The organism is Mesorhizobium salmacidum (SeqCode) (genome assembly GCF_037179605.1).
GTDB lineage: Bacteria > Pseudomonadota > Alphaproteobacteria > Rhizobiales > Rhizobiaceae > Mesorhizobium > Mesorhizobium salmacidum.
Map to the genome: position 1 here is coordinate 56,236 of NZ_JAPYKS010000006.1, position 57,671 is coordinate 113,906.

At 63.9% G+C, this 57,671-nt stretch carries 49 protein-coding genes (2 of these 49 only partly in view); 17 read left to right on the forward strand and 32 right to left on the reverse strand.

The genetic code is table 11. The features are described from left to right. On the forward strand, window positions 1-455 hold the end of the coding sequence (gene chrA / locus O7A60_RS10030; RefSeq protein WP_337106108.1) for a chromate efflux transporter. Its footprint begins 937 nt before the window's first position; 455 of the gene's 1,392 nt are visible here — the last part of the coding sequence; its start codon lies off the left edge, out of view; the stop codon is at window positions 453-455. A 65-nt stretch (window positions 456-520) separates the two neighbouring features. Further along, complete coding sequence (locus tag O7A60_RS10035) at window positions 521-919, forward strand: hypothetical protein (RefSeq protein ID WP_027142144.1); 399 nt, start codon at window positions 521-523, stop codon at window positions 917-919. Between the two features lie 6 nt (window positions 920-925). Here the strand turns inward: O7A60_RS10035 and O7A60_RS10040 are convergent, their stop codons facing one another. Then, on the reverse strand, window positions 926-2,515 hold the full coding sequence (locus tag O7A60_RS10040; protein ID WP_337106109.1) for a trimethylamine methyltransferase family protein: 1,590 nt from the start codon (window positions 2,513-2,515) through the stop codon (window positions 926-928). Window positions 2,516-2,695: 180 nt separating this feature from the next. Continuing rightward, window positions 2,696-4,189 carry a MocR-like pyridoxine biosynthesis transcription factor PdxR gene (gene pdxR / locus O7A60_RS10045; protein WP_015314107.1) on the reverse strand — a complete coding sequence of 498 codons (1,494 nt, stop codon included), beginning with the start codon at window positions 4,187-4,189 and terminating at the stop codon, window positions 2,696-2,698. Between the two features lie 314 nt (window positions 4,190-4,503). On the opposite strand from pdxR, the gene pgi reads away from it, so the two are divergent. Together pgi and O7A60_RS10055 are read left to right on the forward strand one after the other, a co-directional pair. Beyond that, window positions 4,504-6,147, forward strand: coding sequence for a glucose-6-phosphate isomerase (gene pgi, locus O7A60_RS10050; RefSeq protein WP_415926814.1), 1,644 nt, complete (start codon window positions 4,504-4,506; stop codon window positions 6,145-6,147). A 5-nt stretch (window positions 6,148-6,152) separates the two neighbouring features. Beyond that, window positions 6,153-6,875, forward strand: coding sequence for an HAD family hydrolase (locus tag O7A60_RS10055; RefSeq protein ID WP_337106112.1), 723 nt, complete (start codon window positions 6,153-6,155; stop codon window positions 6,873-6,875). On the opposite strand, the gene O7A60_RS10060 is transcribed toward O7A60_RS10055, so the two are convergent. Beyond that, complete coding sequence (locus tag O7A60_RS10060) at window positions 6,859-7,518, reverse strand: class I SAM-dependent methyltransferase (protein ID WP_337106113.1); 660 nt, start codon at window positions 7,516-7,518, stop codon at window positions 6,859-6,861. The genes O7A60_RS10055 and O7A60_RS10060 overlap by 17 nt on opposite strands. Before the next feature lie 92 nt (window positions 7,519-7,610). Then, entirely contained in the window at window positions 7,611-9,608 is a 1,998-nt protein-coding gene (locus tag O7A60_RS10065; RefSeq protein ID WP_337106114.1) for a long-chain fatty acid--CoA ligase, read from the reverse strand. A 468-nt stretch (window positions 9,609-10,076) separates the two neighbouring features. Between O7A60_RS10065 and O7A60_RS10070 the strand changes: the two genes are divergently transcribed. The 5 genes from O7A60_RS10070 (at window position 10,077) to O7A60_RS10090 (ending at window position 15,339) form a co-directional block, all read left to right on the forward strand. Continuing rightward, window positions 10,077-11,669 (forward strand): ABC transporter substrate-binding protein, encoded by a 1,593-nt coding sequence (locus O7A60_RS10070; protein WP_027142138.1) that lies wholly within the window; start codon window positions 10,077-10,079, stop codon window positions 11,667-11,669. A gap of 50 nt (window positions 11,670-11,719) precedes the next feature. Further along, entirely contained in the window at window positions 11,720-12,727 is a 1,008-nt protein-coding gene (locus tag O7A60_RS10075) for an ABC transporter permease subunit (RefSeq protein WP_027142137.1), read from the forward strand. 70 nt (window positions 12,728-12,797) lie between these two features. Beyond that, window positions 12,798-13,652 (forward strand): ABC transporter permease subunit, encoded by an 855-nt coding sequence (locus O7A60_RS10080; protein WP_246672893.1) that lies wholly within the window; start codon window positions 12,798-12,800, stop codon window positions 13,650-13,652. 2 nt (window positions 13,653-13,654) lie between these two features. Continuing rightward, on the forward strand, window positions 13,655-14,512 hold the full coding sequence (locus O7A60_RS10085) for an ABC transporter ATP-binding protein (protein WP_337106116.1): 858 nt from the start codon (window positions 13,655-13,657) through the stop codon (window positions 14,510-14,512). Further along, the gene (locus O7A60_RS10090) at window positions 14,509-15,339 is read left to right on the forward strand and encodes a dipeptide ABC transporter ATP-binding protein (RefSeq protein WP_337106117.1); all 831 of its coding nucleotides are present in this window, start codon (window positions 14,509-14,511) and stop codon (window positions 15,337-15,339) included. Before O7A60_RS10085 ends, O7A60_RS10090 begins: the two co-directional genes overlap by 4 nt. A 26-nt stretch (window positions 15,340-15,365) precedes the next feature. On the opposite strand, the gene O7A60_RS10095 is transcribed toward O7A60_RS10090, so the two are convergent. The 4 genes from O7A60_RS10095 to O7A60_RS10110 all read right to left on the reverse strand — a co-directional run bounded on the left by O7A60_RS10095 (window position 15,366) and on the right by O7A60_RS10110 (window position 19,595). Then, on the reverse strand, window positions 15,366-16,628 hold the full coding sequence (locus O7A60_RS10095) for a cysteine desulfurase-like protein (RefSeq protein ID WP_337106118.1): 1,263 nt from the start codon (window positions 16,626-16,628) through the stop codon (window positions 15,366-15,368). A 135-nt stretch (window positions 16,629-16,763) separates the two neighbouring features. Then, the gene (locus O7A60_RS10100; RefSeq protein WP_127870695.1) at window positions 16,764-17,438 is read right to left on the reverse strand and encodes an amino acid ABC transporter permease; all 675 of its coding nucleotides are present in this window, start codon (window positions 17,436-17,438) and stop codon (window positions 16,764-16,766) included. A 164-nt stretch (window positions 17,439-17,602) separates the two neighbouring features. Further along, window positions 17,603-18,400, reverse strand: coding sequence for an ABC transporter substrate-binding protein (locus tag O7A60_RS10105; protein ID WP_337106120.1), 798 nt, complete (start codon window positions 18,398-18,400; stop codon window positions 17,603-17,605). Window positions 18,401-18,818: 418 nt separating this feature from the next. Next, complete coding sequence (locus tag O7A60_RS10110) at window positions 18,819-19,595, reverse strand: HpcH/HpaI aldolase family protein (protein WP_337106121.1); 777 nt, start codon at window positions 19,593-19,595, stop codon at window positions 18,819-18,821. A 121-nt stretch (window positions 19,596-19,716) separates the two neighbouring features. Between O7A60_RS10110 and O7A60_RS10115 the strand changes: the two genes are divergently transcribed. Next, window positions 19,717-20,808, forward strand: coding sequence for an LLM class flavin-dependent oxidoreductase (locus tag O7A60_RS10115; protein WP_337106122.1), 1,092 nt, complete (start codon window positions 19,717-19,719; stop codon window positions 20,806-20,808). A 23-nt stretch (window positions 20,809-20,831) separates the two neighbouring features. Here O7A60_RS10115 and O7A60_RS10120 read toward each other — a convergent pair whose 3' ends face one another. The 13 genes from O7A60_RS10120 to O7A60_RS10180 form a co-directional block, all read right to left on the reverse strand. Beyond that, a complete protein-coding gene (locus tag O7A60_RS10120; RefSeq protein WP_027142129.1) occupies window positions 20,832-21,227 on the reverse strand; it encodes a RidA family protein in 396 nt (131 codons plus the stop codon). Between the two features lie 72 nt (window positions 21,228-21,299). After that, window positions 21,300-22,448: an acyl-CoA dehydrogenase family protein gene (locus O7A60_RS10125; RefSeq protein ID WP_337106123.1), complete on the reverse strand. Its 1,149-nt coding sequence runs from the start codon at window positions 22,446-22,448 to the stop codon at window positions 21,300-21,302. A gap of 231 nt (window positions 22,449-22,679) precedes the next feature. Then, window positions 22,680-23,492: an enoyl-CoA hydratase family protein gene (locus tag O7A60_RS10130; RefSeq protein WP_027142127.1), complete on the reverse strand. Its 813-nt coding sequence runs from the start codon at window positions 23,490-23,492 to the stop codon at window positions 22,680-22,682. Then, a complete protein-coding gene (locus O7A60_RS10135; protein ID WP_337106124.1) occupies window positions 23,489-23,959 on the reverse strand; it encodes a MarR family winged helix-turn-helix transcriptional regulator in 471 nt (156 codons plus the stop codon). The genes O7A60_RS10130 and O7A60_RS10135 overlap by 4 nt, the downstream gene beginning before the upstream one ends. Next, on the reverse strand, window positions 23,956-24,726 hold the full coding sequence (locus O7A60_RS10140) for an SDR family NAD(P)-dependent oxidoreductase (protein ID WP_337106125.1): 771 nt from the start codon (window positions 24,724-24,726) through the stop codon (window positions 23,956-23,958). The genes O7A60_RS10135 and O7A60_RS10140 overlap by 4 nt, the downstream gene beginning before the upstream one ends. Beyond that, complete coding sequence (locus O7A60_RS10145; RefSeq protein WP_337106126.1) at window positions 24,723-27,017, reverse strand: bifunctional salicylyl-CoA 5-hydroxylase/oxidoreductase; 2,295 nt, start codon at window positions 27,015-27,017, stop codon at window positions 24,723-24,725. Before O7A60_RS10145 ends, O7A60_RS10140 begins: the two co-directional genes overlap by 4 nt. Window positions 27,018-27,158: 141 nt before the next feature. Beyond that, window positions 27,159-27,758 (reverse strand): VOC family protein, encoded by a 600-nt coding sequence (locus O7A60_RS10150; RefSeq protein ID WP_337106127.1) that lies wholly within the window; start codon window positions 27,756-27,758, stop codon window positions 27,159-27,161. An 80-nt stretch (window positions 27,759-27,838) separates the two neighbouring features. Further along, window positions 27,839-28,675: an ATP-binding cassette domain-containing protein gene (locus O7A60_RS10155; protein ID WP_337106129.1), complete on the reverse strand. Its 837-nt coding sequence runs from the start codon at window positions 28,673-28,675 to the stop codon at window positions 27,839-27,841. Beyond that, on the reverse strand, window positions 28,668-29,546 hold the full coding sequence (locus O7A60_RS10160) for an ABC transporter ATP-binding protein (RefSeq protein ID WP_337106130.1): 879 nt from the start codon (window positions 29,544-29,546) through the stop codon (window positions 28,668-28,670). Before O7A60_RS10160 ends, O7A60_RS10155 begins: the two co-directional genes overlap by 8 nt. Continuing rightward, complete coding sequence (locus O7A60_RS10165; protein ID WP_337106131.1) at window positions 29,543-30,391, reverse strand: ABC transporter permease; 849 nt, start codon at window positions 30,389-30,391, stop codon at window positions 29,543-29,545. Before O7A60_RS10165 ends, O7A60_RS10160 begins: the two co-directional genes overlap by 4 nt. Next, window positions 30,384-31,391 carry an ABC transporter permease gene (locus tag O7A60_RS10170; protein WP_337106132.1) on the reverse strand — a complete coding sequence of 336 codons (1,008 nt, stop codon included), beginning with the start codon at window positions 31,389-31,391 and terminating at the stop codon, window positions 30,384-30,386. Before O7A60_RS10170 ends, O7A60_RS10165 begins: the two co-directional genes overlap by 8 nt. 157 nt (window positions 31,392-31,548) lie before the next feature. After that, complete coding sequence (locus O7A60_RS10175; RefSeq protein WP_337106133.1) at window positions 31,549-33,078, reverse strand: ABC transporter substrate-binding protein; 1,530 nt, start codon at window positions 33,076-33,078, stop codon at window positions 31,549-31,551. A gap of 109 nt (window positions 33,079-33,187) precedes the next feature. Further along, complete coding sequence (locus O7A60_RS10180) at window positions 33,188-34,762, reverse strand: phytoene desaturase family protein (RefSeq protein WP_337106134.1); 1,575 nt, start codon at window positions 34,760-34,762, stop codon at window positions 33,188-33,190. A 118-nt stretch (window positions 34,763-34,880) separates the two neighbouring features. On the opposite strand from O7A60_RS10180, the gene O7A60_RS10185 reads away from it, so the two are divergent. The 6 genes from O7A60_RS10185 (at window position 34,881) to O7A60_RS10210 (ending at window position 45,439) form a co-directional block, all read left to right on the forward strand. Then, complete coding sequence (locus O7A60_RS10185; RefSeq protein ID WP_337106135.1) at window positions 34,881-35,672, forward strand: cyclase family protein; 792 nt, start codon at window positions 34,881-34,883, stop codon at window positions 35,670-35,672. Window positions 35,673-35,815: 143 nt separating this feature from the next. Further along, entirely contained in the window at window positions 35,816-37,387 is a 1,572-nt protein-coding gene (locus tag O7A60_RS10190) for a phytoene desaturase family protein (RefSeq protein ID WP_337106136.1), read from the forward strand. Continuing rightward, window positions 37,387-37,869, forward strand: a complete 483-nt coding sequence (locus O7A60_RS10195) for a MarR family winged helix-turn-helix transcriptional regulator (RefSeq protein WP_140510587.1) — start codon at window positions 37,387-37,389, stop codon at window positions 37,867-37,869. The genes O7A60_RS10190 and O7A60_RS10195 overlap by 1 nt, the downstream gene beginning before the upstream one ends. A 44-nt stretch (window positions 37,870-37,913) precedes the next feature. After that, a complete protein-coding gene (locus O7A60_RS10200) occupies window positions 37,914-40,067 on the forward strand; it encodes an indolepyruvate ferredoxin oxidoreductase subunit alpha (RefSeq protein ID WP_337106137.1) in 2,154 nt (717 codons plus the stop codon). Next, the gene (locus tag O7A60_RS10205) at window positions 40,060-41,640 is read left to right on the forward strand and encodes an indolepyruvate oxidoreductase subunit beta family protein (protein WP_337106138.1); all 1,581 of its coding nucleotides are present in this window, start codon (window positions 40,060-40,062) and stop codon (window positions 41,638-41,640) included. The genes O7A60_RS10200 and O7A60_RS10205 overlap by 8 nt, the downstream gene beginning before the upstream one ends. A gap of 388 nt (window positions 41,641-42,028) precedes the next feature. Further along, window positions 42,029-45,439 (forward strand): acyl-[ACP]--phospholipid O-acyltransferase, encoded by a 3,411-nt coding sequence (locus tag O7A60_RS10210; RefSeq protein ID WP_337106139.1) that lies wholly within the window; start codon window positions 42,029-42,031, stop codon window positions 45,437-45,439. A gap of 53 nt (window positions 45,440-45,492) precedes the next feature. On the opposite strand, the gene O7A60_RS10215 is transcribed toward O7A60_RS10210, so the two are convergent. The 9 genes from O7A60_RS10215 to O7A60_RS10255 form a co-directional block, all read right to left on the reverse strand. Beyond that, entirely contained in the window at window positions 45,493-46,731 is a 1,239-nt protein-coding gene (locus O7A60_RS10215; RefSeq protein WP_337106140.1) for a DUF1501 domain-containing protein, read from the reverse strand. A 46-nt stretch (window positions 46,732-46,777) separates the two neighbouring features. After that, window positions 46,778-48,271, reverse strand: coding sequence for a DUF1800 domain-containing protein (locus tag O7A60_RS10220; RefSeq protein WP_337106141.1), 1,494 nt, complete (start codon window positions 48,269-48,271; stop codon window positions 46,778-46,780). Window positions 48,272-48,391: 120 nt separating this feature from the next. Then, window positions 48,392-48,673, reverse strand: a complete 282-nt coding sequence (locus O7A60_RS10225) for a GCG_CRPN prefix-to-repeats domain-containing protein (protein WP_337106142.1) — start codon at window positions 48,671-48,673, stop codon at window positions 48,392-48,394. A gap of 111 nt (window positions 48,674-48,784) precedes the next feature. Next, window positions 48,785-49,240 (reverse strand): periplasmic heavy metal sensor, encoded by a 456-nt coding sequence (locus O7A60_RS10230; protein ID WP_337106143.1) that lies wholly within the window; start codon window positions 49,238-49,240, stop codon window positions 48,785-48,787. Beyond that, window positions 49,237-49,689: a hypothetical protein gene (locus O7A60_RS10235; protein WP_337106144.1), complete on the reverse strand. Its 453-nt coding sequence runs from the start codon at window positions 49,687-49,689 to the stop codon at window positions 49,237-49,239. The genes O7A60_RS10230 and O7A60_RS10235 overlap by 4 nt, the downstream gene beginning before the upstream one ends. Window positions 49,690-49,802: 113 nt before the next feature. Beyond that, window positions 49,803-50,345, reverse strand: a complete 543-nt coding sequence (locus O7A60_RS10240; protein WP_337106145.1) for an RNA polymerase sigma factor — start codon at window positions 50,343-50,345, stop codon at window positions 49,803-49,805. 45 nt (window positions 50,346-50,390) lie between these two features. Continuing rightward, a complete protein-coding gene (locus tag O7A60_RS10245) occupies window positions 50,391-50,846 on the reverse strand; it encodes an EF-hand domain-containing protein (protein ID WP_337106146.1) in 456 nt (151 codons plus the stop codon). A gap of 212 nt (window positions 50,847-51,058) precedes the next feature. After that, the gene (locus O7A60_RS10250) at window positions 51,059-51,247 is read right to left on the reverse strand and encodes a YodC family protein (RefSeq protein WP_027142105.1); all 189 of its coding nucleotides are present in this window, start codon (window positions 51,245-51,247) and stop codon (window positions 51,059-51,061) included. Between the two features lie 275 nt (window positions 51,248-51,522). Continuing rightward, the gene (locus tag O7A60_RS10255) at window positions 51,523-52,263 is read right to left on the reverse strand and encodes a hypothetical protein (protein ID WP_337106147.1); all 741 of its coding nucleotides are present in this window, start codon (window positions 52,261-52,263) and stop codon (window positions 51,523-51,525) included. Window positions 52,264-52,556: 293 nt separating this feature from the next. Between O7A60_RS10255 and O7A60_RS10260 the strand changes: the two genes are divergently transcribed. Continuing rightward, complete coding sequence (locus tag O7A60_RS10260) at window positions 52,557-56,621, forward strand: Eco57I restriction-modification methylase domain-containing protein (RefSeq protein ID WP_337106148.1); 4,065 nt, start codon at window positions 52,557-52,559, stop codon at window positions 56,619-56,621. A gap of 8 nt (window positions 56,622-56,629) precedes the next feature. On the opposite strand, the gene O7A60_RS10265 is transcribed toward O7A60_RS10260, so the two are convergent. Beyond that, window positions 56,630-57,184: a type II toxin-antitoxin system VapC family toxin gene (locus tag O7A60_RS10265; RefSeq protein ID WP_337106149.1), complete on the reverse strand. Its 555-nt coding sequence runs from the start codon at window positions 57,182-57,184 to the stop codon at window positions 56,630-56,632. Further along, window positions 57,181-57,671 carry the 3' portion of a hypothetical protein gene (locus O7A60_RS10270; protein WP_337106150.1) on the reverse strand. The gene runs 253 nt beyond the window's last position, so 491 of the gene's 744 nt are visible here — the last part of the coding sequence; the start codon falls outside the window, past its right edge — the gene reads right to left on this strand; it ends in the stop codon at window positions 57,181-57,183. Before O7A60_RS10270 ends, O7A60_RS10265 begins: the two co-directional genes overlap by 4 nt.

The following is a 57,671-nucleotide window of genomic DNA, read 5'->3' on the forward strand; positions in this document are numbered from 1 at the left end:
CGGGTCCGCTCATTCTCGTTTTGCAGTTTGTCGGCTTCATCGCCGCGTTTCGCCACGCCGGCGCGCTGAACCCGTTGCTTGGCGGATCGCTTGGAGCGCTGCTGACCTTGTGGGTCACGTTCACGCCCTGCTTCTTCTGGATATTCCTCGGCGCGCCCTATATCGAGGCTCTGCGCGGCAACAAGGCGTTGTCGGCCGCGCTGGGCGCGATCACCGCCGCTGTTGTCGGTGTCGTCATGAATCTTGCTCTGTGGTTCGCCTTGCACGTCGTATTCCGCGAGGTGCGCATGACGGACCTTGGCATGAATGTGCCGGTGCTTTCGTCGATCGACTGGCGGGCCGCGCTGCTTTCCCTGGCCGCCATGGTCGCCATCCTGAGGCTGAAAAGCGGTGTGCTGCCGACGCTTGCGGGGTGCGCTCTTGCCGGCGTGTTGCTGTTGGCGGCGGGCGGCTAGATTTCCGGTTCCTTTGTATTTCGCTTCCGAACCACCTAACTGGTGGAAAACGGATTGAACCATCAATGGCGGGACGACGCTCTTCCCTCGGCTTTCTCGGTCTGTTCGGCCGCTCGGGTGATTTGCGGCAACTCGACGCCGCCTTGCGGGGCGCCGACCTGCATCCCGCCCTTGTGCCGGAAGGGGTGAAACTCACCATCGTCAATCTGATGAAGGATCACTGGCCCGAGGAGCCACCGCCCCAAGCCTATCCACAGGTGGCGAACCTGTTCGGCTATTGCATCGCCGGACCGGAAACCTTCGAACGTGCGCAAGGTCCGCTGCAGCGGCTTGACGCGGAGCGCCGGATCGAGGCGGCTCTTGAAACCGGCGACAGCTTCGATGCGCGGATCGTGCTGATGGCGCTGCACGCCAAGCTGATCAACGCCGAGGTCGTCGAGCGCTATGGGCTCGCAGCCGAATAGCTGCGCTCAGCCGCCCATGCCGCCGCGCGGCAGCTTGATCATGTCGCCGAAGCGGGCGCGTAATTTGTCATCGAGCAGCTTCGGCACATGGCGCGGAAAGCGCTCGGCAAGGACACGCTTCTTCTCGATGACCGCGCGCTGCAGGATGTCGGGCCGACCCTTCTCGTTCCACTCCTTCGGCGAAAAGCGATCGCCGACGGCAGGATAGAAATATTCCGTCTGCATCAGGCGCAGCGTCTGCTCGTTGCCGAGATAGTGCCCCGGGCCTTTCAGGCAGACATCGGCGATGGTGTCGATCGACAGCGCTTCGTCGGTCACCTCGATGCCGCGCACGCAGCGCAGGCAATGGCCGAGCATGTCGTTGTCGATGATTAGGCTTTCCAGGCAGAAGCCGAGCAGCGAGGCGTGCATGCCGGCCGATTCGTAGACCAGGTTGAGCCCGGCAAGGCCCGCCATCACGTCGGTGATGCCCTTTTCATAGCCGGACTGGATGTCGGGCAGTTTCGAATCCGTCATGCCGGCGGCGGAACCGCCCGGCAAATCGTAGAATTGCGCCATCTGGGCGCAGGCCGCGGTCAGCACGGCCTGCTCGGCGGAGCCGCCCGACATGGCGCCTGTCCTGAGATCCGACACGAACGGCCAGGTGCCGAAGATCGCCGGATGCCCTGGTTTGATGGCGTTGACATAGACCAGGCCAGCCAGCACTTCGGCCACCGCCTGTACCACGGCGCCGGCAATCGCCGCCGGTGCCGTGGCTCCGGCCTGTCCCGCCGACAAAAGCAGGATCGGAATGCCGCCCTCGACGCAGGCCTCAAGCACGCCGCAGGCGTCCTCGGCGAATTTCATCGGCGGCACGACGAAGCAGTTCGAGTTCGACACGAACGGCCGGGCGCGGAAATTCTCTTCGCCGCCGGCAATGGCATAGAGCATTTCGAGCGCCGGCTGCACGTTCTCGCGCACCGTAAACGAGGTGCCGACATGCTTGGACGTGCCCATCACGCAGGCGTAGAGCGTGTTGAAATCCATTTCGAGCGGATCGGGAATGTCGCGCGGCACCATCGGCCGCTGGAAGAAATGGATGTTGTCGAGCCCTTCGACGATGCGGGCGGCGTCATAGATGTCCTGCAGCAGCGACTCGCGGTATTCGCGCTTCTCGACATCCACCAGATGAACCGCGGCGCCGGCCGTTCCGTAGTGCACGCGCTTGCCCTGGATCACCATGTCGTGTTTGGGATCCTGGCCGTGCAAGGTGAAATTCCGTGCTGCCTTCTTGATCGTCTCGAGCACCAGCGAGCGCGGGAACCGGATGCGGCCATCGTCGCCATAGGTGGCGCCGGCCTGGGTCAGCGCCTCGATGCAGGAGGGGATGGCGTTGGCGAAGCCGACTGTTTCCAGAAGCGTCAGCACCGCTTCGTGGATGCGCTCGCGATCATTGCCCTTGAGTGGTCCGTAACTGCCACCCTCGAGCCCGGCGCGCACCGGTTTGATGTCGTCGGCGAGCGGCGCTGCCCGCATCGCGCGGCGCGCTTCGCGTCCGCCGGAGCGGCGCGAGCGTTGATCCGCTGCCGCTTCCTGCTTTTCAAGAACCACAGACATCGAAGCACTCCACCTTTCACGAGAAACAGCGCGGCGGTTGGTCCACCATCGGCTGCTTCTTCCCCTTTGTGCCACGACTATGCCGCCGGCATTGGCACAGCCTATGAGCCAGCCAGTCCGGTTGCATATGCCAGAGCTAAAGGAGCCGAAGCCGCGATTGCGCGGCTCCGGTCACTGGAATCAAGCGGCTGCGGGCCTGCGGCCAGCGGCGGTGGCCAGTTCCCGGATGCCGGGCTCGATGTGCTGCAGCGCGATCGAGGAAATGCCCAACCGCATGAAACGCGAAGGCTTTTCGGTGCGATCGAAGAACCGGTCGCCCGGCTCGATGATGACGCTGCGCGAGGCCGCAGCCTCGGCCAAACCGCGCGAATCGGTGCCGCGTGGCCCCTCCAGCCAAAGCGACGTGCCGCCCGCCGAATCCGTCGAGCGCCACTCCGGCAGGAAGGCGGAAATCGCATGGACCAGACGCTTGCGCCGCTCGTCGAAGGCGCTCGACAGCCGCCGCACCAGTGCTTCGTGATGGCCGAGCGACAGGAACAGCGCCACGGCGCGCTGGTTGTTGGCCGGCGGATGGCGCAGCATGAAGCGGCGCAGCGCCCTGAGTTCGGCGATTAGTCCAGCCGAGGCCACGATGTAGCCAAGCCGCAGACCGGGGGCCAGCGTCTTCGACATCGAGCCGACATAAACGACGCGGCCGGAGCGGTCGAGGCTCTTCAGCGCCTGCTGCGGCGCCTCGTCGAGAAGCTGGCTGTCATAGCCGTCCTCGATGATGATCTGGTTGTGCCGGTTGGCGCGCGCCAGAAGATCCTGCCGCCGCTCCGCCGACAACGGCACCATGGTCGGGCAATGATGGCTCGGCGTGACAAACACGAACCCGGAATCATTGGGAATAGAAGAGGTTACGATGCCGGACTGGTCCACCGGCACCGGTTCGATGTCGGCGCCCGCGAGGCGGAAGATCGAGCGCGCGTCGGGGTAGCCCGGATCCTCCATCGCCACTTTCGAGCCCTTGGTCATCAAGAGCGAAGCGAGCATATAGAGCGCGTTCTGGGCGCCCAGCGTGACGATGATCTCGTCGGGATTGGCGAAAATGCCGCGCCTGGGCAGCAGCCGGGCCTGGATTTGCTCGATCAGCAGCGGATCGTCGCGGTCGACCATGTCGGACGCCCAGTTGCGGATCTCCAGCACGGCCAGCGCCATGCGGTTGCACTCGCGCCACTCGGCGGTCGGGAACAGCGCCGGGTCGAACTGGCCGTAGACGAAGGGGTAGGACGACTTGATCCAGTTCTCGTGCTTGGCCGGCGGCGGCATATCGCTTGCCGCGATCTGCCGGCGTGCCTTCCAGTCGATCTCATTGGCTTGGTCGGGCGCCTTCTGGTGCGGCTTGGCCGGTGTCGCCAGCACGTCCGGATTGACGAAATGACCGCGCCGCTCGCGCGCCACCAGGAAACCCTGGTCGACGAGCTGCTGGAAGGCCAGCACCACCGTTCCGCGCGCCACGCCGAGTTTTTCGGCCAGGATGCGGCAGGAAGGAAGCGGCATCGAAGCGGCGATCTGGCGGTCGAGAATGGCGGCCACGATGGCTTGGCGGATCTGCGCCTGCAGGGTCTGGCCGGATTCAGCCGAAATCCGGAACAGGCCGGACCATATCGCCGTGTCGTTTCTCTGTGGCATGGAAGATGTTCCTCGATGGCCAGCCTTTTTTGCTTGGCTGGACCAGCCGAACGTAACCGTGGCACAAGGGGTTGCGCCAATCAATTTTTCTGATCTTTGGGATTTATGCCAGTGATCCTTCAGGCCCGAAACACAGGACGCTGGCGCCTCGCTGCTCGATACCTGCTGATACATTGTGTCATCGCATCGTGATGCGCTGCGTCATCGCCGCGTATTGACCGCATGGAATTCGGCTCAATAGTTTCGGCGCGACGACACGCGCCGGAAACATCCGGTCTGATATGGTGCGTCTAAAACGCCAGGAGTCCCCGCCAGTGGATCAGTCAGCCTTCCAGCAACAGCTTGCCGCCTTGCGCGATCATCGCGCCGCCGCACCTGGCGACATGCGCCAGGTCTTCGCCGCCGATCCGCAGCGCTTCAAGACATTCTCCGCCACCGATGGCGACCTCCTGCTCGACTGGTCGAAATGCGCCGTCGACGCGGCGACCATGGATCTCCTGGAAAAGCTCGCCGCCGCCGCCGATCTCGAAGGCCGCCGCGCCGCCATGTTCGCCGGCAAGAAGATCAACGTCACCGAAGACCGCGCCGTTCTGCACACGGCACTGCGAAACCTCAGCGGCAAGGGTGTCACGGTCGACGGCCAGGACGTCAAGGCGGATGTCATTTCCGTGCTCGACGCCATGGGCGCCTTCGCCGATGCCGTCCGCTCCGGCAAGGCGACAGGCGCCACCGGCAAGAAGATCACCGACATCGTCAATATCGGCATCGGCGGCTCGGATCTTGGTCCGGCCATGGCGACGCTGGCGCTCGCCCCCTATCATGACGGCCCGCACGCGCATTATGTCTCCAACATAGATGGCGCTCATATCCACGACACGCTGAAGGGATTGTCCGCCGAAACCACGCTGTTCATTATCGCCTCCAAGACCTTCACCACGGTCGAGACGATGACCAATGCGCAGACCGCGCGGCAATGGATCGAGAAGGCTTTGGGCAAGGAGGCCGTGGGCAAGCATTTCGCCGCCGTCTCGACCGCGCTCGACCTGGTGGCCAGGTTCGGCATCGAGCAGGATCGCGTCTTCGGCTTCTGGGACTGGGTCGGCGGCCGCTATTCGCTATGGGGCGCGATCGGCCTTCCGGTCATGATCGCCATCGGCCCGCGCAATTTCCGCGCCTTCCTCGACGGCGCGCACGAGATGGACGAGCATTTCCGTTCCGCGCCGCTCCGGAAGAACCTGCCGGCGCTCCTGGGGCTTGTCGGCTGGTGGCACCGCGTGATCTGCGGCTATCCGGCCCGCGCGGTCATCCCCTATGACCAGCGCCTGTCCAGGCTGCCGGCCTATCTGCAGCAGCTCGACATGGAATCGAACGGCAAGAGCGTCACCCTCGACGGCACGCCGGTGACGACGCCGACCGGGCCGCTGGTGTGGGGGGAGCCAGGCACCAACGGTCAGCACGCCTTTTTCCAGCTGCTGCACCAGGGCACCGATTTGATCCCTGTCGAGTTCCTCGCCGCCGCCGTCGGCCATGAGCCTGATCTCAAGCACCAGCATGACCTGCTGCTCGCCAACTGCCTGGCGCAGTCGGAAGCCTTGATGAAGGGCCGCACGCTGCAAGAGGCGCGCGCGCAGATGCTGGCCAAGGGCATGAAGCCGGCCGACGTCGACCGTATCGCGCCGCACCGCGTCTTCTCCGGCAACCGGCCCTCGGTGACCATCCTCTACCGCAAGCTCGACCCCCGCACCTTCGGCCGGCTGATCGCGCTCTACGAGCACCGCGTCTTCGTCGAGGGCACGCTGTTCAACATCAACTCTTTCGACCAGTGGGGTGTCGAACTCGGCAAGGAACTGGCCACCGGCCTCCTGCCTGTCGTGGAAGGCAAGGAAAGTGCCGCCAAGCGCGATGCATCGACCGCTGGCCTTGTGGGATACATCCACCAATTGCGTGGTTCGGAGTGAAAAATTTGGCAGACATCAAGGGCATATTGTTCGACAAGGACGGGACACTTGTCGATTTCAACGCGACCTGGCTCGGCGTTGCCGATTTCATGGCCATGGACGCAGCCGAGGGCGACCGCTGGAAGGCCGACAGGCTGCTGGCGGCCGCCGGTTTCGATTTCGCCAACCGGCGCTTCAAACCCGACTCCATCTTTGCCTCCGGCACCAATCTCGACGTCGTCGAACTGTGGTTTCCGCGCCTGTCCAACGAGGACCAGATGCTGGCCGTCGCCCGCTTCAACGAGATCACTTCGGTGCAGGGCTCGGCGATGGCAGTGGCGCTGCCCGATATCGTCGACACGCTGGCTCTGCTGCACAAGCGATCCTACCGGCTTGGCGTGGCCACCAACGATTCGACCAGCGGCGCGGAGAAGACCTTGGTCACGCTGGGCGTCGCGCAACTGTTCGATGCCGCCTATGGTTATGACGCGGTGGCGAACCCCAAGCCAGCCCCTGACACCATCCAGGCCTTTTGCGATCTTACCGGGCTGAAGCCGGTGGAGATCGCCATGGTCGGTGATAACCGTCACGATCTCGAAATGGCGCGTGCCGGCGGCTGCGGCCTCGCCGTCGGCGTGCTTTCCGGCACCGGCACCCGCGAATCGCTGGCCGAGATCGCCGACGTCATCCTGGATTCGGTTGCCGACCTGCCGGATCTCCTGTCGGCGCGGGTCAAGGAGACGGCCTGATCGCCAGGACGAGGGACTGTTCGGTCCCGAGGCGAAAGACACCACTCGGCTTCAGCGTGGCGTCTTTCGCCTCGCCGAAATCCGGCACCTTGTATTCGGCAAGCAGCCGCAGCCGTGATCGCGGCAGATAGGCCCGGCCCGGATCGCCGACGAGGATCTCGATGCCGGCGGCGAGGCAGCGGTCGAGGAAAGGCATCACCCCCAAGGCGACTTCCTGCCCGTAGAACACGTCGCCGGCGAGCACCAAGTCCGCGGCGGGCGGCGGCCCCGTGGTGATGTCGTTCCCGACTATCGTTATCGCGACGCGATTGGCCGCTGCGTTCAGCGCGATCGCGGCAATGCCGTTGCGGTCGATCTCGGCGGCAATCACCTCGCGCGCGCCGGCTTTCGCGGCGGCGATCCCGACAATGCCGGAGCCGGCTCCGAGGTCGAGCACGCGGCGGCCCGTCACGATCTTCGGATGGTCTAGGATATAGCGCGCCAGCACGGCGCCGCCGGCCCACGCATAGGCCCAGTAGGGCGGCTGCGGTTCCCGCATGTCATCGCGATCCTCTTCAGGGTCGACGAGGCGCCTCAGCCCGCTGCCCGGGTGAGCGGTGTACAGCTGGATTTCGGGAAGCGCCGGTACCGGGACGAGGCGCATATTCGCCTTGATGAACGCTGCCGGGTCGAGGCGGAGGTGCCGGCCCGGCAAACCGTTGTCCGGCGCCTCGCCGTCGGCAGGACTATCACCCACTACTCGCGCAAAGCCCGCCGCAGGATCTTGCCGACCGGCGTCTTCGGCAATTCGGTCCTGAACTCGATGTGTCTGGGACGCTTGTAGCCGGTCAGGTTCTCGCGGCAAAAGGCGGTGATGGCTTCGGCGGTCAGGGCCGGATCCTTCTTGACGATGAACAGCTTCGGCACTTCGCCAGAATGCTCGTCCGGCACGCCGATCGCCGCCACTTCGAGCACGCCGGGATGCGCCGCCACGACCTCCTCGAGTTCGGTCGGATAGACGTTGAAGCCGGAAACGAGGATCATGTCCTTCTTGCGATCGACGATCTTGGTGTAGCCGCGTTCGTCCATGAAGCCCATGTCGCCCGATTTGAAGAAGCCGTCCTCGGTCATCACCTTGGCGGTCTCGTCCGGCCGGTTCCAGTAACCCGCCATCACCTGCGGTCCCCTGATGCAGATCTCGCCGACCTCGCCGAGCGGCACGTTGTTGCCGTCGTCGTCGCGGATGGCGATTTCGGTCGAGGGCAGCGGCAGGCCGATGGTGCCGGTGAAGTCGCCGGAGCTGAATTTGTTGGCCGTCGCCACCGGCGAGGTCTCCGAAAGGCCGTAGCCTTCGCTGATCGGGCACCCGGTCAGCGCCTTCCAGCGCTCGGCGACGCCTTTCTGCACCGCCATGCCGCCGCCCAGCGTCAGCAGCAGCGGCCTGAAGTCGAGCTTGCGGAAGTCCTCATTGTTCAAGAGCGCATTGAACAGCGTGTTGAGGCCCGGAAAGATATGGATCGGATATTTGCCCATTTCCTTGACGAAGCTGGGAATGTCGCGCGGATTGGGGACCAGTATGTTCTGGCCGCCCATTTGCATGCCCATCAGCGCATTCACCGTCAGCGCGAAGATATGGTAGAGCGGCAATGCGCAGACGAGGTTGAGATGCGCCGGCTTTGGCTTGACGGTGTAGGCGTCCTGCAGCCACAGCGCATTCTGCGCGACGTTGGCCAGCACATTGCTGTGCGAGAGGGTCGCGCCTTTCGAGATTCCGGTGGTGCCGCCGGTATATTGCAGGAAGGCGACGTCACTGGCGGCCACCGTGGCCGGCTTGAAGGCCATGCCGCGGCCAGCCTTCAGGGCCGCATTGAACTTGACATGACCGGGCAATGACCAGGCCGGCACCATTTTCTTGACGCGGCGCACGACCAGATTGACGATCGAGCCCTTCAGGCCGCCGAGCAGGTCGCCCATGGCGGCGACCATGACATGCTTGACCGAGGTCCTGGCGACGACCGCCTGCAAGGTGCTGGCGAAGTTTTCGAGGATGACGATGGCCTGCGCCCCGGAATCCTTGAGCTGATGCTCCAGTTCGCGCGGCGTGTAGAGCGGATTGACGTTCACCACCGTGAAGCCGGCGCGGGCGACCGCCATCATCGCCACGGGATACTGCAGCACGTTCGGCATCATCAGGGCGACGCGCGCCCCCTTCTGCAATCCGGTGGACTGCAGATAGGCACCGAAGGCCGCCGATAGCTGTTCGAGTTCAGCGTAGGTGATTGACTTGCCCATGCAGGTGAAAGCCGGCTGACCGGCGAACTGCTTGCAGGCGCCAACGAGGAAGTCGCCGATGGAACTGTAGGGAAGGGCGCCGATCTCGGCCGGCATGTTCTTGGGATAGCTGTTGAGCCATGGCTTTTGCGGCAGGCCGGCGGCGAGTTCGGTGAGCGCCTTCGGCAGCCGCTGGCTGGCCGGGGTCGCCGGTTTCGATACAGGTGCAGCCTTCGCTGGTGGCGAACTCTTCGTCGTTCCGGCCTTGCCCGGTCCGGCCTTGGTCGCGGATGCCTTTGCCGGCGCGGCTTTCGTCGCCGGCTTCTTGCCGGTACTGGCAGTGGCCGCTGCCTTCGCCGTGGGGGTGCTCTTGGCGGGTTTGGCCGCCGCTTTCGCGGCCGCGGCTTTGCCTTGCCCACCGGCCGCTGGGTTCGAGACCGCCTTGGCCGACGCCTTCACTGGCGCCTTCGATGCTTTTGCCACCCGTTCCTCCTCGACAACCCTGGTCGTCTGTTTCTCGTTGGCCCGCGCCGCACCGCCTCCGGATTGATGGAGACGTCCTCCGCTGCCGCCAGCATGTCCACCTATGTATTGCCTCTATCGGCGGCGGTGCAAGTCTTGCCCTTGCGGCAAGACCCCGAAAGATTTGCGTCGGAAATCGTTCCCGCCCGCTGTACTTGGAACCGGCATTTTTCCGCATCGATACCCGGATGAAGACGGCGCGCGGCACCCTTGGTGCCGGACGTCGGATCAATAAAAAAATGCGGTCGTTAATAATATCGTGAATAGAAAAAACTGCTAATTTTTTCTGCCATTTAGCAAAATCGCGGATTTTTTTCCTGCTTCCCGCGGGGTAAGCAAACGGGGTGTTCCAAAGCCGGAAAAACGGTGCTTATATGCGCGCTTCGCGAGCCTGATAGAGGGGCTTGGAAGAACATCAGGGAGTGCTCAATGAAGAAGAAATTGACTTTTGCAGCCGCGTTGCTGGCTGCAAGCGTCCTGGGCGGCGTGGCCAACGCGAAAACTCTGGTCTATTGCGCGGAGGCGTCGCCAGAAGGTTTCGATCCGGCGCCGTACACTGCGGGACAGACGTTCGATGCGTCCTCGCGTACCGTCTTCAACCGCCTCGTCGAATTCGATCACGGCAAGACCTCGGTCTCGCCCGGCCTGGCTGACAGCTGGGCGATTTCCGACGACGGCAAGGAATATACTTTCAAGCTGCGCAAGGGCGTCAAGTTCGCGCCCACCGACTACTTCACCCCGACGCGCGACCTGAACGCCGACGACGTGGTGTTCTCGTTCCAGCGCCAGGTCGACAAGAACGGCCCCTGGTTCCAGTACATACCGGGCATTGCCTATCAGTATTACAATGATCAGTTCGGCGACAACATCACCAAGGTCGAGAAGGTCGACGACCTGACGGTGAAGTTCACCCTCAAGGAGCCGGCGATCACCTTCATTCCGACGCTGGGCATGGATTTCGCCTCGATCGTCTCGAAGGAATATGCCGACAAGCTGCAGGCCGACAAGACGCCTGAATTGTTCAACCAGAAGCCGGTCGGCACCGGCCCGTTCATCTTCGTCGACTACCAGACCGACGCCGCCATCCGCTACAAGGCCAACCCGGACTATTGGGGCGGCAAGCAGAAGATCGACGATCTGGTCTTCGCCATCACCACCGATCCGGCGGTGCGCGCGCAAAAGCTGAAGGCGGGCGAATGCAACATCATGTCCTACCCGGCGCCGGCCGATATCGCCGGCCTGCAGGCTGATGCGAACCTGACGGTCGCGGAGCAGGAAGGCCTTAACGTCGGCGCGCTGATGTACAACACCCAGCAGAAGCCGTTCGACGACGTGCGCGTCCGCAAGGCGCTCAACATGGCCATCAACAAGAAGGCCATTATCGACGCCGTGTTCCAGGGCGCCGGCCAGGTGGCGATCAACCCGATCCCGCCGACCATGTGGTCCTACAACAAGGACGTGAAGGACGATCCGTACGATCCGGAGGCGGCCAAGAAGATGCTTGAAGAGGCCGGCGTCAAGGACCTCAAGATGAACGTCTGGGCCATGCCCGTGTCGCGTCCGTACATGCCGAACGCGCGCCGCACCGCCGAGCTGATCCAGGCCGACTTCGCCAAGGTCGGCGTCACCGTCAACATCGTCAGCTATGATTGGGGTGAATACCTCAAGCGCGCTTCGGCGGTCGATCACGACGGCGCCGTCATCGTCGGCTGGACCGGCGACAATGGCGATCCGGACAACTTCCTCGGCGTGCTCCTGAGCTGCGCTTCCGTCGGTTCGAACAACCGCGCGGAATGGTGCAACAAGGACTTCGATGCGCTCATCAACAAGGCCAAGACCGTTTCCGATCAGGCTGAGCGCACCAAGCTCTACGAACAGGCACAGGTCATCTTCAAGGAGCAGGCACCGTGGGCGACGCTCGCCCACTCCAAGGTGTTCATGCCGATGCAGAAGACCGTCTCCGGCTTTGCGATGGATCCGCTCGGCATCCATCGCTTTGACGGCGTCGATATCGCCGAATAAGGTTCGCGAAACGGGGCGGCGCCACAGGGCGCCGCCCCACCTCGCCCGCCATGCTGCGTTATATCCTCGGCAAGCTCGCCCTCATCATCCCGACCTTCATCGGGATAACCATCCTCGCTTTCGGCTTCGTGCGCATCCTGCCCGGTGATCCGGTGCTGGTGCTTGCGGGCGAACGTGGCCTGTCGCCCGAACGCCACACGGCGCTGATGCATCAGTTCGGTTTCGACCTGCCGATCTGGCAACAATATCTGACCTATCTGACCAACATCCTCAGTGGCGATTTCGGCACCTCGTTTTCCACCAAGACGCCGGTGCTCAAGGATTTCCTGGTGCGGTTCCCGGCGACGGTCGAACTCGCCATCTTCGCCATGATCTTCGCCATCATCTTCGGTGTCGCCTTCGGCATTTTCGCCGCAATCCGCCGCGGCTCCTGGTTCGACCAGCTGACCATGGGCACCGCGCTCGCCGGCTATTCCATGCCGATCTTCTGGTGGGGCCTGCTGCTGATCATCGTCTTCTCCGGTACGCTGCACTGGACACCGGTCTCGGGCCGCATCGACCTTCTCTACTTCTTCAAGCCGGTGACCGGCTTCATGACCATCGATTCCCTCATCTCGGGCCAGAAGGGCGCCTTCCGCTCGGCGGTGTCGCACCTCATTCTGCCCACCATCGTGCTCGGCACCATTCCGCTGGCGGTCATCGCCAGGCAGACGCGCTCGGCCATGCTCGAAGTGCTGGGCGAGGATTATGTACGCACCGCACGCGCCAAGGGCCTGGCGCCGCGCCGTGTCATCGGTCTGCATGCCTTCCGCAATGCGCTGATCCCGGTCGTCACCACCATCGGCCTGCAGGTCGGCACGCTGCTCACCGGCGCCATCCTGACCGAGAGCATCTTTTCGTGGCCAGGCATCGGCAAGTGGATGATCGACGCCATTTCCAAGCGCGACTATTTCACCGTGCAGGGCGGGTTGCTTTTGATCGCGCTGATCGTCATGTCGGTGAACCTTATCGTCGACGTGCTCTATGCCGTCATCAACCCGCGTATCCGGGCGAATTGACATGACCAACGAAGGCCCAGCCGCCATCGAAGCCGCGACCGTCGTCAAGCCGCAGGACGCGCGGCTGCAGATGTTCGGCGAATTCTGGCACTATTTCTCGATCAACAAGGGCGCGGTGATCGGTCTCTTCGTCTTCGCCCTGCTGATCCTGATCGCCATCTTCGCGCCTTTGCTCGCCCCGCATTCGCCGGACGATCAGTTCCGCGACTTCTTCCTGACGCCGCCGGCCTGGCAGACGGGCGGCAACGCGCAGTTCCTGCTAGGCACCGACGCCGTCGGCCGCGATATGCTTTCGCGCCTGATCTATGGCTCGCGCTTCTCGCTCGCCATCGGCTTCGTCGTCGTCACCACGGCGCTGATCTCCGGCGTCATCCTCGGCCTGCTCGCCGGTTACTGCCGTGGCTGGGTCGACACGCTGATCATGCGCATCATGGACATCATCCTGGCCTTCCCATCGCTGCTGCTGGCACTGGTGCTGGTCGCGGTGCTCGGCCCTGGCCTCGTCAACGCCATGATCGCCATCGCCTTCGTGCTGCAGCCACACTTCGCCCGGCTGACCCGGGCCGCCGTGATGGCGGAGAAGACCCGCGAATATGTCGTCTCGGCCAAGGTCGCCGGCGCCAGCCATCTCAGGCTGATGCTGGTCACCATCCTGCCCAACTGTATCGCCCCGCTGATCGTGCAGGCGACGCTGTCCTTCTCCAACGCCATCCTCGAGGCGGCCGCACTCGGCTTCCTCGGCATGGGCGCGCAGCCGCCGACACCCGAATGGGGCACGATGCTCGCCGAAGCGCGCGAGTTCATTCTGCGCGCATGGTGGGTGGTGACCTTTCCCGGCCTCGCCATCCTGATCACCGTCTTTGCCATCAACCTGATCGGCGACGGCCTGCGCGACGCCCTCGACCCCAAGCTGAAGAGGTCGTGAGCATGTCCCTGCTTGAGATCAAGAACCTTACCGTTTCCTTCGACACCGCCGCCGGACCGTTCATGGCCGTGCAAGGTATCGATCTTTCGGTCGAGCCGCGCGAGGTGCTGGCGATCGTCGGCGAGTCCGGCTCCGGCAAGTCGGTGTCGATGCTGGCGGTCATGGGGCTGTTGCCCAACACCGCGACGGTTAAGGCCGACAGCATGGCCTTCGACGGCGTCGACCTGTTGAAGCTCAGCCCGTCCGAACGCCGCAAGATCGTCGGCAAGGACATCTCGATGATCTTCCAGGAGCCGATCGCCAGCCTCAACCCGTGCTTCACGGTCGGCTTCCAGATCGAGGAAGTGCTGCGCTTCCACATGGGCATGGATCGCGCCCAGCGCCGGGCCCGCGCCATCGAGCTGATGAAGCTGGTCGGCATTGCCGATCCGGAAGAACGGCTGAGCTCGTTTCCGCACCAGATGTCGGGCGGCCAGTGCCAGCGCGTCATGATCGCCATCGCCATTGCCTGCAATCCGAAGCTTTTGATCGCGGACGAGCCGACGACCGCGCTCGACGTCACCATCCAGAAGCAGATCCTCGATCTGCTCGTCTCGCTGCAGGCCAAATACGGCATGGGCCTGATCATGATCACCCACAATATGGGCGTGGTGGCCGAGACCGCCGATCGCGTCATCGTCCAGTACAAGGGCCGCAAGATGGAAGAGGCCGACGTGCTGTCGCTGTTTGAATCGCCAAAGAGCAATTACACGCGCGCGCTGCTGTCGGCATTGCCGGAAAACGCCGTCGGCGATCGGCTGCCGACCGTTTCCGACATGCTGTTCGAGCCTGCCCCCTCGGCGGCGGGAGCCTCCGCATGAGCACCACGGTCCTCGAAGGCAAGAACATCGTGCGCGACTACCATATCGGCGGCGGCCTGTTCACCGGACCGCGCACCGTGCATGCGGTCAAGGGCGTCTCCTTCACGGTGGACAAGGGCAAGACGCTGGCCATCGTCGGCGAAAGCGGCTGTGGCAAGTCGACGCTCGCCCGCATCATCACCCTGATCGATCCCGCGACGTCGGGCGAATTGTTCATCGACGGCAACAAGGTCGATATCGCCAAGGGCGGATTGACCAGGGAGATGCGCCGCAAGGTGCAGATCGTCTTCCAGAACCCTTACGGATCGCTCAATCCGCGCCAGAAGATCGGCGACGTGCTGGGCGAACCGCTGCTGATCAACACCGACAGATCGGCCGCCGAGCGGCGCGACCTCGCCATGAAGATGCTGAAGAAGGTCGGCCTCGGTCACGAGCACTACAACCGCTATCCGCACATGTTCTCGGGCGGCCAGCGCCAGCGCATCGCCATCGCCCGCGCGCTGATGCTCAACCCGAGCCTCCTGGTGCTCGACGAGCCGGTCTCCGCACTCGACCTGTCGGTACAAGCGCAGGTGCTCAACCTGCTCGCCGACCTGCAGGATGAATTCCAGCTGACCTATGTCTTCATCAGCCACGACCTTTCGGTGGTGCGCTACATCGCCGACGATGTGATGGTGATGTATTTCGGCGAGGCCGTCGAATACGGCTCGCGCGACGAGGTCTTTGCGGACCCCAAGCACAGCTACACCAGGACGCTGTTCGCCGCCACGCCGCGCGCCGATGTCGCCAGCATTAAAGCGCGGTTGGCGAAGAAGAAGGCTGCCTGACCGGAGGTCAGGCACCGTCCATCCAGTCACGACAGCTTCGCGATGATTGCCCGCAACGCCTCGCCGAACTTGTGGATCTCCTCGACCGTGTTGTAGTGCACCAGCGAGGCGCGGATGGCGCCGCTGTCCATCGACAGGTTGAGCCGCTTCATCAGCCGCGGTGCGTACATGTGGCCATCGCGGATGCCGATCTGCATCTCGGCCATTTCCTCGACGATCCTTTGCGGCGACAGCTTACCGATGTTGAAGCAGAAGGTCGGCACGCGCTCGTTGATGCGGGTTTCGTCGGCGACGCCGTAGATGGTCGCGCCGCAACCCTTCAGCACGCCCATCATCTCGCGCGCCAGCACCAGCTCATAGTCGCGGATGGCGCCCATGCCGGCGACGATGTTCTCGCGCCGCGAGCGGTTGTTGGACGGCGCGAGATTGCGGCCGATCAGTTCCAGATACTGTACGGCGGCATCCATGCCCGACACGTTCTCATAGATGAAGGTGCCGGCCTCGACCTTGTAGGGCGGCTCGTCCGGGATGAAATCCTCGCGGAAGGTCGGCAAGCGTTTCAGCGTTTCGAAGCGGCCCCACAGGAAGCCCATATGCGGCGAAAAGTTCTTGTAGCCGGAGCAGACGAGATAGTCGCAGTCCCAGGCTTGCACGTCGATCAGTCCGTGCGGTCCGTAATGCACGCAGTCGAGAAACACTTCGCCGCCGGCCGCATGCGCGATTTTCGCGACGGATGCGACGTCCACGATCGAACCGATCGAGTGTGCGGTGACCGTGCAAGCGACAAGACGGGTGCGGTCGGAGACCAGCGGACGCAAATCGTCGACATGCAGATTTCCGTCCTCGCGCATGCGCCACCACTTGAACTTGGCGCCCGCGGATTCCAGCACCAGCCAGGTGGCGATGTTGGCATCATGGTCCATGTCGGTGATGACGATCTCATCGCGCTCTTGCAGCATCTGGCCGATGCCGAGGCTGACCAGGCGGATGAAGGAGGTGGCGTTCATGCCGAAGCAGATTTCCGCCGGGCTGTAGGCATTGATCAGCAAGGCGACGCTTGTCCGAGCGTCGGCGACCGACTGGTCGACGGTGACGCTGCGGCCATAGCGGCCGCCGCGCTGGACATTGTGCGAGACCAGGTGGTTGGTCACCGCGTCGAGCACGCTCTGCGGGATCTGCGCGCCGGCGGCATTGTCCATGAAAATGAAATCGCCGGCCCGTTGCAGGGCAGGAAACATGGCGCGGATGGTATCGACGGGGAAGCCGCCGGTGGCCTGGGGATTGCTCAAGAATATCTCCTGCGAAGTGCTTGTGGTGAGTGGCTAGAGCAATTCCAGGAAAAGTGCGTAGCGGTTTTCCGTCCGGAATTGCGTGAAAACAAAGAGTTGGGGCGGTTCGGGGATTCCAACAAACACTGAACCGCTCTAGCGGGCTTTCTCGTCCTTGAAGCGGGCTTCAAGCAGGCTGACGAGACGAACCATCGGCCAAAGAAAGATGAGATAGACGAGCGCCGCGCCGATCAGCGGCGAGGGATTGGCGTAGAGCGACTGTGCGTTGGTTGCTTCCTTGAGCAGTTCCGGCAGGGCCACGGTGGAGGCCAGCGAAGTGTCCTTGAACATCGAGACGCAGTTGCTGGTCATCGGCGGGATGACGACGCGCACCGCCTGCGGCAGCACCACCTTGCGCAAGGTCAAAAGGAACGGCAGGCCAAGCGCCTGCGACGCCTCGAACTGACCGCGCGGAATGCTCTCTATGCCGGACCGGAACACTTCGGCCGAATAGGCCGACATGATGATGGCGAACGCGGTCACCGCCGACGCCCAGGACGACAGGCGAATGCCGAGGAACGGCAGCGCATAGTAGATCAGGATCAGCACGACGAGAACCGGCAAGGCGCGGAAGATGTCGGTGTAGCCGACCGCGAGCCAGCGCAGCGGCTTCGGCGCATAGAGCCGCAACAGGCTGATCACCAGGCCGATGGGAATGCCGATGCCGATGCTGAGCAGGCCGAGCAGCAGCGTGTTCAGGAAGCCGCGCAGGAGCGCCGGCAGGCTCGACGCGATGACGTCGGCATTGAAGAAAGTGTCGATCAGCGACATCAGGGCATTCCCGAACGGTGTTGCGTCATCTGACGCCAGGGCCCGACCCGGAATATCAAGATCGGCTTTGCCGAACGGATGCTGGTCCCGGGAAGGCTATGCGTGAAAACGGGACGTGCCGACCCCTTTCGAGCCGGCACGCCTTTCGTCCTGTCGGCCAACGCTCAGGCCTTGGGCAGCGGCATTTCCTTGACGGTCGAGGAATCGGCCGGGGCGTCGCTGCCGAACCACTTCTTGTGGATCGCGGCCAGCGTGCCGTCCTTCTTCATCGCCGTCAGCGCGTCGTTGAGCTTGCCGAGCAACGGATGATCCTTGGTCATCATCAGGCCGTACTGCTCGCCGGTCTTGATGCGCTGCTTGACCTTCAGATCCTTCATCTTGGTGAAGGAATATTCCATGCCGGGAATGTCGCTGACGGCGGCGTCGACACGGCCGGCGCTGAGGTCGAGCAGCAGGTTCTGCTGCGTGTCATAGCCCTTTACGTCGCTGAAGCCGTCGGCTTCCTGATGCGCCTTGACCCAGGTCTCGCCGGTCGAGCCCGAGAGCACGCCGACGATCTTGCCCTTGAGGTCCGCCTCGGTGTTGACCGCGCTGTCGGTCTTGGTGGCGATGCCCATGTCGGAATCATAGTAGGGCTGAGTGAAGGACTGCGACTTCAGCCGCTCCGGCGTGATCGTGATCGAGGAGATGGCGACGTCGATGCGCTTCGACGTGGTCGCGGCGAACAGCGCCTGGAAGCCGAGATCGGCGATGTCGGTGGTCATGCCGACGCGCTTGGCCGCCTCGTTGACGATGTCGACCTCAAAACCCTCGAACGTGCCGCTCTCGTTCTTGTATTCGAAGGGCGGGTTGGTCGGGTAGGCGCCGACATTGAGCACATCGGCGGCATAGGCGGTTGCCGGTCCGGCGGCGATGCCGATTGCCGCGGCGAAAAGGATGAGATTGCGACGGGTCAGGTTCATTGGTGGTCCCTCTGGGGTGTTCCCTCTGGTTGTTGATCGGGCGGGCTGCCCCGCACGGTTTCTTGCCGTCCCGCCTCCCAGCGGGGCGTCAATTCATGGTGGCGACCATGCGCTCGAGCGCGGACGCGATCTGGTCGCGATCGCATGCGTGTTCACGCGCGCGGCAAGGTCGGCGATGGTTTCGGTGTGCGGGTTCTGGGCGCACGCAGCGCAAGCATAGCGCGCGCCGGACGATGACTGGGGCAGCACAAACGACAAGGACTGAAACCCCTCCTACCCGGAGCAGAATGACGAATTGCCCGGAAACCCTCCAGCCCTACGGCCGCCATTGATCTTGAATGCTTATCCAAAGTGCCGCGCTTTTCAAGGCAAAAGTTTTAAGCTTAAAAAAGTTGCTCGGCTGCTGCTCGGCTAGGCGCTAGCGCGGGTCTTCCCGCGCCAGTTCGGCCCGGGCGGCGGCATGATTGGCCGCGGCGCCCGCACCGAGAAACATCGTGTCGCTGGCCAGCACGAAAAAGCTGGCGCCGACGGCTGCCCATTGGCCGACGGTCTGCGGGCTGGCGCAAAATATGCCGGAGGTCTTGTCGTGCGCGATCGTCACGCCGATGATCCTGCGGATCGCATCCGCGAGCTTCTCGGCGCCCTTCGGTCCGATCGCATCGATCGACACGGAGAGATCGCCGGGTCCGACGAAGACCACGTCGACGCCCTCCACTGCGGCGATCGCGTCGATGTTGGCCAACCCTTCGACGGTTTCGACCTGGATCGCGACGACGGTCCGCTCATTGGCGCCAGCCAGGTATTCGGGAATGCGATAGCCATAGCCGGCCGCGCGGCCGGGTCCGACACCGCGCTCGCCTCGTGGCGGATAGCGCGACGCTCTCACCGCCATTGCCGCCTGTGCCGGTGTCGAGACGCGTGGCACCAGCACGCCGTGCGCGCCGCTGTCCAATGCCGCCTGGATGGCTTCGGGCGCATGGCCGGGGACGCGCACCATCGCCGGCACGCGATGCACATCGGCGGCGCGCACCATGGTTTCGATCATCTCGCGTGAGATCTGGGCATGCTCCCAGTCAATGCAGAGGAAGTCGAGGCCGGACAACGCCATCACTTCGACTGCGACGGGGTGAGGAATGGCGGCGAAGGAGCCGACGAGACTGCTCTTGCCGATGCATTTCCGGCGGAACTCGCTCATGCCTATCCCTTTTCTCATCCCGCCAAATTCATATCGGCAAACCAGTGCCAGGCGAAGCTATTTCATGCTTGAAATATTTTCGCGGAGCCGTAGCGTGCGATCTTCGCCGGGAGGTCGCGACATGAACAAAGCACATCCGTTGCACGGCTCCAACAAACTGAAGCTTGGCGTCTTCTCGACCAATGCCGATGGCGGCCTTGCCATATCGGATGTGCCGGAGCGCTGGACGGCGAGCTGGCAGGACAATCTGACGGCAGCCCAGATCGCCGACCGCGCCGGGCTGGAGTTCCTGCTGCCGATCGCCCGCTGGCGTGGCTTTGGCGGCCGCAACAAGGTGCGCGAGCGGTCGTTCGAGACCTTCACCTGGGCGGCGGCGCTCAGCATGGCCACCGACCGCATCGGCCTGTTCATGACCGTGCATGTGCCGCTGGTGCATCCGCTCTATGCCGCCAAGGCGCTGGCGACGGTCGACCACATCAGCCAGGGCCGTGCCGGCCTCAACATCGTCTGCGGCTGGAATCCGAAGGAATTCGGCATGTTTGGCACGCCGCTGGTCGAGAAGGGTTACGACCAGGCGGCCGAATGGATTGAAATTCTGGAGAAGCTCTACGCATCGGCGGAGCCGCTCGACTATGAAGGCACCTATTATCACCTCAAGGAGGCGGTCAGCCGGCCGGCCAGCCTGCAGGTTCCGCGCCCGGTGACCATGAACGCCGCTTTCGGCGGCCCGGGCCGCGATTTCGCCGCCGCCAGATGCGATTATCTGTTCACGACCTTTTCCGAGATGGGCGATGCCGGCAAGCATGTCGCCGACATCGGCGAACGGGCCGACAAGGTTGGCCGGGAGGTCGGCGTCTACACCGTGGCCCATGTCGTCTGCCGCCCGACCATGGAAGAGGCGCAGGCCTACTACACACGCTATGCCGTCGATCTGGCCGACCACGAGGCGGTCGATGCGCATATGGCCGGCAAGAAGGAATTCTCGCAATCGCACGACCCGCATGCCTATGAGCGCTATCGCCAGCGTTTCGCCGGCGGCGCCGGCACCTATCCGCTGGTTGGAACGCCGCAGACGATTGCCGCCGAGATGGCCGCCATTGCCGCGCACGGCTACCAGGGCATTGCGCTATCCTTCGTCAACTACACCAGGGAATTGCCCTATTTTTGCGACCACGTGCTGCCGTTGCTGAGGCAGGCTGGGCTTCGCGAATAAAATATTCCGGAGAGACGAATTCTTTATTCCGGAACGACGGCGGTCGCCTGGATCTCCACCTTGGCGCGGTCCTCCACCAGCGCCACCACCTGCATGGCGGCCATCGCCGGAAAATGCCGGCCGATCACCTCGCGATAAGCCTCGCCGATCCCCTTGAGGTTACCGAGATATTCGGCCTTGTCGGTAAAATACCAGGTCATCGAGGTGATGTGCCGTGGCTCCGCGCCGGCCTCGGCCAGCACCGCGACGATGTTCTGGAGCGTCTGCCGCACCTGGCCGGCGAAATCGTCGGTCTCGAACTGGCATTGCCCGTTCCAGCCCACCTGTCCGCCAACGAAGACGAGCCTGCCGCGCGCCGCCACGCCGTTGGCGTAGCCGACCGGTTTTGCCCAGCCTTCCGGCTGCAGGATCTCGTGCATGTCGTCTCTCCGCCTTTCCAATATCGGGTCCGCAATATCCGCGTCTCAAAACAATCCATCAACGCGACCTGTTCAGGCCGCGCCCATCACTTGCCGCGCGATCACCACCTTCTGCACGTCCGATGCGCCCTCATAGATGCGCAGCGCGCGGATTTCGCGGTACAGGCTCTCGACGATGTGGCCTTTGCGGACACCGTCGCCGCCATGCAGTTGCACCGCTTTGTCGATCACCTCCTGCGCCTTGTCGGTGGCGAACAGCTTGGCCATCGCCGCCTCGCGCGTCACCCGCGCCGCACCCATGTCCTTGGTCCAGGCGGCGCGATAGACCAGAAGGGCCGCCGCATCGACGTCGAGCGCCATGTCGGCGATATGGCCCTGCACCATCTGCAACTCGGCCATCGGTGCGCCGAACAGTTTGCGCTCGGCCACGCGCTTGATGCTTTCATCGAGCGCGCGGCGGGCAAAGCCGAGCGCCGCCGCGCCGACCGTCGAGCGGAACACGTCGAGCACCGACATGGCGATGCGGAAGCCGTCGCCCGGCTTGCCGATCAGCGCCGAGGCAGGCAGCCGGACCTGGTCGAACGAAAGCCGCGCCAGCGGATGCGGCGCGATCACTTCCAGCCGTTCGGCAATACCGAGCCCCTTGGCGTCGCCCGGCACCAGGAAGGCGGAAAGCCCCTTGGCACCCGGTGCGTCTCCGGTGCGGGCAAAGACGACATAAAGGTCGGCGATGCCGCCATTGGAGATCCAGGTTTTTTCGCCCGTGAGAACGTAGCCGTCGCCATCGCGGGTCGCCGTCATTTCGGTATTGGCGACATCCGAGCCAGAGCGCGGTTCTGACAGGGCAAACGCTGAGATCGCCTTGCCGGCGCGGGTCTTCGAAAGCCATTGCTGCTGGTCAGGCGCCCCGAACAGGCTGAGTGCACCGGTGCCCAGCCCCTGCATGGCAAAGGCGAAGTCGGCCAACCCATCGTGGCGAGCCAGCGTCTCGCGCGTGATGCACAAGGTGCGTACGTCGAGCGGTCCAGGATTGTCGGTATCGAGCGCCGTCGGCTTCAGCCAGCCATCCTTGCCGAGCTTCGCCACCAGCTCGCGGCAGGCGGCGTCGACGTCATGATGATCGACGGGAAGGTTTTTGGCGCACCAGGTGTCCAGGTGCTCGGCGAGCTCGCGATGGCGGTCTTCGAAGAACGGCCAGTTGAGGAAGGAACGGTCAGGCATTTGTGCCTCCGCGGTACTTCAAGACCTGCGCTCTACGGCGCCCCCCTCTGTCCTGCCGGACATCTCCCCCTCTAGGGGGGAGATTGGCAGTATCGGAAGCGGCGCCCTTTCTGCGACGTTGGCGATTTGCGAAAGCGTACGTGATAGCCGATCTCCCCCCTAGAGGGGGAGATGTCCGGCAGGACAGAGGGGGGCGTTGTCCCGCCACCCTCTCCGATAGAACGCCCATCCTCAATTCCCCTCGAACACCGGCTTTTCCTTGGCCACGAAAGCCAGGTACGCCCGCTCGAAATCGCGCGTCTGCATGCAGATAGCCTGCGCCTGCGCCTCGGCCTCGATCGCCTGGTCGAGGCCCATCGACCATTCCTGGTTGAGCTGCGTCTTGGTGATGCCGTGGGCGAAGGTCGGGCCGGAGACGATGCGGGCCGCCATCTCCAGCGCGTCGGTCTCCAGAGCCGCCGCATCGACCAGCCTGTTGTAGAATCCCCAGCGCTCGCCTTCCGTAGCCGTCATGGTTCGGCCCGTGTAAAGCAGTTCGGCGGCGCGGCCCTGGCCGATGATGCGTGGCAGGATCGCGCAGGCGCCCATGTCGCAGCCGGCAAGGCCGACGCGGGTGAATAGGAAGGCGGTCTTGGCTTCCGGCGTGGCGATGCGGATGTCGGCGCTCATGGCGATGATGGCGCCGGCGCCGACCGCCACGCCGTCGACCGCCGCGATGATCGGCTTGCCGCAGTTGAGCATTGCCTTGACGAAATCGCCGGTCATGCGGGTGAAGGCCAAGAGCTGCTTCATGTCCATCTTGACCAGCGGACCGATGATGTCGTGGACATCGCCGCCGGAGCAGAAATTGCCGCCATTGGAGAGGAACACCACGGCGTCGACGTCCTCGGCATAGACGAGATCGCGGAACGTGTCGCGCAGCTCGGCATAGCTATCGAAGGTCAGCGGGTTCTTGCGCTCCGGCCGGTCGAGCCGGACCCTGGCGATCCGGCCCTCGACTTCCCACAGGAAATGCTTCGGCTTGAGGCCGGCCATTGCAGTCATTCGCGTCCCTCCCAGTTGCTGCGGAACGAGGTCAGCATGCCGGTCAGCCGGTGCGCATCCTCCTCGCTGACCTTGCCCAGCAATTCGCCGATCCAGCCCTCATGCGCCGCGGCGATGGTGGCAAAGGACTTCGTGCCTTCCTCGGTCAACCGCACCATCGAGGTACGGCGGTCGCCATTGCGGCGGGCCCGGGCGACAAGTCCTTCCGACACCAGCCGGTCGACAATGCCGGTGACATTGCCGTTGGACACCAGCAGGAAGCGCGACAGGTCGCTCATCAGCATGCCTTCCGGCGCCCGGTAAAGCGCTGCCATCACGTCGAAACGCGGCAGCGTCGTGTCGAATTCCTTCTTCAGGCGCTCGCGCAATTCGGCCTCGATCGTGCGTGAAGCCCGCAGCAGCCTTATCCAAAGGCGCAACCGGTCCTTGCCGGGACCCGATGGCACGGGCAGGGGGCCGGCTATCATGTTTCACCTCCCGAGATCGAAATCGCCTGTCCGGTGATCGACGCCGCCGCGTCGCCACACAACCACAGCACGGCTTCGGCAATTTCTTGCGGCTGGATGAAGCGGCCTTGCGGATTGGTCGAGACGAGGCTGGCTCGCGCCTCGCCGGCCGAGCGGCCGGTCTTTTCGATGATGCGCTGGATGGACTCCTCCAACATGTCGGTCTCGACGAAGCCCGGACACACCGCATTGACGGTGAGGCCGGATTTCGCCGTCTCGGCGGCCAGCGCCCGCATCAGGCCGACGACGCCATGTTTGGCCGCCACATAAGGCGCGACATAGGCGTAGCCTTTCAATCCAGCGGTCGAGGCGATGAAGACGATGCGACCTGCCTTGCGCGCGGCCATGCCGGCCAGCGCCGGCCTCACCGTCAGGAACGCCCCGGTCAGATTGACGTCGAGCGTTCGCTGCCAGTCGGCCAGGGCGATCTTGTGCGCCGGCGTGCTGCCGGCCATGCCGGCATTGGCAACGACGATGTCGAACGGTCCGCGCGCGGCCTCCGCCATCTCGTAAAGCGCCGCCATCCCCGCCTCACTGGTGACATCTGCGACGATGCCATGGATGCGGCCGTTTTCGCCGGCAACCTTGGTGAGCTCAGCTTCGCGGCGCCCACAAATGGTCACGCCGATACCAGCCGCGGCCAAAGTGAGCGCGATGGCCCGGCCGACGCCGGATCCGCCGCCGGTGACCAGCGCGTGCTTGCCGGGAATCGTTGTCGCGGCCGTCATACTTTCAGCCCCGCAGCGGCGTCACGCTCGGCCAGCCGGTAGAGCTGATCGCGCCCGGGCAGATAAGGATCCGGCCATTTGACGCCACGGTCGCCGAGCGTCACCGCCGCATGCAGCATCCAGTAGGGATCGGCGAGATGCGGCCGTGCCAGCGCCACCAGATCGGCGCGGCCGGCCATCAGGATCGAATTGACATGGTCGGGCTCGTAGATGTTGCCGACCGCCATCGTCGCCATGCCGACTTCGTTGCGGATGCGGTCCGAGAACGGCGTCTGGAACATGCGGCCATAGACCGGCTTGGCGGCAACCGACGTCTGGCCGGCCGAGACGTCGCATATATCGACGCCGGCCCCATGCAGCATCCGCGCGATCTCGACGGCGTCTGCCGGCGTCACGCCTTCGATGCCGACCCAGTCATTGGCCGAAATGCGCATCGAGATCGGTTTTTCCGCCGGCCAGGCGGCGCGCACCGCGTGGAAGATTTCCAGGGGATAACGCATGCGGTTTTCCAGTGAGCCGCCATAGGCGTCAGTGCGCTGGTTGGTGACCGGCGTAATGAACGACGACAGGAGATAGCCGTGCGCGGCGTGGATCTCGAGCATGTCGAAGCCGCAGCGATCGGCCATTTCGGCCGAGGCCACGAATTGATCGCGCACCAAATCCATGTCGGCGCGGTCCATCGCCTTCGGCACCTGATTCTCAGGCGACCACGCAACGGCCGATGCCGCCATGATAGGCCAGTTGCCCGAGGCCAGCGGCACGTCGGTGCCTTCCCAGCCGACACGGGTCGAACCCTTGGCGCCGGAATGGCCGATCTGGGCGCATATTCTGGCTTCGGTTTCGGTATGGACGAAGTCGACCAGTCGCCTCCACGCCACCTCATGTTCGGGCGCATAGAAGCCGGGACAGCCGGGCGTGATGCGTCCTTCCGGGCTGACGCAGGTCATCTCGATATAGACGAGTCCCGCACCGCCCTTGGCGCGTTCGGCATAGTGGGTGAAATGCCAGTCGGTCGGGCGGCCGTCGACGGCCTTGTACTGCGCCATCGGCGAGACGACGACGCGGTTGTTGAGGACCATGTCGCGCAGCTTGAAGGGCGCGAACATCGGCGCCCGGCGCAGCCTGTTGCCGCCGGCACCGGCCTGCCGCTGGAACCATTCTTCCGCGCCGCCCAGCCACTCGGCATCGCGCAACCGAAGATTCTCGTGGCTGATACGTTGCGAACGGGTCAAAAGCGAATAGTTGAACTGCACCGGATCGAGGCCGAGATAGCGCTCGACCTCCTCGAACCATTCCAGAGAATTGCGCGCCGCCGACTGCAGCTTCAGCACTTCGGTGCGGCGGGCGTCCTCATATTTGCGGAAGGCGGCCTCGAGGTCCGGCTCGGTCTCGACATAGTCGGCCAGCGCCACCGCACTCTCCAAGGCGAGTTTGGTGCCGGAGCCGATCGAGAAATGCGCTGAGGCCGCGGCGTCGCCCATCAGCGCCAGATTCTTGTAGGACCAGCGCTCGCAAAGCACGCGCGGGAAATTGATCCAGGCCGAGCCCCTGATGTGGTTGGCGTTGGTCATCAGCGCGTGGCCGCCAAGATGTTTGGCAAAGATGCGCTCGCACACCGCGATGGACTCCTGCTGCGACATCGCGCCGAAGCCGAAGGCGGCCCAGGTCTGCTCGCTGCACTCGACGATGAAGGTCGCGGTATCGCTGTCGAACTGGTAGGCGTGCGCCCACACCCAGCCATGCTCGGTCTTCTCGAAGATGAAGGTGAAGGCGTCGTCGAATTTCTGGTTGGTGCCGAGCCAGACGAACTTGCATTTGCGCATATCGATGTCGGGCTTGAAGATATCGATGAAGCTGTTGCGCGCCCTGGAGTTCAACCCGTCGGCGGCGACGACCAGGTCATGCGTCTCCATATAGGGTTTTGGGTCGGCGATGTCGGTTTCGAACATCAGCTTGACGCCGAGTTCGCGGGCGCGGCGCTGTAGCAGGATCAACAGCCGCTTGCGGCCGATGCCGCAGAAGCCGTGGCCTGATGAGACCGTGCGCACGCCGTCATGAATGACGGCGATGTCATCCCAATAGGCAAAATGCTTCTTGATCCAGACGGCGCTGACAGGATCGTTCTTCGCAAGATTATCGAGCGTCTCGGCCGACAGCACGACGCCCCAGCCGAACGTGTCGTCGGCCCGATTGCGCTCGAAAACCGTCACGTCGTGCGCGGCGTCCCTCAGCTTCATCGAAATGGCAAAGTAGAGGCCGGCTGGTCCGCCGCCGAGAACCGCAACCTTCATCTTTGCGATCTCCTCTTCGCTTGCTATGCCTCAGTATCGCGCCGGAGGTAAGATATTTCAAGCTTAAAGTTTTATGTCGATATGATCATGCGGCCTGGGTGGCGCGCTTGCCGTGACGTCCTGCAAGCGCGCCGCGAGGGATCATTTCTCCGGATTCTTCGGGCTCCACAGCACGGTCTCGGCTGTCTTCTCATAAGCCATGCCAGAGGGATAACTGATCGCTTCCAATTGCAGGCCCCAAGGTGCCTGGAAATAGAGGATGGTCTGGCCAGCGGCGGGCCCTTCCTTGACCGGCAGCGGCCCCATCCTTGTCTTGACGCTCTTGCCATCGAGATAGGCTTTCGCGGCGGCGACATCATCGACATAGAAGGCAATGTGGAAGCCACCAATGTCGCTGTTCTTGGGTGTCAGGTCCTTCTGGTCGGGCGCGGTGTATTTGAACAGCTCGATGTTTGATCCATAGCCGCAGCGGACCATGGTGACCTGCTCGATGACAGCTTTCGGATCAACGCCGAGCAGGTCTTGCATGAAGGTGCCCTTGTCGTCGGCGAACGGTCCGAACGACATCGCCTTCTTGCAGCCGACAACCTCGGTGAAGAAGTCGACCGCCTGCTTCATGTCGGGAACCGTGACGCCGGTATGGTCGTGGCCGCGCATGCCAGGGATCGAATCCGCCGAGGCCATGCCGGCAGTGCCCGAGATAGCAGCAGCAAGCGTTGCAATTGCGATTGTGGTCTTCATGTCAGTCCTCCTCCATTTGGCGGGACTTGATCCTTTTCCAGTCGCACGTCCGAGGCCCGCTTCTCGGCATGCGTTCGCCTTCATGTCGGCGCCTTGCCTGTGGAAGGGATGTCCAGCCAGCCCGCATCGATTTCCGGCAGCGGAATGGCTGCGATGAGGTCGCGCGTGTAGGCCTGCCGCGGCTTGGCGAACAAGGCGTCGGTGGCGCTCGCCTCGACGATGCTGCCCTCGCGCATGACGATCACCTGTTGGCAGAGCCGCCGGATCACCGACAGATCGTGGCTGATGAAGGCGACCGTCAGGCCCATCTCCACTGCAAGCTTCTCCAGCAATGTGAGGATCTGCGCCTGCGTCGAGACGTCGAGCCCGGAGACGATCTCGTCGGCGAGCACGAATTTCGGCGACAGCGCCAGCGCGCGCGCAATGCCGACGCGCTGGCGCTGGCCGCCCGACAATTCGTGGCGATAGCGGCTGGCGAAGCTTTGCGGCAGGCCGACACGTTGCAGTGCCTCGGCGACGCGCGCTTTCAGATTGTCGCCAAGCCCGTTCTGACGGAGCGGTGCGGCGATGATGCTGGCAATGGTGCGGCGCGGGTTGAGCGACGACATCGGATCCTGGAAGATCATCTGCAGGTCGCGGCGCAGTGGCCGCAGTGCCGCTTCCGGCAGATGCGTGATGTCACGGCCCTCGAAACGGATGCTGCCGGCGCTCGGTTCCAGCAGCCGCACCAGCGCGCGGCCGAGCGTCGATTTGCCGGACCCGGATTCGCCGACTATGCCGGTCACCGAGCCGCTGGGCAGGTCGAAATCCAGGCCTTTCAGAATCTCGGCCAAAGGTGCGCGGCCGATCAGCGGCTTGCGCGTCATGTCGGGCAGCGCGACCTTCAGCCCGCGCACGGAAAACAGCGGCTCAGCCATGCGGACGCCTCCAGGCCTGGTCGGCGGAAGCGATTTCGGCGGTAAGTCCGGCCAGCACCGTCTCGTCCACCGGCTTCAGCGAGGCGAAGGGATCGGTGTAGCGCGGTGTCGCAGCCATGAGTGCCCGGGTGTAGGGGTGCCGAGGTGCCGCGAAGAGATCAGCGGTTTCGGCTTCTTCCACCACCTTGCCGGCATAGAGCACCGACACTTTCTGGCTGATCTTGGCGACGACGCCGAGATCATGGGTGACGAACAGGATCGCGGTGGCGTGCTCGCGCTGCAACGCGGCGATCAGCCGAAGGATCTGCTTCTGCACGGTGACGTCGAGCGCCGTGGTCGGCTCGTCGGCGACGATCAGCCGTGGCTCGGCGGCGAAGGCGGCGGCGATCAGCACGCGTTGGCGCATGCCACCGGACAGTTCGTGCGGATAGCTCTTCAGCACGCGGTCGGGGTCGCGGATCTGCACCTCGTCCAGCAATTGCCGGATACGCCGGTCGGCCTTGTCGCCGCTCCAGCCGAGGATGCGCACCAGCCGGTCGGTCATCTGCGGGCCGATGCGGCGCGAGGGGTTGAGCGCGGTCAGCGGGTCCTGCGGGATCAGCGCCGTGCGCGCGCCGATCAGCGTGCGCCGCGCCTTGGGCTGGAGTTTCCCGAGGTCTTCGCCCTCGAGCCGCATATCGCCTTCGACGATGCGCACGCTCGGTGGCAGGACGCCAAGCACCGCCTTGCCGATCATCGTCTTGCCGGCGCCGCTTTCGCCGACGAGCGCGCGCACCTCGCCGGGTTGCACGGAGAGCGAAACAGAACGCAGCACGCGCTGGCCGTTGGCCAGCACGGCGCTCAGATTGGCGATGTCGAGACAGGCGCTCATCGCAGCACCGGATCGAAACGGGTCTTCAGAGCTTCGCCGAACTGGCTGAAAGACAGCACGGTGAGGATCAGCGTGATCAGCGGGAAAACCAGCACCCACCATGCCTGATGGATCGAGAGACGGCCCTCGGCGATGATGCCGCCCCAGGTCGGATCGTCGGTCGAGATCGACAGATTGACGAAGGACAGGATCGCCTCGACGATGACGGCGATACCCATTTCAAGCGACAGCAGCGCCACGATCGACGGCACCACATTGGGCAACACCTCGCGCAGCATGATGCCGATGCGGCCGTAGCCGGCGATGCGGGCATTCTCGACATAGTCCATGCGCGACTGGCCCATGGCTTCGGCGCGGATCACGCGGCAGAAGCGCGTCCAGTCGATGATCGCGATGGCGAGAATGACGGAGCTTAAGCCGGTGCCGAGCACGGCAACCAGCAGAATGGCGAACAGCACCGGCGGGAAGGCCATCCAGACGTCGACGATGCGCGAGATGATGCGATCCGCCCAGCCGCCGAAATAGCCAGCGATCAGCCCAAGCATTGAGCCGACGACGCAGGCGGCGATGGCCGCCGCGAAAGCAACGATGAACGCGATGCGGCCACCAAAAATCAGGCGCGAGAGCAGGTCGCGGCCGAGGCTGTCGGTGCCGAGCCAATAGCCGGGCTCGGCGCCATCGAGCCAGAACGGCGGCAACCGCTCCAGCATCAGGTCCTGCGCCAGCGGATCCTGCGGGGCGACCAGCGGGGCGAAGATCGCTGCCAGCAGCGCCAGCAGCAGCCAGCCTCCCGCCAGCCATAGCTTTGCGCCTGAGCCATGTCGCGAGATGCGTGCCTCATCCATGGCGCAGCCTCGGATTGAGCAGCGCATACATCATGTCGACGGCAAGGTTGATCAGCACGAACAGCAGCGCGAAGACCAGCACGATGCCCTGGATCAGCGGCAGGTCGCGGTTGATGACGGCGTCGATCGCCATGTTGCCGAGGCCCTCATAGGAGAACAGCCGTTCGACGATGACGGTGCCGCCGATGAGGAAGGTGAATTGCACGCCGACCAGGGTCAGCGTCGGCAGGGCGGCGTTCTTCAGCGCCTCGCGCAGGATGACCTGCGTTTCAGAAAACCCTTTGACCCGCGCCAGCACGACATAGTCGAGGTCGAGCACTTCCTTCAGCGACTGTTTCAACAGCTGCGAGATGATTGCCGCCAGCGGCAGCGCCAGGGCAATCGCCGGCATCAGCATGTGCTTCAAGAGATCCCAGGTGAGGTCGAAGCGCAGCCGAAGCAGGCTCTCGAACAAATAGAACTGGGAGACGAAGGGCAGGTCGAGTTGCGGCGACACGCGGCCCGAAATGTCGAAGATCGGCACCAGCACACCGAACAGCAGGATCAGCACGAGGCCCCAGAGGAAATCGGGAATGGAGAGCGCTGCACCGCTGGCGATGTCGATGCCGGCTTCGACCGCCGTACCGCGTTCGCGGGCGCCGAGTATCGCCGTCGTGCCGCCGATCGCCACCGCCATGACAAGCGCGACGATGGCAAGCTCAAGCGTCGCTGGCAGCCGGTTGAAGACGAGGCCGAGCACGTCTTGCCGCAGCGAGATCGAGGTGCCGAAGTCGCCGCTGGCGACACCGGACAGCCAGATGAAGAACTGCTGTACGATCGTCTTGTCGAGCCCGTACAGCGCCCGCAGCCGGGCGATGTCGGCGTCGGTGGCGCCGGGCGGCAGCATCATGGCGATCGGATCGCCGGGTGCGACGCGGATGACCACGAACACGACGACGGCCACGCCGAACAGCGTGATCAGCATCGTCGCAAGACGGATCAGGAATCGTTGCAGGAGCATTCTGGCGTTGGCCTAGCGTGTTCTAACGAGCAGCCCCTTCATCCGGACGCTTCGCGGCCACCTTCTCTCCGAGGGGGGGAAGGTGGCCCGGAGGGCCGGATGAGAGGACCTGCGCAAGTTGCACGCCGTCTTGCGACGGCGTGCCTTGGCGTCTGTCTCAGGCCGGGGTCATCAGCGCCGGCAGCAGCGCGCCTGAAATATGCTGCACCACGTTGACGCCCTTGGCGTGCACGATGGGCTGTGCGTACTGCATCAGCGGCAGCACATAGGCCTGCTCGGCGATGTATTTGTCGACCGCCTTCCAGCCGGCGATGCGCTTGGCCTCGTCCTTCTCTCCCCACAGCGGGTTGATCATGTCGATCAGGTCCTGGCTGTCCCAGACCGAATGCGGGCTCGGTCCATACATGGCAAAGCCGGTCGAGGTGGTCGGATCGCCAATGGCGTTGCCCCAATTGTAGAAGGCCGCGGGCGCGAGCTTGTCGGCGGCGCGCAGCTCGTAGTGCTTGGCAATCTCGTAGACCTCGATCGTCGCCTCGATGCCGACCTTGCGCCACATGCCGACGATCGCCTGGATCATCTCGTAGTCCTTGGGCTTGAAGCCCTTGGTCGTCTGGATGGTGAACTTGACCGGCTTTTCCGGCGAATAGCCTGAGGCGGCCAGCAGTTCCTTGGCCTTTTCCGGATTGTGCTCGACCTTGATCGAGGCGTCGAACGCCGTGTATTCCGGTGTTTCCAGCGTGGCGATCGGCTGGCCATAGCCGCGCAGCAGCCGCTTGACCAGAAGCTCCTTGTCCACCGCCATGACGGCTGCCTGGCGCACGTTCTTGTCGAGCATGGCTTCGATGTCGTTGAAGAAGATCATGCCGATATCGGAAACATTCTTGATCGAGCCGGCGAGCCCCTCCTTGGCGATCAGCCGGTCATACTCCTCGTAGGGGATTTCGAGCGTCACCTGCGAGGAGCCGGATTCAATCTCTGCCACGCGGCTCGCCGCATCGGTGACGAACTTGATCGTCACATTCTCGAAGGCGGGCTTGCCGCCCCAGTAGTTGGGATTGGCTTTCAGCCGCAGGAAGGCGTTGCGCTCGAATTTTTCGACCATGTAGGGGCCGGTACCGATCGGCGCCTTCTCGAAACCTTCGGCGCCGACCTTCTCGTAATAGGCCTTCGGCATGATGTAGCCGGTCAGGAACGACATCCATTTGAAATAGACCGGGTCGAACTGGACGACGTCGCCTGATATCTTGTTGCCGTCGATCTTGAAATTGCTGACGTTCTTCCAGACGAACTGGATCGGGTTCCCGGTCTTCTCGTCGCCCGCCCGCTGCAGCGACCAGACCACGTCTTCCGGTGTGAACGGCGTGCCGTCATGCCATTTCACGCCTTCGCGCACTGTCATCATAATCTTGGTGCGGTCCTCGTTCCAGCCCCATTCCGTCAAAAGGCCAGGCGCGAAGGACAGGTCAGGCTTCTGCGGGATGAACTGGTCGAACACCGACTGGTAGAGGCCCTGGATGGTCGGGTTTACGGCGGACGGTCCGGTGGTTGGATCCCAGGACGGCAGGTTGACGTTGTAGGCGATGGTCAGTTCGCCGGCGGCAGCCTGGGCGATCTTTGGCAGGCCGACGGCGGCTACGCCAAGTGCCGCGGCACTGTATCCCAGCAATTCGCGTCTGTTGATTGTCATGGTTGTTCCCCTTGTTGGTTATTGTCTTCGCGCAGCTTCGTCCGGTCATTGGTTCGGCTTCGTCGGCAGCAGCGCCTTGCCTCTCGTCGCCCTCATGAAATCGTCTGGCCTACCTCCCGCCAAGCTGTTGCGCGAGCATGAAGCCCGAGGCGGCACCCGTGCCGGCTCCGGGCCATGTCGCGGCGCCGGTGAGATGCAGATTGGTCACCGGCGTGTTCCAGCCGGCATAGCCGCGCGCCGGACGGAACAGGAAATTCTGCGCCAGATGATGGCTGCCGCAGAGCTGGTCTCCACCGACGAGGTTCGGATTCTCGCGCTCGAGATCGATGGGCGAAAACACCGCGCGATCGAGGATTTTTGCGCGCAGGCCAGGCGCGTAGGTTTCGATGATGTCGAGCACCCGGTCGGCATAGGCGTCCTTGACGTCGTCCCAATGCGCCGGCGCGATTTCGGCCGAGGCGTTGCCCGCGATTTCGGCGGGCAGCATGCGCACCTGCACCCACAGAACATGCTTGCCCGCGGGTGCGCGCGACGGATCGACCGCGGTCGGCTGGCCGACGACCAGCACCGGTTCACTAGGCAACATGCCTGCCACCGCCTGCTGATAGGTGCGCGACATCTGGTCGAGCGATGACGCCAGATGCACATAGGCGAACTGGCGCAACTCTGCCCCGGCGCGCCAGTCCGGCAGATCGTCCAGCGCGAGGTGGATCATCATCGTGCCCGGCGCATGTCGGAATTTTTGCATCGCCATGTCGAAGCCGGCGTCGCCGGAACCGCCGGGCAGCAGCTTGCCGGACAGCGCCTTGGGCGCCACGCCTGCAATCACCGCCTTGGTGGCGGTATGCTTCTCGCCGGAAGCAAGCCGCACACCTGTCGCCTTGCCGCCGGAGACCGTGATCTCGGCCACCTCGGCGCTGGCAATGATCCTGCCGCCGGCGGATGTCACCATGCCGGCCAGTGCCCGGATGATCGTATCGGCGCCGCCCTTGCCCAGCACCATGCCAAAACTCTGGTTGGCCATCGATTCCAGATAGGGAAACACGGCACCGCCGGCGGTGTCGGGCGCGAAGTCGAGATGCATGCCCCAGGTGGCGAGCGTCGCCCTGATGTGTGGAGACTCGAAATTTTCCTCCAGCCAGGCACGCGGCGAAGACAACAACAGCCGGCCGGTGTCGAGCGCGCCCGAAACACCCTTCTTGCGCCACAGGTTCCATGCGGTGGCCGCAAGCGCCCGGGCGCTCATCGGCGAGCCCAGCAGCTTGAACAAATGCTCGGCTTCGGCCGGGAAGGCGGCAACCAGCCTGCGCCATGTCGCGGCATCGGCGGCGGAGAACGCGGCCATGCGGCTGGCGGTCTTTTCCAGCTCGTTGCTGACCCCGAACCAGCGTCCATCCGGAAAGGCGCTGGCGAAACAGTCGGCGACCGGGGCGAATTCCAGCCCCTGCGCTTTCAATTCATTTGCATATTTCCGGTGGAACGCCGAGCCGGCGAACAGGCTCAGATTCATCGCGCCGAAATCATGGCGGAAGCCGGGGAGGGTGAATTCGCGGGTCTGGACGGCGCCGCCGATTGTTGCGCCGCGTTCGAAAACCCCAGTTTTCCAGCCCTTGAGCGCCAGATGCGCGGCGCATGCCAGAGTGTTGTGGCCCGCCCCGACAAAGATGGCGTCGAACTCGCTCACGCCCCGTTCCCATTTCCTTTATGCTTAAAGATAATTGCAGATGCATATGTTTTCGTCTAGTAGGATATTAAGGGCCGAGACGAGCCTTGATCATGTCAGACAAGAGGGAACAGAGACCATGGACAGCCAAAAACTCCTCGGCGAAGTCGCCGCCCAGCTTCTTTCCGGCGCCATCAAGGTGGTCGACCTGACAGCGCCGCTCGGGCCGGACACACCGCTGATCAAGCTGCCGCCGGAGCTTGCCGTCGATACGCCGAAGGTCGAGATCCATTCGATCTCCCGCTATGACAAGAACGGTCCATGGTGGGCGTGGAACTGGCTGAAGCTTGGCGAGCATTCCGGCACGCATTTCGACGCCCCGCAGCATTGGATCTCCGGCAAGGATTATCCGGATGGCGCCACCGACACCATTCCGGCGCAGAATTTCATCGGCCCGGTTAATGTCATCGACTGTTCGAAGGAGGCCGCCGCCGATCACGATTTCCTGCTCACCGTCGACCACATCAAGGCCTGGGAAGCCAAACATGGCGCGATCAACGCCGGCGAGTGGGTGGTGATGCGCACCGACTGGTACAAGCGCAACGGCTCGGAAGCCGAATTCCTCAATGCCAACGAAACCGGGCCGCACACGCCCGGCCCGACGGCGGAAGCCATCCAGTTCCTGATCAGCAAGGATATCAAGGGCTGGGGCTCGGAGACCATTGGCACCGATGCCGGCAAGGCCGGCGGCATGGAGCCGCCATTCCCGGCGCACACGCTGATGCACAAGGCCAACCGCTACGGCCTCGCCAGTCTCTGCAATCTCGACCAGCTGCCGCCGAAAGGCGCGATCCTGATCGCGGCCCCGCTCAAGATCGAGCACGGCACCGGCAGCCCGATCCGCGCGCTGGCGCTGGTGGCGGGCAAATAGGGCGAGGGCGGTCTTCGGGAGAAGATCATGGTTGCAGGTGATGGTGTAGTGACGGGTGGGGGGCAGCCTGACAAGGCCGCCGCTCTACGGCGCACGCTACCCCGCGCAATTGACCCCCTCCCCCCGACCGGGAGCACCCGCCGATGAACGCCCCCGATCACATCATCGTCGGCAGCGGCATCAATGCGCTGGTCTGCGCGGCGATGCTCGGCGGCAAGGGCGCCAAGGTGCTCGTGCTGGAGCGCAACGACCGCATCGGCGGCTGCATGCGCACCGAGGAGATCACCGCGCCCAGCTTCATTCACGACGTGATGGCGACGACTTTCGTTCTGTTCATCACCTCTCCGGCATTCGCGGCACTGGGCGCCGATCTCGCCCGGCACGGGCTGGAGTTCTGCCATACCGGCACGCCGACCGGAGTGCTGCGGCCCGATGGCAGCCACGCGGTGCTCACCACCGACCGTGCCGCCAACATCGCCGCGCTTAACAGGATCGCTGCTGGCGACGGCGACCGCCACGCGGAAGATGTCGGCGGCATCGAGCGCAATGCCGGCCTGCTGTTCGGCCTGCTGGGCGGTAGCCTGTGGTCGTACCCGACCGCGAAGCTGCTGGCCGGCGATGCCTGGCGGCGTGGTCCGCGCGGGCTTGCCGCCTTTCTCGGCGACGCCCTGGTGCCGGCGCGTAGCTGGCTGGAAGGCACGTATCAGTCGGAGACAGTCCGCGCGCTCTGGGCGCCGTGGGTGCTGCATGCCGGGCTTGGCCCCGAAGACGCCTTTTCCGGCCAGATCGCCAGGGTGATCGCCTTCGCGCTGGAGGCGGCCGGCGCGCCGATCGTCAGGGGCGGGGCGCAGAACCTGCTGTCGGCTTTCGAGGCGCTCATCAAGGAGCGCGGCGGCGTCATTTCCACCGAAGCGGACGTTGCTTCCATCCTCCTGGCCGGAGGTCGCGCCACAGGCGTGCGGCTGGCCTCGGGCGAAACGGTTCACGCCACCAAGAGCGTCATATGCTCGGTCACGCCGACGCAGCTTTACGGTCGCCTGCTCGGCAAGGACGCTCCGAAGGGCGACGTCGAAGCGACGCGGAAATACCGCTATGGCAAAGGCAATTTCCAGATCCACTACGCCCTCGACAAGCCGCCGTCCTGGCGCGGCGAGGGCCTCGACAAGGTGGCGCTGCTGCATCTGACGCCTGGACTGGACGGCGTGTCGAAGGCCTGCAACGAGGCGGCGCGCGGCATGCTGCCCGAAGTGCCGACCATCTGTGTCGGCCAGCCGCATGCGCTCGACCCGTCGCGCTGCCCGGAAGGCAAGGCGATCCTGTGGCTGCAACTGCCCGAGGCGCCGCGCCACATCAAGGGCGACGCCGCCGGCAAGCTGCAGGCACCGGCTGACGGGCAATGGACCGAGGCGCTGCGCGAGGCCTATGCCGATCGCGCCGAAGCGATCCTCGCCAGCCATATCGACGGCTTCAAGGACAGCATCGTCGCGCGCCGCGCCTATTCGCCGGCCGATCTCGAAACGATGAACATCAACCTGGTTGGCGGCGACCCTTATGGCGGCTCCTCGGCTATCGACCAGTCGTTCCTGTGGCGGCCGTTCAAGACCAGCCGCAATCACCAGACCGGCATCAAGAACCTCTACCATATCGGTGCCTCGACCCATCCCGGTGCCGGTCTCGGCGGCGGCTCGGGTTTCCTGCTGGCGGGGAAGCTGTGATGGAACAGAAGGTCGCCGAAAAACGCCAGCGCATTTCGACCCTCGGTCAGATCGGCCTGCAGCAATTCGCGCCCTATCTGATGAACCGCATCATGGGCCGCTACAACGCCACCCTGCGTGATGATTTCCGCAAGCAGGGCTTGACGATTTCGCAGGTGCGCACGCTCGCCGTGCTGTCGGTCGCAGACGGCGTCACCGTCAACGACCTCTCGGTCTATACCGTCATCGAGCAGTCGACCTTGAGCCGCACGCTGGACACGCTGGAGGGGCAAGGGTTCGTGCGGCGCGAGCAGGGCGTCACCGACAGCCGCATTCGCCACGTGTTCCTGACCGACGAGGGCCGAGCCGAGTTCACCCGCGCCTGGCCGGCCATGCATGACGCTTTCGAGGCCATGTTCGACGATATCGACGACGCTGAATATGCAGCACTTATCGCCACGCTTTTGAAGATGCTGAAGAACATTCGCAAGCACGACATCTAGATGTACGCGCCGCCGGCTGTCGGCGGCAACGGAAGGAGGCAGAGATGGCTGAACGGTCTTTTGCCAAGGAAGTCGAAAAGCTGAGGCTCGGCGCCGGCGAGGAATTTGCCGGCGAGGGCATCCTCGCCATCACCAAGGCGCTGCTGCAATGCGGCGTCGGCTATGTCGGGGGCTATCAGGGCGCGCCGATCAGCCATCTGATGGATGTGTTGGCCGATGCGCAGGACATTCTGGGCGAACTTGGCGTGCATTTCGAGGCCAGCGCCTCGGAAGCCACCGCCACAGCCATGCTCGCCGCCTCGGTGCATTACCCGATCCGTGGTGCCGCGACCTTCAAGTCGACGGTCGGCACCAATGTCGCTTCCGACGCGCTGGCCAATCTCGCGTCCGGCGGCGTCACCGGCGGCGCGCTGATCATCGTCGGCGAGGACTATGGCGAGGGCTCCTCCATCATGCAGGAGCGCAGCCATGCCTTCGCCATGAAAAGCCAGGTCTGGCTGCTCGACCCGCGCCCCAATTTGCCATCCATCGTCAAGGCGGTGGAGGATGGTTTCGAGCTGTCGGAAATCTCCAACACGCCTGTCATGCTGCAGGTGCGCATCCGCTGCTGCCACGTGCATGGCCATTTCATCGCCAAGGACAACAAGCGGCCGCCGATGACGGTCGCCGATGCACTCGAAGCGCCACGCCGCGACACCGGACGCATCGTGCTGCCGCCCGCCTCCTTCCTGCACGAGAAGGAGAAGGTACAAAAGCGCTGGCCGGCGGCGGTGGATTTCATCACCAGGAACAAGATCAACGAGTTCTTCGGCTCGGACCACGGCTCGGTCGGCATCGTCATGCAGGGCGGCATGTACAATTCGGTCATCCGTGCGCTGCAGCGGCTCGGCCTTGCCGACACCTATGGCGACACGGATGTGCCGCTGTACGTGCTCAACGCCGTCTATCCCTTGACCGACGACGAGTTCCTCGCCTTCTGCGAGGGCAAGCAGGCGGTGCTGGTGGTCGAGGAAGGCCAGCCCAACTACATCGAACAGGCTTTTGCCGCCATGCTGCACAAGGCGGGGCGCGGCACCAGGCTGGTCGGCAAGGAGCATCTGCCGATGGCCGGCGAATATACCGGCCAGGTCATGCTCGACGGCATCGGTGCCTTCCTGCGCGCAGAAGCCCCGCATCTTTTGCCGGGCGAGGTGCGCGCGCCCAACAAGGTTGGCGACGGCGTCGACACGGCTGATCTGATCAACGTGGTGCCAGGCCGTCCGCCCGGCTTCTGCATCGGTTGCCCCGAGCGGCCGATCTTCGCGGCGACCAAACTGGTCGAGCAGGAACTCGGCAAGCATCACATCGCTTCCGATATCGGTTGCCATTTGTTCTCGATCATGCCGCCTTTCGAGCTCGGCGCCACCACGATGGGCTACGGACTGGGGCCCGCCTCGGCCTCGGCGTTCAATTCGCCCGACGCCAAGCGCCGCTCGATCTCCTTCGTCGGCGACGGCGGCTTCTGGCACAACGGCCTGACCTCCTCAATCGGCAATGCGGTGTTCAACAAGAATGACGGCGTCATCGTCATCGTCGATAATTTTTACTCGGCCGCCACCGGCGGGCAGGACATCCTGTCGTCGCGCGCCGGCAACAGGACCAAGTCGACCAAGCATCCGATCACCGAGGCGGTGAAAGGCATGGGCGTCAAATGGCTGCGCCATGTCGACCGCACCTATGATGTCGGCAAGATGCAGGACACGTTGCGCGAGGCGCTGACGGCGGACGAGAAGGGGCCAAAAGTCATCGTCGCTTCGTCGGAGTGCATGCTCAATCGCCAGCGCCGCGAAAGGCCGCTGGTCGACAAGGCGATCAAGGATGGGACAAGGGTCGTCAAGCCGAAGTTCGGCGTCGACGAGGACATCTGCACCGGCGATCACGCCTGCATGCGGCTCTCCGGCTGCCCGTCGCTGTCGGTGAAATCGCTCGACGATCCGCTGCGCGACGATCCGGTCGCATCGATCGACCAGAACTGCGTCGGCTGCGGCAATTGCGGCGAGGTGGCGGACGCCGCCGTGCTCTGCCCGTCCTTCTACCGTGCCGATGTCGTGCACAATCCAAGCCGCTGGGACCGTTTCCTGGAAGCGACGCGCCGCGCGACGATCGGCTTGCTGCAGAGGCGGCGCGAAAGCCGGCGCCTGATATTCGCCGATGCTTGAGCCTGTTCATTCCTTGCATCCCAGGCCCGGTGCTGCCGATGAGCCGGTGATCAAGCTTGCCGTGCTGGCAGTCGGCGGCCAGGGCGGCGGCGTGCTGGCCGACTGGATCACCGATGTCGCCGAGCGCAATGGCTATGTCGCGCAATCGACCTCGGTCGCCGGCGTCGCCCAGCGCACCGGCGCCACCATCTACTATATCGAAATGGCCCGCGACACCGGCCGCCTGCCGGTCTTCGCGCTGTCGCCCTCGCAGGGCGATGTCGACATCTTGATCGCCGCCGAACTGATGGAAGCCGGCCGTGCGATCATCAGGGGGTTCGTCACCCCCAACCGCACGACGCTGATCGCTTCCTCGCATCGCATCGCCGCCGTGTCGGAAAAGATCGAACCGGGCGACGGCCGCGCCTCGTCGTCCAAGGTTCACGCCACGGCGGAAACCGCGTCGAAGCGCTTCATCGCTTTCGACATGGAAAAGATCGCGGCCGACAACGGCTCGATGATCTCGGCCAGCCTGCTTGGCGCGCTGGCCGGCTCCGACGCACTGCCGTTTACCCGTGAAAGTTATGAACAGGCGATCGGCACCGGCGGCCGTGGCGTCAAGGCCAGCCTCGCCGCCTTTAGCGCGGCGTTCGATCGCGCGCGGGGCCTGGCGGCAGCACCTTCGTCAAGGCCGGCGGAGCCAGCGATTGTCGAATCCGTCCAGGGTACCGGGCGCGTGAGCGGTCCGCAAAATCTGCTGCAGGGATGGCAGGCGCTGGTTGCTCGCATCGACCTGATGCCCCTGGCCGTGCGCGACATGGCGCTTCGCGGCCTGAGAAAGGTCGTCGACTATCAGGACATCGCCTATGGGCGCGAATTTCTCGACCGGCTGGATAAGGCCGTCGCGCTGGACAGCGCCGGCCACGCTCATGTTCTGTCCATCGCCGCGGCCAAGCATCTGGCCAATGCCATGTGCTATGACGACATGATCCGCGTCGCCGATCTGAAGACGCGCTCGACCCGCGACAGGCGGGTCCGCAAGGAGGTTGGCGTCAAGGAGGGTTCGGTCCTGCAGGTGACCGAATATTTCCATCCCCGCATCGAAGAGTTCTGCGGCACGCTGCCGGCGGGGCTCGGCGGCTACATAGAGAACCGGCCCAAGCTCGCCGGGTTTCTCGACCGCCGCATCAACCGTGGCCGCCGCATCCGCACCGACAGCTTTGCCGGCTTTGCCGCCCTGTGGTTCATCGGCGGCCTGCGGCGCTGGCGCCGCGGCCTGCTGCGCCATAAGGTCGAGCTTGCCCATCTCGATCGTTGGTACGCACTGGCGCTTGGCTACGTGCCGGCAGATTACGCGCTTGCCGTCGAAATCCTCAACTGCCGCCGGCTGATCAAAGGCTACAGCGACACCCATGTGCGCGCCCAGTCGAAATTCGACCGCGTACTCTCTGCTCTCGACCTGCTCAAGGGCCGCGACGATGCCGCCGACTGGATCCGCCGCCTGCGCGAGGCCGCGCTGAAGGACGAGAAGGGCGACATGCTCGACGGCGCGCTGAAGACCGTGGCGACGTTGGGGTCATCTCCAATCACCTGAGTTTCAGCGGGTGACCTCCGCCGATCGCGCCGACCAACCGCCTTCGTGACTCTGGCCACGGCAACACGGCTGGCCGCCACCGTCGCATCTCCTCGCTCATCAATCCACTCTCTTGTGAACGGCGTTCATTTTTAGCTTGAACATTGTTCACGTTGTGGTAAGTTGGGGCCATGAACATCGTTCATAGGGAGAAGCGGAAATGTTGAACGGCTCCACAGATACCGGGCAGGGCCGCTGGCCGAAACGAGCCTGGACTTGCGATCGCTGCGAAGATCAGACGCGGTAAGAAGTTTAACCAGCTCACATTATTACAACGATTGAAACAGCGGATGAAACCGCGGGGACCACCGGAGCATCGCCGCGTGATTCTGCCAAATGGGAAATCGCCATGAACACGCATCTCCTGCTTTCGCGGCGCTTCGCGCCGCTTTTCTGGACGCAGTTCCTGTCCGCCTTCAACGACAATTTCCTCAAGAACACTCTGGTGTTCCTGATCCTCTTCACACTGGCCGCCGATCAGGCGGCTTCGCTGGTCACCTTGGCCGGCGCCGTGTTCATGGCTCCGTTCCTGCTCCTGTCGGCGCTGGGCGGCGAGATTGCCGACCGCTTCAACAAGGCGCTCATCGCCCGCCGGCTGAAATTTGCCGAGATCGGCGCCGCCGCCGTCGCGGTCGTCGGCATCGCGCTTTCGTCGATCCCGGTGTTGATGACGGCGTTGCTGATGTTCGGCGTCATCTCGGCGCTGTTTGGGCCGATTAAATACGGCATCCTGCCCGATCATCTCGAGCGCAGGGAATTGCCCCGCGCCAACGCCTGGATCGAGTCGGCGACCTTCGCCGCCATTCTTGGCGGCACGATTGTTGGCGGCGTGGTCTCCGCCGACGGCATTGGTGTCGCCGTCTTCGGCCCGATGATGATGATCCTGGCGGTCGGCTGCTGGGCCGTCAGCCGCTCCATCCCTTCGACCGGCTCCGCCGCGCCAAACCTTGTCATCGACTGGAACATCTTCCGCTCGACATGGCGGCAGGTCAGCGAATTGCGCACCGACACGCGCATCTGGCGCGCCGGATTGATGACCTCGTGGTTCTGGCTGATCGGCGCCATCGTGCTTTCGATCCTGCCCACGCTGATCAAGGATCAGCTCGGCGGCAACGAGATCGCGGTCACCGCCTATCTCGCGGTGTTCGCCGTCTCCATCGCCATCGGCTCGGCGATCGCCGCCTGGATGTCGCAGGGCCGCATGGTGCTGCTCCCGGCACCGGTCGGAACGGCGCTGCTGGCGGTGTTCGGCTTGCACCTTGCCTGGACGATCTGGAGCATGCAGCCTTCGCCCAAGGCCGAAACCGTTGGCCTCTTCTTCGCCGGCCCGAACACCATCCGCGTTGCGATCGATCTTGCCGGCATGGCCATTTCCAGCGCCTTCCTGGTCGTGCCGACCTTCGCCGCCGTGCAGGCCTGGTCGCCCGAGGCGCGCCGCGCCCGCGTGGTCGCCGCTGTCAGCATCGTCAACGCCGGCTTCATGACGATGGGCGGCATCCTCGTCGCCGCCATCCAGGCCGCGGGCGTCTCTATTGCCAGCGTGCTGTTCGGGCTTGCCGCCTTCAATGCCGTGGCCGCCTGGCTGATGTTGAAATATCTGCCGACCAACGCCTTCCGCGACTTCGTCTCCATTCTCTTCCGTGCCTTCCATCGTCTGGAAGTGGAGGGCCTGGAAAACCTCAAGGCCGCGGGCCCGGCGCCGATCCTGGCGCTCAACCATGTCAGCTTCCTCGACGGCCCGCTGGCGCTGACGCTGACCGATGAAGAGCCGGTCTTCGCCATCGACTACACGATCGCGCAGGCCTGGTGGATGAAGCCGTTCCTCAAATTGACCCGCGCCCTGCCGCTCAATCCGGCCAAGCCGATGTCGACGCGCACGCTGATCAAGATCGTGCAGAACGGCGATCCGCTGGTCATCTTTCCCGAGGGCCGCATCACCGTCACCGGCGGGCTGATGAAGGTCTATGACGGCGCCGCCATGGTGGCCGACAAGACCGGCTCGATGGTGGTGCCGATCCGTATCGAGGGGCTGGAGAAAAGCCCCTTCTCGCGGCTGACGGCGCAGCACGTGCGCCGCCGTCTGTTCCCGAAGGTCAGGGTGACCATACTGCCGCCGGTCAAGCTCAAGGTCGACGACGGGCTGAAGGGACGCAAGCGCCGGGCCGCCGCCGGTGCCGCGCTCTACCAGGTGATGTCAGATCTCGTCTTCCGCACCCAGCATATCAACAAGACCGTGCTCGAAAGGATCATCGAGACGGCGACCGAGCGCGGCATGAAGCAACTTGCCGTGCAGGATCCGGTCGCCGGTTCGCTGAGCTACGGCAAGCTACTCACTGGCGTCGCGGTGCTCGGCGAGAAGTTCGAGACGCTTTATGCCGGACAGGACACGCTCGGTATCATGCTGCCCAACGCCAATGGCGCCTGTGCCGCGCTGCTCGGCGTCATGTCGGCCGGCAAGGTCCCGGCGATGATCAACTTCACCGCCGGTGCCACCAACATCCTGTCCGCCTGCAAGGCGGCGCAGGTAACCACCATTCTGACCTCGCGGGCCTTTGTCGAGCAAGCCAAGCTTGGCGCGATCGTCGAGGAGGTCGGCCGGTCGGTCAACATCGTCTGGCTCGATGATCTGCGTGCAACCATCGGCCTCAAGGACAAGCTGCTTGGCCTGTTGCGCAAGAGCACGCCCAGGGTTGCCCGCAAGGCCACCGACCCGGCCGTGATCCTGTTCACCTCGGGCTCCGAAGGCACGCCGAAGGGCGTGGTGCTCACCCATCGCAACATCCTGGCCAATGCCGCGCAGGCCGCCTCGCGCATCGATTTCCACTCGGGCGACAAGGTGTTCAACGTGCTGCCGATCTTCCATTCGTTCGGGTTGACGGCGGGGACGGTGCTGCCGCTGGTGTCTGGTGTTCCCATCTATTTCTACCCGTCGCCGCTGCACTACCGCATCGTGCCGGAACTGGTCTACGCCTCGAACGCGACGATCATCTTCGGCACCGACACCTTCCTCAGCGGCTATGCGCGCACCGCGCATCCCTATGATTTCCGCTCGGTGCGCTATTGCTTTTCCGGTGCCGAGCCGGTCAAGGCCTCGACCCGCGAAACCTATATGGAGAAGTTCGGCCTGCGCATTCTCGAAGGCTATGGCGTTACCGAGACGGCGCCGGTGATCTCCATCAACACGCCGATGTACAACAAATCAGGCACGGTCGGAAAAATCATGCCCGGCATGGAATACCGCCTGGAACCGGTGATCGGCGTCGAAGGTGGCGGACGGCTGTTCGTGCGCGGCCCCAACGTCATGGCGGGCTATCTCAGGGCCGAAAAGCCTGGTGTGCTCGAGCCGCTGCAGGACGGCTGGCACGACACCGGCGACATCGTCAGCATCGACGATGCCGGCTTCGTCAGCATCCGCGGCCGCGCCAAGCGCTTTGCCAAGATCGGCGGCGAGATGATTTCGCTGGCTGCCGTCGAAGCATTGGCGGGCGAGCTGTGGAAAGGATCGCTCTCGGCGGTCGCGACAGTGCCGGACCTGCGCAAGGGTGAAAAGCTGGTGCTCATTACCGAAGCCGAAAAGGCGACGCGCGCCGAGTTTCTGGCTTTCGCCAAGGCAAACGGCGCCATGGACCTGACGGTGCCGGCCGAGGTGCGCGTCGTGGCGCATGTGCCGGTGCTTGGCTCGGGCAAGATCGATTTCGTCGGCGTGACCAGGCTGGTGCGCGGCGAAGACTTCGCGCCCGCCAAGGTCGAGGCCGCCTGATCACCGGCAAGAGCGAGACGGCGCCGCGGCAGAAAACGCGGCGTCGCTAGACGTCAGACAATCAGGTTCATCATCGGCTTCACCGCACCTGAGTCCGGAAACACCTTCTCGCCGAGCACCGCGGCCGAAAGTCCGAACTGGTCGGCGAGCAGGCCTTTCAGCACCGCCCTGACATCGCTGGTCGGCGCAAGGTCGCGTTGCTGGTAAAGTTGCGCGGGCTTCAGCCCCGGCCAGTCGGCGATGACGCGCCCGCCCTTGATCGCGCCGCCGGCGAGCAGCACCACGGTGCCGGTGCCGTGATCGGTGCCGACCGTGCCGTTGATCCGTGCCGTGCGGCCGAATTCGGTGATCGCGACGATGGCCGTATCCTTCCAGCGTTCGCCGAGACCTTTTTCGAATTCCTCGAAGGCGCCGTCGAGGCCGCCGAGCAAAGTGGCGAGCCGGCCGGTCGCGCCACCCTCGTTGACATGCGTGTCCCAGCCGTCGAAGGCGAGTGCCGCGACGCGCGGCCCGTCATCGGCCGCGATCAGCCTGGCCGCACCTTGCGCGGCCTGCCGCATGCCGGCGGCGCTGTCTAGGCCGCCTCTAGGCTTCATCGGCTTGGCGCCTATCTGGTCGTCGATCGCCATGCGATCGGCGTCGAGGCCCTTTCGCAGCGCCACCGCCAGCACCGGATCGCGGTGCTGGTAAAGATCGAGAACGCGCGTCGCGAGGTCGCCTGCGGGCGCCGGCAGCGATTGCGGCGCCCAGCCGAGCACCGGTGCCGCGCCACGGATCACCAGCGGCGTCGATGGTCCGACGGCCAGGCCGCCAAGCGTCGCCACGCGGTCGCCTGCCGGCAGGCTCTCCAGCGCCCGGTTGAGCCAGCCGGTGGCGACATGGCCGGGGCCGGCAAAGCCGCTTTCCAGCACATCCTGTCCGTCGAAATGCGAGCGCTCGCGATAGCCGGTCGCCGCCGCATGCACGACCGCCGCCTGGCTTGCCTTGAATAGGCGCGCAAACACCGGCATCGCCGGATTGACCCCGAAGAATGCATCGAGCGGCAGCGCCGCATGCGGACCGGAAAGCGACAGGGCGATGTCGCCATGCAGGCCGGCATAGTCGGGGTCGCCGACCGGACCGACCGCCGACAGGCCGTCCAGCGCGCCGCGCAGCACGATGACGATCAGGCGCGGGTCGCGGTTGTCGGCGGCACGGGCGAAGCGGGGCAGAAAGGCCCAGGCGAACAGCGCGCCGCCGGTCATCAGCACGGCGCGGCGGGAAGGGTGAGGGGTTTCACACAGCAGGCTCATGACCTCGTCTCCATGGGAGTTGTCGGCGCCGGACCTATCGCTCAAGCTATCGTCGCTGGAATTCGGGCGCCATCAGCAGCAGCGCCAGGCCTTGCTGCTTGGACTCGGCGCGGGCGACCGCCTGCCGCGTCTCCGGCGAGGCGGAGGGCCCGATGATCGCGTCGAGCATGTCGTTGGGATTGCCGATATCTTTCACTTGCCTGGCGGCCTGCCACGCGATGTCGAGGCGGATCTTCATGCCCTCGGCCGATGCCCAGCTGTCCGCTTGGTCGGAAAAGCCGTTCGGTCCCGGCGGCTGCCAGAGCGGCTCGCCCAGCGCGTTGAGCCAGTTGAGCGACTGGCCGGGATCGTTCGGTCCCGGGCCGGCCGCCCGCCTGATGGCAGCGACATAATCGAAGGGCGAGCGCATTTTGGCCAGGGGCGTCGACCACGCCTCCGGCAGGTCGATGAGCGCCGCCGCCAGTGCCCTGAGATTGCCGTCGTTCTTGACGAACACCTTTGCGAGACGGGCGACCGCCGCCGGCGGCGGGTCATCGGCTATGAAATGGCGGGCAAGTTGCGTGGCGATGTGTTGCGCGGTCGCCGGATGACGGGCGATGTCATTGAGCGCGGCCTCGGCCTGTCCCATGCCGCCGGCCGGATAGGTCTTGCCGAGCAGCACCGCGTCGCCCGGCTCGTGCGCATTGGCGTTGAAGACGGAACTGCCGGGTTCGCCCAGCCGTCCTTCCCGTCCGGCCATCGTCCAGCCGGTCAGGATGCGCGCGAAGCTGGTGACGTCGGCCTGGCTATAGCCGCTGCCGACACCGAGCGTGTGCAGTTCCAGGATCTCGCGGGCGAGGTTCTCGTTGAGGCCGCGCTGCCGGTTCTTGCCGGCGCGGGAGTCCGCGCCGATCGACTGCTGGTTGTCGAGATAGAACAGCATGGCCGGATGCCGCTCCACCGCCATGAGCATGTCGGCGAAGCGGCCGAGCACGAAGGGCCGGATGGCTTCCCGTTCGAAGGCCCCGGCGCTGGCGCGCACGATGTTGGCCTTGGCCACGGAGACGCAGAAATGGTTCGACCAGAAATAGACGAGGCGCTCGACGAAGCCGGCCCCAGCCTGCATTGCCATGTCGAAGCGCGCCTGTGCCTCGGCCCGAAACAACGTGACTTCGACGGGCGGCACGGCGGGTTTGATCTTGGCAGCGGCCGGGGCGGCGGGCGGCGACATGCCTGGTGCGGCGGGTGGCGGCATAACCGAAGCCGAGGCTGGCGTGCCCGTTGCCGGCTCCTCTGTCGCCATTCGCTCCCGGTCCAGCTTGCGCTGGAGATTCGCCGCCATGCTGGCCTGGATGGCAGGCGTGCTTCCCTTGAGATCGGCATAGGTGGGGTCGTCGAGCGATATCATGGCGGCGTCGGGCCGCCGCAGTTGCGCCTTGAGATAACCGCGTGGGTCGTTCGCCAGCCTGTCGCGGTCGCCGGGTCGTGCCCCGAGCCCGAAGCGGTTGAAGGCGATCAGGGCGGGATCCGGCGGCGCGGAATCTTTAGCCGGGGCTGCCATGTCAGCGCTCCATGGTTGGATCTCGCGCGAGGCGCGCGACGCCCGATTGGGCTGTTTCCCCAGCTTAGACCGGGGACAGGCGGCCGGGCAGGCGGGTGCCGCCCGGCCCCTCTCACGCGCTTACCAGCGGTTCCAGCGGTGCCAGTGGCGGTGCGGATGCCAGCCGTAATAAGCCGGGCCGTGCCAATAGCGGTAGCGCGGATACACCACGACACGGTTGGGAACGCAGCGCCCCCAGGGATTGGGATGCCAGCCGGGCCCGCAACCCCAGGCCACATGCTCGATCAGCGCCGGGGTGGCCGGTTGCGCCACCATCGGCATGGCGGCGGAGGTCGCGACGGTTGCTGCGGTTCCGGTCAAGGCGAGGACGGCTGCTGCCGCATACTGTGTCAGGCGGTTCATGACGTTACTCCGAATGTTGTCCGAGAATGAAAAACCTGTTCGCACCGATTGGTCCGGCAGGTCTGCCCTTCTCCCGGTTAAACGGCCCCCGCGGGCATTTTCCGTCGGTCGTCACGGCGATTTTTTTGGCTCTGCCTTCGGCTGCGGCCCGGCCCGCCTGGCCAGCCCTTCCGCCAGCACGGCGCGATCCGCGGCCGAACCCGCCGCCGCGAATTCGATGATGCGCTGCTCAAGCCGCGTGCGCACGGCGATGTCGGCGTTGCGGGCGCGCTCCAGCGCAGCCGATAGGGCCGCCGTGTCGACAATCGGCTGGCGCAGCAGGTCGGCTGCCTCGCGCCTGGCCTGCTGACCATCAAGGATAACCTGGCGGGATTCGCGCCGCACTTCGCGTAACGCCTTGCGGAACAGCATGCGCTCCTGGTCGGGAAGCCGGCCGCCGGCGGCTTCCAGCGAATAGCCCTGGCCGGGCTTGCCGCTCCTTATCCAGACGGCTCCGCCGGCAAGGGCCCCGGCCAGGAAGACATTCAGCACCACCGATGCGATGATGAGGTTGCGACCCATGCTCATAGGCTCTCCTCACCATTTTCGGCATCGGGCCCGGCATCGCCGAACGCCGTTACATTGGCATCCAGCACATAGTGATCCGATCCGGCTTCCGGCGTGACAATGCTCACCAACGCCAATCCGGCGACGGCGCCCGCCAGACCAATGCCGGCGAGTCCCAGACCCAGCCACCAGAACCGATGACGCCGGCGCTGGACGAGGTGCCGGTCGGCTGCGCGCAGGATGCTGCCGTGCAGCGCCTTGCCGGGATGCTGGACGCTATAGCTGTCGAGCAAGGCGTCAAGTGTGTCGGCCTGTCGCGAAATGGCCTGGCCCGCTTCGGTTGAAGCAAAGGCTATGGCGGCTTCGCGTTCCGCTTCCGGCCAGCGGCGCAAATCGCCGCCGTAGGCATCCGCCAGCGCCGCGAAACGCCTGGCATCCATTGCCGGCCCGTCTTCGATGTCTTCAGCCATTTGATTTCCCCTTGCACCTCGGTGCCGCGTGCCCACGCGGGTCGGAAACAACGCAGACCAACCGGACGCCCGCAAGGCGGGTTGAACGTACAGTATACGGGCGCGCGCGTTTCTCAGTCATGGCCGCCATCCCCAGCCAGCATCGTCTGCAGTGACCGCCGGCCGCGCGACAGCAGGCTCTCCAGGGCATCGACACTGATCTCCAGGGTCGCGGCCGCCTCGATGTTGGACATCTCCTGATAGTAGACCAGGATGATCGCCTCTCGCTGGCGTGGCGCGATTGCCTGTAAGGCCCGCTCGACCCGATGCCCCTCTTCGCCAGGATGGGAATCGGGAAGCGGAGCGGGGTCGACAATGTCCGGCATCTCGTCGGTCACCAATTCGCGTCGCCGGCGCAGCCGGTCGTAGCAAAGGTTGAGCGTGACGCGGTGGACCCAGGTGTCGAAGCGTGCATTGCCACGCCGCCACTTCGAGGCATGACGCCAGATGCGCATAAAGGTTTCCTGCGCGACATCCTCGGCTTCCGCCGCATCGCCCAGCATGCGCACGGCAAGCGAAAGGATGCGCGGCAGCTTGCGCGCGACGAGCGCCTGCACTGCCGCGGGATCGCCAGCACCGACCCGACGAACCAGTTCCTCGTCCGGATCGGCGCTCATCGGCTGGCGCACTCCCGATATGCATCACACGTCATAGCCTCTTGGTCACTGCTCCGGCTTGGGAGCGGATTTGTGGCTCGGCCTCTCGTCGGCCGTCAGAATGCCGTCGCCATTCTTGTCCAGCCTGGCAAAGCGCTTGGCGAAGAACGCATCGAGCTCGGCCCTGTCGATGAAGCCGTCATGGTTGGAATCGATGCGCGCGAAGGATTTGGCAGGGTCGCGCCTGACATCGCGTTTGGCCTGAAAGGCCTGCCATTCCAGCAGGCTGATCTTGCCGTCGCCGTCCGTGTCGGCGGCCATGATCGCCTTCTCCCGCCGTTTCTGGAACTTGGCCAGTGTGATGTCGAACTTGGCGGCCGACGATTTGCCAGCCGACGCGGCGGCCGGTGGCGACGCGGCGGCCGGTGGCGACGCGGCGGGCGGTGGCTGTGTCGCTGTCTGGGCCAGAGCCGCGGTGGTCAGCACGCTCAAGGCAGTGGCAAGGATCGAACGGCGTATCATGCTTCACGTCTCCGGTTGGCGCATTGCCATGGCCCAATGCCACGGTCACGCTTCAGCCGTTAAACGTCGTGATCATAAAAATCCGTCGGTCACCCTGCCGATCACGCGCTTGCCGGCGATGACGGACCGTGGCGGTCCCGGAAACGGCAGAACTCTTCGTCCGGTGCGTCTGGAGTCGCGCCGGTCCGGCTATCCCTTGGCTAAAGCGGGAATTACGTCGATTGGTCGGCGGCTACCAGCTGCTCCTGCTTGAACCCCGCATGTTGCGGGGTCCACACATCGCCCTCGCGGTTGAACCAGTGGCAGAGATACATGCCGGAAGCGGCGCCGTCGCTGACCGTCATCCTCGGGCCTCCCGACCTAAGCTTGACGACGTCTCCGGTCTTGAAAGTGTTAGGCATTTTGACCTCCCATGCTGACGCCGCGAGTTTCACATCAAACCCCGGTCTCGACAATGGCGGATATGCTTCGCCGGCGTCGCGATCCACTGCACGGGCAGCGACGCAGGTGCTGATTGCAGCATGCGGGTGGACAAGAGGAACTGGTGCCGCTTAGGTGAGGTGATAGCTCTCAAAAAAAGCGATCCAAGATCAAGTACTTAAGCGGTCGTTGGCTGCAATTGTGTAACATCCCTGTGTCACAAAATTGCTCCCAATGCAATTGATTGCACTACCGCTCACCAATGGGCCGAAGCGATCTTCAACTCCTCAATCATTGGTTTCCATCCAGCCCAGATATCCTCAGGGTCCCAGATTGGGAGGGCGTTGGCGATGAGGTGCTTTTTATAGGCGCTCCGCCGATCTTTCGGAAGCAATGCTAGTGCCGCTGCTAGTCCTCGCTTTTCAACGCTGTCGCTGAACAACGCCCACTCTCTTTCCTTTGCCGAGTTGGGTGGGCAAGGCAGCGCGATCAAGAATTTGGTGTCAGCAAATGGATTTCCTAGGGTGGGGAGGGAGGGCAGTTTCAGGCCCCCTGGTTTTAGTTTGCGCTCAATGCGTAGGGACTGAGGTATGTCCTGTCCAAGCTTTGCCCGCTTCTTGGTGCGGTCGTAGATCGCGATCTGATTGCTCTTTGGCTTGCCGAAGTAGATCGTTTCTATCTCTCCGCTGGGAAACAGCCGCAGCATATGTGCTGGCTTCTTCGGCAGAAAGTGGATGCTGTCCATCGTTAGGCTCGGCAGATCGACGGCAACGTCGATACGGGTAATCCGTCCATGCTTCACGACGTACTCCCACCCGTCCGACACAATCGTGTTAATCGCGGCATGGAGTTCCATCATTCCAGCGGCACCGAGATCAACCGGTACAAAGTTGAGCCTCAGTTTTGCGATGCGCTTCGTCGTCGGTAGGTGTCTGACGAAAAGTGTCGGGCGCTTCTTCTCTGTCTCAATGCTGGACAGAACAATACGTTTGGCCACGTTAAAACCTGTACCGGCTGCCTTCTTCTCCGCAGCGGGTGGAGCCGCCCTTCGCCGGGACCTTGATTTTGATTGGCATCCAGTGTCCGCGCTGACCAACTCAGTTGGTGAGAGTTTATGCGGACGCAGTTAACATAAGCCAAATCGAAGATAGTCTAATTCAGAACCAGATAAAATACTACCCCGCCAAGGGAATGACCTACTCCACAGACAACCGCAAGCGGCCCGGTTTCGCCATGATCCCCGATGCGCTATTAGCCAGAAGTGAGTAGCGTGATGTCGGGGGAGCGGAGTTGGTTTCGAGTGCACATCAGGGCAGTCTGTTCTCGAACGACTTCGTCCAGCGGTCTATCGTCGGAAGCGGCGACTGGACTGCCATTTCTGCCGACGAGCTAACGACGACGCGGCAGCGGCTGGCCGACATCTTCGCCCGTTTCCCTACCCATCAGACGCCAAACGAGACGCAGACGGAACACGACCTGATCTGGCGCGTGCTCTCCGATCTCGGTTGGAATGAACACCTGCAACAACAGAACCTCACCGAGCGAGGTCGGCAGGACGTTCCAGACGGCATCCTCTATCTGGACAGAGCCGCGAAAGACCGTGCCGTCGCACACCGCGAGGAGTGGAGGCGCTACGAGTTCGGTGCAGCCATCGTCGAGAGCAAACGATGGGGACGTCCTCTCGACCGGCGCTCGGAACAGCGCAACGAAATCATGGCTCCGTCCACTCAGATGTTACGCTATCTGCGCCGTGTGGACGACCTCACCAATGGCTCGCTACGCTGGGGCATCTTGACGAATGGAGCCCGCTGGCGGCTCTATTTCTCAGGAGCTAGGTCGGTTTCCGAGCAGTTCTTTGAGATCGACCTCGCCGCCGTGTTGGGCGTGCAAGGCTTCAACGAGGGACTGTTCGCCCTGACGGCAGATGAGCAGCAGCATTGGCTCAAAGTGTTCCTGCTGATGTTCCGGCGCGAGGCGTTTGTGCCGGGGCCGGATCACCGCACGTTTCATCAACGGGCAATGGACGAGGGCCGCTTCTACGAGGAGCGCGTTGCCCAGAACCTGTCCGACCTGGTGTTTGGGTCTGTGTTCCCGGCATTGGCACAGGGCATCGCGCAAGCTGCTCCTGACGCCGATCTAGAACAGGTGCGCGACGCCGCGCTGATCCTTCTCTATCGGCTGCTGTTCATTCTCTACGCAGAGGATCGCGACCTGCTCCCCGTGCGCGACCGCCGTTACGACGACTATGGTCTGCGCGAGCGGGTGCGGCTTGATGTCGGAAGGCGCAAGGATGCCGGGGACGTGTTCTCGGCTACGGCGGCACGATATTGGTCCGCCATCGCCGACCTTTGCCTTGCCATCGACCAGGGTGATACGGCAATCGGCCTGCCACCCTACAATGGAGGTCTCTTCAGTCGGGAGAACACCCCTCTGCTGGACCGCATCAGGCTTGGCGATGCGCTTATGGCGTCGGTGATCGACACGCTGTCCTTCATTCAAGTCGAAGGCCGTCGCCGCTACATCAACTATCGCGACCTCAGCGTCCAACAGCTCGGCTCGATCTACGAGCGCCTCCTTGAGCATGAGATCGTGCGTGAGGATGGCGAGGTTAGGGTCCGGCCCAATATCTTCGCCCGCAAGGGCTCGGGCAGCTACTATACGCCCGACGATCTGGTTTCGCTCGTCATCGACGAAACGATTGGACCGCTGGTCGAGCGCACGATGAGTGCCTTCCACGAAAGGCTGCAGGAGCAGGACGGGTTGCCCTCCGCGAGCCGCAGGTTGGGCGCGCTGACGCGTTTTGACCCCGCCATGCGACTTCTGGAGTTGAAGATCTGCGACCCCGCAATGGGCTCCGGTCATTTCCCCGTCAGCCTCGTGGATAAGCTCGCGGACCACATCATCGAAGCTATGGCCGAGGCCGGCGCTGCGGTCGATTGGGGCGAGGAGGTCATCTACACCTCGCCGCTGGCTGAGCGGATCGAGGCAATTCGCAACACCATTATGGGGAACGCGGAGGCGCGTGGCTGGGCTGTCAACGAGGACCAGCTCGACGACCGTCACATTATCCGTCGCATGGTGCTCAAGCGGTGTGTCTATGGCGTTGACAAGAACCCCATGGCCGTCGAGCTGGCCAAGGTGTCGCTGTGGCTCCACACCTTCACAGTCGGCGCTCCGCTCAGCTTCCTCGATCACCATTTGCGATCAGGCGACAGCCTGTTCGGCTCATGGGTCAAGGCGGGCATTGAGAAGGTCGAGAGGTACGGCTCTCCGCTCCTGCTGCATGGCCCCATCCGAGCAGCTCTGCAATCAGCTGCTCAGATGCAGATCGTCGAAGGGCTAACGGACGCCGAGATCGCCGAGGCCGAGCGGTCGTCGCAAATCTACGACCAAATCAGCGACATGACTGGGCCGCTCAACGCCCTCCTCTCCCTCATCCACGCGCTCGACTGGCTGAACCTGCGCGGGCGCGAAAACATCGCCCTTATCCAGAACTTCTTTGACGGCGACTTCGGTGACCCCGTGCGTGTCCTGCTGGGTCAGGAGCCTCTTCGTGCAGCGCGCGACACGGCTCGCTTCGCCGACATACTCGAACAGGCTCGCGAACTGATCAAGGAGGAGCGCTTCTTACACTGGCAGGTCGCCTTCCCAGGCATTTGGTCGGAATGGGAAGCCGAAGGACCTGTGGGGGGCTTCGACGCCGTCGTGGGTAACCCTCCGTGGGATCGCATTAAGCTGCAACAGGTCGAGTGGTTCGCGGCACGTAGGCCAGATATCGCTCGTGCTCAAAGAGCGGCAGACCGCAATCGCATGGTCAACGCTCTCGTCAACGCAGAAGATCCGTTGGCTCAAGACTTCGAAAAAGCGAACTTGCGAGCCGAGGCCGGGATACGGATGGCGCGGACGTGCGGCGATTATCCCCTCTTATCTGGCGGTGACATCAACATCTACTCGCTCTTCGTCGAGCGGGCGATGCGGCTCGTTAAGCCTGATGGGATGACCGGTGTCGTTGTCCCCTCGGGCATAGCGTCGGACAAGACGGCATCGACATTCTTCAAGGGCGTTGCGACGGAAGGCCGTCTTAAGGCGCTCTTCGACTTCGAGAACAAGAAAATATTCTTCCCCGCAGTTCACGCCTCGTTCAAGTTCTGCGTCTTCGTTGCCAGCCCGTCGCCAACTGCCGAAGCGGCGCGCTGCGCGTTTTACCTTCATTCAGTGGATGGCGTTCGCGATCCAGACCGGTGTTTCGCCATCTCTGCTCAGGACTTCGCCCGGGTTAACCCGAACACCGGCACAGCACCGATCTTCCGCACGCGTCGGGATGCCGCTCTGACCACCGCCATCTACGAACGCTTGCCGGTGTTGGTGGATCGCTCAGGAGGCGCGCCGGTAAGCGCATGGCCCGTTCGGTACATGACAATGTTCCACATGACCAATGACAGCGGGCTGTTCCACACTCGAACCGAGTTGGAGGAGCAGGAAGGCGCGTTCCACCTCGGCGGAAACCGTTACCGCAGCGCCGCTGGCGACTGGGTGCCGCTTTATGTCGGTCGCATGATCCACATCTACGATCACCGAGCGGCATCAGTGCGGGTTAACGAGGCAAATCTGCACAATGCAGCGCTAAGTGGAGAGGTCACGGTAGAGGAGAAGGCGAACCCTAACTTCGTGCCGACCCCTCAGTTCTGGGTGCCAGCGGCGGCAACCACGCTACCAGTAGGCACAAACTGGACAATTGCGTTCCGGGACATCGCTCGTGCCACCGATGTTCGGACTATGATCTGTGCGGCCACTCCGGCGGTCGGCTATGGCAACACCGCGCCACTGATCCTGTCGCCAGTAGCAGGACAGACAATCGGCCCGGAGCTTTTAGCAAACCTTGCGTCAATCCCACTCGACTATGTAACACGCCAAAAGGCCCAGAGCACTCATCTCAACTGGTACATCGTGGAGCAGCTCCCGGTCGTGTCACCAGCGACTTACCGCAATGTCCGCTTCGGTCAAAAATCGGCAGGCGAAATTGTCCGCGAGGCGGTGCTGGAGTTGACGTACACCGCGCATGACATGGCTCCCTTCGCCCGCGACATGGGATATGTCCAAGACGACGGCACGGCACGGCAGCCCTTCGTCTGGGATGAGGAGCGTCGGTTGCATCTCCGGGCTAAGCTCGACGCCCTCTACTTCGGCCTCTATGGCGTCACCGAGCGCGACGACGTGCGCTACATCTACTCGACCTTCCCCATCGTGGAACGCGAAGAGGTCGTCGAATGGGGCTCCTACCGCTCCCGTGACCTCTGCCTCGCCTACATGAACGCACTCCGGGCTGGCCATCCAGACGCAGTGGTTGAGGGGTAGTAAGGCGACTATTCCGGTTCGAGCACATCCTGGGAACCGGGTGGCAGCAAGCTGAAGATGTCCGTCTGAGCATCCTCAGGCGGCAGCGGCAGATCGGTCATGCCGAGAACCTTCATGCGTGATCCTGCCAATTTCGATATGTCGCTATCGTCCGAGTACAACTCGGTCGCCCCCTCCACCACAGCAATCGCAACGATCTGATCATCGAACTTCGCCTTCGCCCTCGGCGAGGTAGTCGATCTTGTGCCGGTTGCTTGCCGAACAGTTTGTATCGCCGCGAACTCGACGGCTGCCCTCTCGTCGAATGGCACGATCTTGAAGTACTTGCTCGACTTCAGGATGCGCAGCCGTTCAGGCGCACCCTCCTGAGCACGTACGAGCACCTCGGCGAGTGCAGGCGTTGGAATGATGATCTTTGCCCTGGCGTTCGCGAGGGTTTCGATCAGGTGCTCGATACGATCTCGGCACCGATCCACCACTTTGCCGCTGCTTTGATCAGACGGCGCAGCAGCCTTGTCGTCGAAGAGGTAGATCAAGGTGCTCGCGTCGAAGGCTACAATCAACCTGTGCCTCCGCGTCCATGGCGCTCTTCAAGCAACGCTCTGACCGGATCGGGTACTTCGTTCCAGGTGTTCCCCTTCACCCGCCGCAATGCGCCGACAACTTTATCGAGGTCAGCATCATCGAGCACCTCGAAGCTGCTGATCTTGAAACTCTTGAGATGCCAACCGCCATCGCCATCTCGGAACCATGTGCCGGTGCCGTGGAGACGTAAGGTCGGGCCATAGAGGTGCGGAGCGATCTGGCGCGCGGTGTCGGGCGTTGTCTGGCCAATGTGAATGATCGCACCATCCCGTAGATGGACCGGAACCGTTTCGTCCGTGCCGCCGATGCGAACGACCTGTCCTTCGAGGCTTCCATCTTGCTTAAATGGCCCGAACGTGAGCAGCTGAGGCTTTTCACGGCCTGGAAAAGGGATAACCACCCCGCCGTCATCACTGGTCAGTTCGCCGGTCGCGTTGTCCTTTCGCAGGAGATCGTCGAGTTCAT

Coding starts and splice junctions, on each gene's coding strand:
- O7A60_RS10090 (WP_337106117.1), top strand. CDS start 14,509: ATGAGCACCACGGTCCTCGAAGGCAAGAACATCGTGCGCGACTACCAT.
- O7A60_RS10175 (WP_337106133.1), bottom strand. CDS start 33,078: ATGACAATCAACAGACGCGAATTGCTGGGATACAGTGCCGCGGCACTT.
- O7A60_RS10230 (WP_337106143.1), bottom strand. CDS start 49,240: ATGAGCATGGGTCGCAACCTCATCATCGCATCGGTGGTGCTGAATGTC.
- O7A60_RS10225 (WP_337106142.1), bottom strand. CDS start 48,673: ATGAACCGCCTGACACAGTATGCGGCAGCAGCCGTCCTCGCCTTGACC.
- O7A60_RS10080 (WP_246672893.1), top strand. CDS start 12,798: ATGTTCGGCGAATTCTGGCACTATTTCTCGATCAACAAGGGCGCGGTG.
- O7A60_RS10195 (WP_140510587.1), top strand. CDS start 37,387: ATGGAACAGAAGGTCGCCGAAAAACGCCAGCGCATTTCGACCCTCGGT.
- O7A60_RS10165 (WP_337106131.1), bottom strand. CDS start 30,391: ATGGATGAGGCACGCATCTCGCGACATGGCTCAGGCGCAAAGCTATGG.
- O7A60_RS10170 (WP_337106132.1), bottom strand. CDS start 31,391: ATGCTCCTGCAACGATTCCTGATCCGTCTTGCGACGATGCTGATCACG.
- O7A60_RS10245 (WP_337106146.1), bottom strand. CDS start 50,846: ATGATACGCCGTTCGATCCTTGCCACTGCCTTGAGCGTGCTGACCACC.
- O7A60_RS10135 (WP_337106124.1), bottom strand. CDS start 23,959: ATGATAGCCGGCCCCCTGCCCGTGCCATCGGGTCCCGGCAAGGACCGG.
- O7A60_RS10150 (WP_337106127.1), bottom strand. CDS start 27,758: ATGAAGACCACAATCGCAATTGCAACGCTTGCTGCTGCTATCTCGGGC.
- pdxR (WP_015314107.1), bottom strand. CDS start 4,189: ATGCCACAGAGAAACGACACGGCGATATGGTCCGGCCTGTTCCGGATT.
- O7A60_RS10070 (WP_027142138.1), top strand. CDS start 10,077: ATGAAGAAGAAATTGACTTTTGCAGCCGCGTTGCTGGCTGCAAGCGTC.
- O7A60_RS10235 (WP_337106144.1), bottom strand. CDS start 49,689: ATGGCTGAAGACATCGAAGACGGGCCGGCAATGGATGCCAGGCGTTTC.
- O7A60_RS10040 (WP_337106109.1), bottom strand. CDS start 2,515: ATGTCTGTGGTTCTTGAAAAGCAGGAAGCGGCAGCGGATCAACGCTCG.
- O7A60_RS10085 (WP_337106116.1), top strand. CDS start 13,655: ATGTCCCTGCTTGAGATCAAGAACCTTACCGTTTCCTTCGACACCGCC.
- O7A60_RS10160 (WP_337106130.1), bottom strand. CDS start 29,546: ATGAGCGCCTGTCTCGACATCGCCAATCTGAGCGCCGTGCTGGCCAAC.
- O7A60_RS10120 (WP_027142129.1), bottom strand. CDS start 21,227: ATGCACGAGATCCTGCAGCCGGAAGGCTGGGCAAAACCGGTCGGCTAC.
- O7A60_RS10210 (WP_337106139.1), top strand. CDS start 42,029: ATGAACACGCATCTCCTGCTTTCGCGGCGCTTCGCGCCGCTTTTCTGG.
- O7A60_RS10125 (WP_337106123.1), bottom strand. CDS start 22,448: ATGCCTGACCGTTCCTTCCTCAACTGGCCGTTCTTCGAAGACCGCCAT.
- O7A60_RS10205 (WP_337106138.1), top strand. CDS start 40,060: ATGCTTGAGCCTGTTCATTCCTTGCATCCCAGGCCCGGTGCTGCCGAT.
- O7A60_RS10035 (WP_027142144.1), top strand. CDS start 521: ATGGCGGGACGACGCTCTTCCCTCGGCTTTCTCGGTCTGTTCGGCCGC.
- O7A60_RS10130 (WP_027142127.1), bottom strand. CDS start 23,492: ATGACTGCAATGGCCGGCCTCAAGCCGAAGCATTTCCTGTGGGAAGTC.
- O7A60_RS10200 (WP_337106137.1), top strand. CDS start 37,914: ATGGCTGAACGGTCTTTTGCCAAGGAAGTCGAAAAGCTGAGGCTCGGC.
- O7A60_RS10250 (WP_027142105.1), bottom strand. CDS start 51,247: ATGCCTAACACTTTCAAGACCGGAGACGTCGTCAAGCTTAGGTCGGGA.
- O7A60_RS10145 (WP_337106126.1), bottom strand. CDS start 27,017: ATGAAGGTTGCGGTTCTCGGCGGCGGACCAGCCGGCCTCTACTTTGCC.
- O7A60_RS10215 (WP_337106140.1), bottom strand. CDS start 46,731: ATGAGCCTGCTGTGTGAAACCCCTCACCCTTCCCGCCGCGCCGTGCTG.
- O7A60_RS10100 (WP_127870695.1), bottom strand. CDS start 17,438: ATGTCGCTGATCGACACTTTCTTCAATGCCGACGTCATCGCGTCGAGC.
- O7A60_RS10075 (WP_027142137.1), top strand. CDS start 11,720: ATGCTGCGTTATATCCTCGGCAAGCTCGCCCTCATCATCCCGACCTTC.
- O7A60_RS10105 (WP_337106120.1), bottom strand. CDS start 18,400: ATGAACCTGACCCGTCGCAATCTCATCCTTTTCGCCGCGGCAATCGGC.
- O7A60_RS10060 (WP_337106113.1), bottom strand. CDS start 7,518: ATGCGCCTCGTCCCGGTACCGGCGCTTCCCGAAATCCAGCTGTACACC.
- O7A60_RS10110 (WP_337106121.1), bottom strand. CDS start 19,595: ATGAGCGAGTTCCGCCGGAAATGCATCGGCAAGAGCAGTCTCGTCGGC.
- O7A60_RS10155 (WP_337106129.1), bottom strand. CDS start 28,675: ATGGCTGAGCCGCTGTTTTCCGTGCGCGGGCTGAAGGTCGCGCTGCCC.
- O7A60_RS10190 (WP_337106136.1), top strand. CDS start 35,816: ATGAACGCCCCCGATCACATCATCGTCGGCAGCGGCATCAATGCGCTG.
- O7A60_RS10220 (WP_337106141.1), bottom strand. CDS start 48,271: ATGGCAGCCCCGGCTAAAGATTCCGCGCCGCCGGATCCCGCCCTGATC.
- O7A60_RS10115 (WP_337106122.1), top strand. CDS start 19,717: ATGAACAAAGCACATCCGTTGCACGGCTCCAACAAACTGAAGCTTGGC.
- O7A60_RS10240 (WP_337106145.1), bottom strand. CDS start 50,345: ATGAGCGCCGATCCGGACGAGGAACTGGTTCGTCGGGTCGGTGCTGGC.
- O7A60_RS10140 (WP_337106125.1), bottom strand. CDS start 24,726: ATGACGGCCGCGACAACGATTCCCGGCAAGCACGCGCTGGTCACCGGC.
- O7A60_RS10185 (WP_337106135.1), top strand. CDS start 34,881: ATGGACAGCCAAAAACTCCTCGGCGAAGTCGCCGCCCAGCTTCTTTCC.